The sequence below is a fragment of the Streptomyces sp. AC627_RSS907 genome (assembly GCF_019049165.1).
Window position 1 is genome coordinate 17441 of record NZ_JAGMUE010000114.1, and the last position, 54994, is coordinate 72434.

The following is a 54994-nucleotide window of genomic DNA, read 5'->3' on the forward strand; positions in this document are numbered from 1 at the left end:
ACCGCGTTCGTCGACGTCCTGGACCGTGAGGGCCGGTTGCTGGCCGTGGCCGCCGAGAAGGCCGGCACCGACGCCGAGGTGCCGACGTGTCCCGGCTGGCGGGTACGGGACCTGCTGCGGCACACGGGGATGGTGCACCGCTGGGCGACGGCGTTCGTCGCCGAGGGACACACCTCCTACCGTCCCGGCGACGGGCTGCCCGACCTCGACGGCGCCGCGCTCCTGACCTGGTTCGAGGAGGGGCACGGGCGGCTCGTCGACACCCTGGCCGGCGCCGCGCCCGACGTGCGCTGCTGGCACTTCCTGCCCGCGCCCTCCCCCCTCGCGTTCTGGGCCCGGCGGCAGGCCCACGAGACGACCGTGCACCGGATCGACGCCGAGTCGGCGGCGGGCGGCGACCCCAGCGACCTCGCGCCGCACTGCGCGGCGGACTTCGCGGTCGACGGCATCGACGAGTTGCTGTGCGCCTTCCACGCCCGCCCGAAGAGCGCCGTCCGCACCGAGGAACCCCGCACGCTGCGGGTGCGGGCGACGGACGTGCCCGGCGCCGTGTGGACGGTACGGCTGTCGCAGCGGCCCCCGGTGACGGAGCGGAACGACACCGGGGACGCCGACTGCGAGCTGGCCGGGCCCGCCGCGCGGCTGTACCCGGCCCTGTGGAACCGGGGACCGGTCCCGGAGGTGACCGGGGACGCCTCCCTCGCCGCGCTGTGGCGCGCGACGTCGGGCATCACCTGGAGTTGAGCGGGACGGCCGGCCGCGGCCAGGCACGCCGGCCCGGTGGGGCGGAGCTCGTCCTCGGCCCGCGCGCAGCACGTGCGCGCGCAGGGCCGGCGCGGCACGGCCCGCCGGACCCACGGCTGCGATACTTGCCGATATGACCAGTCACGGGGGACGGCGTACGCAGGGTGAGCGGGACGCGATCACGGTCGAGATCGGATACGCGCTGTGCAGCGCGGCGTTCGCGGCCGCCGTGCTGTTCGGAGCGGTGGCGGGCCCGGCCTACGTCTTCGAGCTATCGGCCGGTACGCGGGACGTGCTCGTCGGCTCCGGCGCGGCACTGGCCGTCGTGGTGTTCTTCAGCCGTGTGGTGAGCGTGCTGGTCCGCTTCGGGCACGGCGGTCAGCCCGGCAGGCCCGGCCTCACCGACCCCGACTCGTAGGCGGGCGCGACCGGTCGGGCCCGCCCCGGGCGCCCGGCGCCCTCGCGCTCGGTGAGACCGGCCGGCGCGGTGGCCTGCGCCGGTGTCGTCGTCACCGGGCGCCGCGGGACGCGCGGGCCGGGGCGCGAGCGGCGTCCGTCCGCCGCTGTCGGGTCAGGAACCGGCCTCGTCGGGCGCCGGGCCCGCACCACCCGGGGTGCTCGCGGTTCCCGCGCCGGCCGCGGTGCTGGCGGTGCCCGTGGAACTCGTGGCCTCCGTGGAGCCCGTCCCGCTCACGGGCTGCCGGCGGTCCATGGCCGCCAGCGCCCGCTGCGCCAGCGGATGGCCGCGGACCAGCTCGCCCAGCGAGGTCGAGCCCTGCGTGATGTCCCGGAACGCCTTCCAGGCCGGACGGAATCCGGTCAGGGCCGCGTGGAAGAGCCCCGGCCGGCGCTCGAAGATCGCCAGCATCCGCTTGCCGACGCTCATCTCGACCCCGAGCCCGGCCTTGATCGCGAAGGCGTAGTTCAGAGCCTGCTTGCGCGCGTCCACGGCGTCGTGCGCCTCGGAGATCCGCACCGCCCACTCTCCGGCGAGCCGCCCCGAGCGCAGCGCGAAGGAGATGCCCTCGCGCGTCCACGGCTCCAGGAGCCCCGCCGCGTCCCCGCACACCAGGACCCGGCCGCGCGACAGCGGCGAGTCGTCGGCACGGCAGCGCGTCAGGTGGCCGGAGGAGATGCTCGGTTCGAAACCGGCGAGCCCGAGCCGTCCGACGAAGTCCTGCAGATACCGCTTGGTCGCGGCGCCCTCGCCGCGCGCCGAGATCACACCGACCGTCAACGTGTCGCCCTTGGGGAAGACCCAGCCGTAACTGCCGGGGATCGGCCCCCAGTCGATGAGGACCCGTCCCTTCCAGTCGTCGGCGACCGTCTGGGGCACCGGGATCTCCGCCTCCAGGCCGAGGTCGACCTGGTCGAGCTTCACCCCGACGTGCGCGCCTATCCGGCTGGCGCTGCCGTCCGCGCCGACGACGGCCCGCGCCAGCACCGTCTCCCCGCCCTGCAGGACGACGGCGACCGTACGCCGGTCCGGCACCGCCGTCCCGTGCTGCTCCACCCGCGTCACCGTCGCCCCGGTACGCAGCTCGGCGCCCGCCTTCTGCGCGTGCTCGACGAGCTGCTGGTCGAACTCGGGCCGGTTGATCAGCCCGAACAGCATCTGCCGGGAGCGCCGGGTCCGGGTGAACCGCCCGTTGTGCGAGAACGTCACCGCGTGCACACGGTCCCTGAAGGGAAGGTCGAAGCCGGGCGGGAGGGTGTCGCGCGAGGGACCGATGATGCCGCCGCCGCACGTCTTGTAGCGGGGCAGCTCCGCCTTCTCCAGCAACAGCACGCGCCGCCCCGCGACCGCCGCCGCGTAGGCGGCCGAGGCCCCCGCCGGTCCCGCGCCCACCACGACGACGTCCCAGACCTGACGCGTGTCGTCCGCCGAAGAGTTCTCGCTGCTCACGATGGTCTACTGCTCCGATCAAACCGCATGCCGCACCTGACCCCCGCATCCTACGGCGGGCATCGCCGCAGGCCACTGTGGGAGGATCCCCGTACTCATCGGTACAACGTCGCACCCGCAAGGAGCGTGCCCATGTCGTCGAATCCGGTCGCCGAGACCGTCTCCGCCCTGATGCCCCGGGCGAAGGAGGAGCTCACCGCGCTGGTGGCCTTCAAGTCGGTGGCGGACTTCGACCAGTTCCCGCGCAGCGAGAGCGTGGGCGCCGCCAACTGGATAGCGGCGGCGCTGCGGGCCGAGGGCTTCCAGGACGTGGACCTGCTCGACACACCGGACGGCACGCAGTCGGTGTACGGGTACCTGCCCGGCCCCGAGGGCGCCAAGACGGTGCTGCTGTACGCCCATTACGACGTGCAGCCGCCGCTGGACGAGGCCGGCTGGGCCACCCCGCCGTTCGAGCTGACCGAGCGCGACGGCCGCTGGTACGGGCGCGGCACCGCAGACTGCAAGGGCGGCGTGCTGATGCACCTGCTCGCGTTGCGCGCGCTGAAGGCGAACGGCGGCGTGCCGGTGCACGTCAAGGTCATCGCCGAAGGTTCGGAGGAGCAGGGCACCGGCGGTCTGGAGCGGTACGCCGAGCAGCACCCCGAGCTGCTGGCGGCGGACACCGTCGTCATCGGCGACGCGGGCAACTTCCGGGTCGGTCTGCCGACGGTCACCTCCACGCTGCGCGGCATGACGCTGGTCCGCGTGAAGGTCGACACGCTCGAAGGCAACCTGCACTCCGGGCAGTTCGGCGGCGCGGCGCCCGACGCGCTGGCCGCCCTGATCCGCGTACTGGACTCGCTGCGCGCCGAGGACGGTTCGACGACCGTCGACGGGCTGGCGACGGACAGCCGGTGGGAGGGGCTGGCCTACGACGAGGAGCAGTTCCGGCGGGACGCGCGGGTGCTCGACGGCGTGGAGCTGATCGGCTCCGGTTCGGTCGCCGACCGCATCTGGGCCCGCCCGGCCGTGACGGTGCTCGGCATCGACTGCCCGCCGGTCGTCGGTGCCACCCCGTCGGTGCAGGCGAGCGCCCGCGCGCTGGTGAGCCTGAGGGTGCCGCCGGGCGTGGACGCCGTCGCGGCCACCAAGCTGCTCCGGGCGCACCTGGAGGCCCGCACGCCGTGGGGCGCCCGGGTGGAGGTCGAGCAGATCGGACAGGGCCAGCCGTTCCGCGCCGACACCACCAGCCCGGCGTACCAGGCCATGGCGGACGCGATGGCGGTGGCGTACCCGGGCCAGGAGATGCAGTACGCCGGTCAGGGCGGTTCCATCCCGCTGTGCAACACCCTGGCCTCGCTGTACCCGCAGGCGGAGATCCTGCTCATCGGCCTGAGCGAGCCGGAGGCGCAGATCCACGCCGTGAACGAGAGCGTGTCCCCGCAGGAGCTGGAGCGGCTGTCGGTGGCGGAGGCCCTGTTCCTGCGCAACTACGCGGCGAGCTGAACCGGCCGGGCCCACCGTTCTGCCGTCGGCAGAGGATCCTCGCCGCCCGGCGGGGTCCCGCCTACGGTCGTGCCATGGACGTCTTCGAGCTCCTCCCCCGCCTGCACCTGTTGCGCTTCCCGGTCGGCCAGGCCTACCTCTGGCGCGACGGCGACGAGCTGACGCTCATCGACGCCGGGCCGGCCGGGTCGGGGGCGCGGATCGCCGCTGCGGCACGGGCCGCCGGACGCGTACGGCGTGTCGTCCTCACCCACTTCCACGAGGACCACGCGGGCGGGGCGGGCGAGGTCGCCGCGCTCACCGGGGCCGAGGTGGTGGCCCACGCGCTGGAGGCGCCCGTCGTACGGGGTGAGGTGCCGGGCCCGCCGCCCGTCTTCGAGGACTGGGAGCGCCCCCTGCACGCGGATGCCGTCCGCCGGCTTCCGCGGGGCGGGTTCGACCGGCCCGCCAAGGTCGCCGAGGTGGCCGACGGCGACGTCCTCGACTTCGGCGGCGGGGCACGGGTCGTCCACGTCCCCGGTCACACGGACGGCAGCATCGCGCTCCACCTCCCGGGTCACGGCGTGCTGTTCACGGGGGACGCCGTCGCCGCGTCGCCGGTCGACGGCCGGGTGATGCTCGGCGTGTTCAACGTCGACCGGGAGCGGGCCGTCGGCTCCTTCGGACGATTGGCGGGCTTCGACGCGGAGGTGGCGTGCTTCGGGCACGGGGAGCCGGTGACCCACCGGGCCGCGGAGGCGCTCCGGGAGGCGGTGCGGCGCCACGGGGTGGTGGGCTGACGTCAGCCGACCGGGGTGCCCGCCTCCAGATACAGTACGGCCCCGCGTTCCCTGGCCCGCAGGGCCCAGCGCAGGCGTTCGTAGCGGACCGGGGGCAGGAGGCCGGCGGCCTCGTCCTCGGTGACGAAGCGCCAGTCACGCAGTTCGGGGCCGGGCAGCAGCACCCGGCCGGCGTCCGCGGAGTCGAGCCGGCCGCCGTCGAAGAGCAGCCGCAGACCGCCGTAGCCCGGGGGCACGGGCTTTTCCCAGTCGACGACCAGCAGGGCGGGTACGTCGTCGAGGTGGATGCCGGTCTCCTCGGCGACCTCGCGCATCCCGGCACGGGCGGGCGCCTCGCCGGGTTCGACGACGCCCCCGGGGAACTCCCAGCCGGGCTTGTAGGTGGGGTCGACGAGCAGGACGCGGTCCTGTTCGTCGAAGAGCAGGACGCCGGCGGCGAGGGTCTCGCCGGTGGGCTCGGGCGTCTGCACGATGTCACAGGCGGGCAGGGCGTCGGCGCCGACGGCCTCGGCGATACGGGCGGCGGCCTCGTACGGGCTGAGGGCGCCGGTGTCGACCGGGTGGGCGTCGGCGGCCAGCCAGGAGGCGAGGGCGGCCCGGTACGGCTCCATGTGGTCGTACGACCACTGCCGTACGCTCAGCGCGCCGTCGGTCAGGTCCTCCGGTATCTCGCGGCCCGCTATCCGCTCTCGCAGGATCGTTTCGGCCGGAGTCAGCAGGACGTGCCGGACCTCGATCCTGCGGGCGGCGAGACCGCCGAAGATCTCGTCACGGTACTCCTGGCGCAGCAAGGTCATCGGGACCACGAGGGTCCCGCCGAGCTCGGCGAGCATGGCGGCCGCCGTGTCGATCACGAGGCGGCGCCAGATCGGCAGATCCTGGAAGTCACCGACCTCGGCGAGGCGTTTGGGCGGCAGCAGACGCGCGAGCGCGCCGCCGATGACTTCCGGGTCGAAGAGTGTGCTGTTCGGGATCAGTTCGATCAGTTCCCGTGCGGTGGTGGTCTTCCCCGCACCGAACGCGCCGTTGATCCAGACGACGGTCACAGGTCCCCCTCTTCTGTAGGCCCCCTGAGGCTTGCCCGCTTCACCCTGCCACGGAAACCAGGCCCAGTTGAGGACGTACGGCAGCGGCGCCGGCGCCCCTGGGGAGGGGCGCCGGCGCCGCGTGGTCCGAATGGTGCGTGTGGGCGGTGTGCGTCAGCCCCGCTGCCTGAGGGTGTCGTCGTCCAGGGCGAGGTTCTCGGTGTGGACCGTGTCCTCGACGACGCCGACGGGGTCCACCTCGAGATGGAGCGGGAGGCCCTCCGAGGCGGCGTGGGACGGAGTGACGGCCGCGACGACGAAACCGGTGGCGAGGGAGGCGATGGCGAGCATGCTGCGCTTCTTCATGCCTTCTCCAACTGCGCCACGGCGCCGGGGTCACGGCCCGGGACGCGGAAGCCACGAAAACGGACCACACAGGCCCCACCCGGCCCCGGGGCCGCCCGGTGTCGTACCGACCGGACTGGCGCGAACCGGCCGCGTGCCGACCGACTTCGTGCCGGTCGGCCTCGGACACCCCGGACCCACGCCCCGCGCTCGTGCCGGCCGGCCTCGGACACCCCGGACCCACGCCCCGCGCTCGTGACATCCGGGCCTCGCACACCCACGCCCGCTCGGGCCCGGACCGGCACCGACCGGCACCGACCGGCTCGGGCCGCCCCGCCCACGCACCGGCCACCACCCCCTCAGCCCCGGCTCAACACCGACCGGCCACCGCCGCCCCGGACCCGTGCTCGTGACATCCGGGCCTCGCACACTCCCGCTCGCCCAGGCTCCGGACCACCGCCGACCCGCCAAGCCGCCCCGCACCCGCGCCGGCCGGCTCGCCCGCCCGCGCCCGGTCCCGGACCAGTACCGACCCGCGGCGGGGCGGACCGGCGTACTGCCGCGCTCCGCACCGCGGGCGGCCCCGCGTTCGGCTCAGACGCGTGCCGGAGTCGCGCCCGTCGTCCTCGTGAGCGCCGCGGCAGCCGCGCCCACCAGCCCCGCGTCCGTCCCCATCTGGGCGGGCACGACCGTGAGGCGCTGCACGAAGGACAGGGTCGCGTAGTCGGTGAGGGCCTTGCGCAGGGGGGCGAAGAGCACGTCGCCCGCCTTGCCGACTCCCCCGCCGACCACGGCGATGTCGATCTCGGCGAGGGTCGCGGTGGCGGCGATGCCGGCGGCCAGGGCCTGCGCCGCCCGTTCGAAGGAGGCCACGGCGACGGGGTCGCCCAGGCGGGCGGCGGCGGCGACCGCCTGGGCGGAGGTGTCGCCGTCCGGACCCGGGCGCCAGCCCGCGTCAAGAGCACGCCGGGCGATGTTGGGGCCGCTCGCGATGCGTTCCACGCAGCCACGCGCGCCGCACGGGCAGGGGTCCCCGTCCAGGTCCACGCTGATGTGGCCGATGTGGCCGGCGTTCCCGGTCGGCCCGGGGTGCAGCCGGCCGTTGAGGACCAGACCGCCTCCGACCCCCGTCGAGACCACCATGCACAGCGCGTTGTCGTGCCCGCGGGCGGCGCCCTGCCAGTGTTCGGCCGCCGTGATGGCCACGCCGTCGCCGATCAGCTCGACGGGCAGGTCACCGGCGGCGGCACGGACCCGCTGGACGAGCGGGTAGCCGCGCCAGCCGGGCACGTTGACCGGGCTGACCGTACCGGCGGAGGCGTCGACCGGGCCGGCGCTGCCGATGCCGACGGCCGTGGCCCGCCCCCACAGCGGCGACGCGGCCAGTTCCGCGAGCACGGCCTCGACGGCCCCCATCACGGTGTCGCCGTCCTCCTGGGCGGGCGTCGCACGCTGCGCGCGGGCCTGGATGCGGCCGTGGCCGTCCACCAGCGCCCCGGCGATCTTGGTGCCGCCGATGTCCAGCGCAGCCACGAGGTCGGTGTGCATCAGAGTCGGATCTCCCCGTCGGACCGGAAAAGGCAAGAAAAAGGACGAACACAAGAGCACGCAGCAGACCGGTCCCCCGGTGGGGACAGGGGCCGGAGAGTGCGATGGACAGTGTCTCCCGCATCTGACAACGTTGTCCAGGCTCTATGCTCGACGCCACATCCTCATACAAGCGCATCAGCCACGCATCCCTGTGGACGACAGGAGCCGACGCAATCCCGTGGACGACAGGACAGGACACCGCACCGTGCCCGACACGCCCCGCCGCGCAGACCGCCTCCCCGGGAACCGCTACGGCAGTCGCCCGACCATGAAGGACGTCGCGGCCCGGGCCGGGGTCGGGCTCAAGACCGTCTCCCGGGTGGTCAACGGGGAGCCGGGCGTCACCCCGGAGACCGAGCGCCGCGTCCAGGAGGCCATCGACGCCCTCGGCTTCCGCCGCAACGACAGCGCGCGGGTGCTCCGCAAGGGCCGTACCGCCAGCATCGGGCTGGTCCTGGAGGACCTGGCCGACCCCTTCTACGGGCCGCTCAGCCGCGCCGTGGAGGAGGTGGCCCGCGCGCACGGCGCCCTGCTGATCAACGGGTCCAGCGCGGAGGACCCGGACCGCGAGCAGGAGCTGGTGCTCGCGCTGTGCGCCCGGCGTGTGGACGGACTGGTGGTGATCCCCGCCGGCGACGACCACCGGTACCTGGAGCCGGAGCTCAGGGCGGGCGTCGCCACGGTGTTCGTGGACCGGCCCGCGGGGCAGATCGACGCGGACGTGGTGCTGTCCGACAACTTCGGCGGCGCCCGTGACGGCGTGGCCCATCTCATCGCGCACGGGCACCGCAGGATCGGCTTCATCGGCGACATGCCCCGCATCCACACCGCGGCCGAGCGGCTGCGCGGCTACCGGGCCGCCATGGAGGACGCGGGCATACCGGTGAAGGACTCCTGGATGTCGCTGGGCGTCACCGCTCCCCGGCGGGTGCGCCGCGCGGCCGAGGAGATGCTCGCCGATCCCCATCCGGTCACCGCGATCTTCACCGGCAACAACCGGGTGACGGTCACCGTGATCCGCGTGCTCGCCGAACATGCCCGCGGCGTGGCCCTGGTCGGCTTCGACGACATCGAGCTCGCCGACCTGCTCCAGCCGGGCGTCACCGTGGTCGCGCAGGACGCGGCGGCCCTCGGCCGCACCGCCGCCGAGCGGCTCTTCAGGCAACTGGACGGCACGCTGCTCGCGCCCGACCGCATCGAACTGCCGACCAGGCTGGTCACCCGGGGCTCGGGCGAGTTGCCGCCGGCGGACTGAGCGGCCCGTGGCGGAGGACTGTGCGTGGGCTCGCGTGGGCAGCCGCGCCACCCTCGGGCCCTCCCGCACGGGCCGCCTCAGCCGCTCGGGGCGGACCGTCGTCCAGCCGTCGGCCGAGAAAGTGGCCGGGTCCCTCCCCGTGGCCCCCGGGAGGAACCCGCGCGGGGCCGGAGCCGGGCGGCAGGCGCAAGGCCCGTCGGCTCCGGCACCCCACGACGGGCCCGGCGGGCGGCGCTGGAGCGGACGGCCGGGAAGGCCGGACACGAGAAGGCCGGCACGAGACCGCGGACGGCCGGACACGGCCGCCACCGGCTGACGACCCCACCGCGTCGGCGTCCGACCGAGCGGCCACGGACACCACCCGGCGCGGCACGACCTCCGCCACCGCCACACCGCCACACCGCCACACCGCCACACCGCCACCGGGAGGGAATCACACCGTGTCGAAGCCACTCGGCGAGGACCGGACCGCTGCCGGGCCACCGGCGGGCGACCGCCCGCGTGCTCAGCCCCCCGGCGAGGACCGGACGCTGCGTGCGCTCGGGCTGGCCGGTGTGCCGCGTGAGGAGCCGCTGCTGTATCCGGGCGCATGGCCGCGGGAGTCGGGACTGCTGGACGGGGACCGGCTGCTGCCGCTGGACGGGTGGGTGCACGAGGACGGCGCCGACCGGGTCCCCGTGCTCGCGATCGGCTCGAACGCGAGCCCGGGACAGCTGCGCCACAAGATGGCCGAGTTCGGGATCGGTTCGCCGATCCCGATGGTCAAGACCCGGGTCACCGGCGTCGACGTCGGCATCTCCGCCCATGTGAGCCGCATGGGCTATGTGTCCGCCTCACCGGTGCGCGCCCCGGGCGTCGTACGGGAACTGTTCGTCCTCTGGCTCGACGCCGAGCAGCTCGCCGTGATCGACGCGAGCGAGGGCGTGCCCATGGCGGCCGGCAACTTCGACCGGGCCTGGCTCCCCGCACCCGACGTGCGCGTCGAGACGGCCGACGGCACGGTGCTGCGCGGCGCGTACGCCTACGTCAACCGCCACGGTGTCCTGCACGACGGCACAGGGGCACCCCGCCGGCACCCGGGGGAACAACGCCCGCTGATCACCGAGCTGCTGCGGGGGTCGGCCCGGCTGCGCGAGCTGTTCGGGGTGACGCCCGAGGAGTTCTGCGCACGGGCGCGGGCCGACCGGCGGCTGTGCGAGCGGGGCACCCGGCTGTTCGTCGAGGAGAAGCGGGTGACGGCGTCCGGCCTGGAGCGGTACGTGCGCTCCGGCCGGACCGAGGAGCCGCCTGCCGGGCCCCTGTCGCCGCCTACTGCGCCGACGCCGTGAGGTCGCCCCGCCGCGGCGACGCGAAGGCCTCCAGGTCGGCGCGGGTCAGGCCGGTCAGCCGGGCGACCTCGCCGATGTCGAGGGCGCCGCAGTCCAGGCCGCGCAGCAGATAACCGCTGAGGGCCTTGGCGGTGGCGGGCTCGTCCATGACATCGCCGCCGGTGCGGCTCGCGTAGCGGGCGAGACGGGCGGCGGCCTGCTCGAAGCCCTCGCGGTAGAAGGCGAAGACCGCCGCGTACCGGGTCGGGATGTGGCCGGGGTGCATGTCCCAGCCCTGGTAGTAGGCCCGGGACAGCGCGCGGCGGGTGAGGCCGTAGTGCAGGCGCCAGGCGTCGTGGACCTTCTCGGTGGAACCGACCGGCAGGACGTTGGTGGAGCCGTCCGAGACGCGTACGCCGGTGCCCGCGGCGGCGACCTGCATGACCGCCTTGGCGTGGTCGGCGGCCGGATGGTCGCTGGCCTGGTGGGCGGCGGACACCCCGAGGCAAGCGCTGTAGTCGAAGGTGCCGTAGTGCAGGCCGGTGGCGCGGCCCTCGGCGGCCTGGATCATACGGGCGACGGCGGCGGTGCCGTCGGCGGCCAGGATGGACTGGCTGGTCTCGATCTGGATCTCGAAGCCGATCCGGCCGGGCTCCAGGCCACGTGCCTCCTCGAACGCCTCCAGGAGCCGCACCATGGCGGTGACCTGCTCGGGGTACGTCACCTTCGGCAGCGTGAGGACCAGCCCGTCTGGCAGGCCGCCGGCCTCCGTCAGGCCGCTGAGGAAGACGTCGAGGGTGCGGATGCCCCGGTCGCGCACCTGGGCCTCCATGCACTTCATGCGGATGCCCATGTACGGGGCCGCCGTACCCCGGTCGTAGGCCTCGGCGACCAGGCGGGCCGCGCGGGCCGCGGCCTGGTCCTCCTCGGCGTCGGAGCGGTTGCCGTAACCGTCCTCGAAGTCGACGCGCAGGTCCTCGACCGGCTCGCGCTCCAGCTTGGCGCGCACCCGGGAGTACACCGGCTCGGCGAGGTCGTCGGCGAGGCCGAGGACGGCGGCGAAGGACGCGGCGTCGGGGGCGTGTTCGTCCAGGGCGGCGAGGGCGCGGTCGCCCCACGAGCGGATCGTGTCGGCGGCGAAGACGTCACCGGGTACGTAGACCGTGTGGACGGGCTGGCGGGTGCCCGGGTCCCCGGGGTAGCGGCGCTCCAGCTCCGCGTCGACCGGTGCGAGGGAGGCGCTGATCTCCTCGCCGACGGCGCCCGCGAGGCTCGTTGCCACCTTCTCCTGCTGACCCATCGCACACCCTCCTGTTTTCCGCTGGACGGAATCAGTAATCCGTACAGCGAAGTTATCTGGCGGCCCGTCGCTGGTCAACACCATCCTGGGCAGACGCCGAGGCCCCCGCGACCAGGAGGGTCGCGGGGGCCTCGGCGTGAGTCCGGGGGGCTGCTCAGCCCTTGCGGCTCTTGACTTCCTCGGTCAGCTGCGGGACGACGTCGAAGAGGTCGCCGACCACGCCGTAGTCGACCAGGTCGAAGATCGGGGCCTCGGCGTCCTTGTTGATCGCCACGATCGTCTTCGAGGTCTGCATGCCGGCACGGTGCTGGATCGCGCCCGAGATGCCGGAGGCGATGTACAGCTGCGGCGATACGGACTTGCCGGTCTGGCCGACCTGGTTGGTGTGCGGGTACCAGCCGGCGTCCACCGCGGCGCGCGAGGCGCCGACGGCCGCGCCGAGCGAGTCGGCGAGGGCCTCGATGATCGCGAAGTTCTCCGCGCCGTTGACGCCACGGCCGCCGGAGACGACGATCGCGGCCTCGGTCAGCTCCGGGCGGCCGGTCGACTCGCGCGGCGTGCGCGCGGTGACCCTGGTGCCGGTCGCGGCGGCGGAGAAGGACACCGACAGCGCCTCGACCGCACCGGCGGCCGGGGCCGGCTCTACGGCCGCGCTGTTCGGCTTGACCGTGATGACCGGGGTGCCCTTGGAGACCCGGGACTTGGTGGTGAACGCGGCGGCGAAGACCGACTGGGTGGCCACCGGTCCCTCGTCGCCGGCCTCCAGGTCGACGGCGTCGGTGATGATGCCGGAGCCCAGGCGCAGCGCCAGGCGGGCGGCGATCTCCTTGCCCTCCGCGGAGGACGGCACCAGCACGGCGGCCGGGGCGACGGCCTCGTGAGCGGCCTGCAGCGCGTCCACCTTCGGCACGACCAGGTAGTCGGCGTACTCGGCGGCCTCGTGGGTCAGCACCTTCACCGCGCCGTGCTCGGCGAGCGTGGCGGCGGTGTCGGCGGCGCCGTTGCCGAGGGCCACGGCGACCGGCTCGCCGATGCGACGGGCGAGGGTCAGCAGCTCCAGCGTGGGCTTGCGGACGGCACCGTCCACGTGGTCGACGTAGACGAGAACTTCAGCCATGGGACTTCTTCTCTCCTGCTTGCGAGATGTGAGGGGGCGGTCGGCGAATCCGGGGCTCAGATGAACTTCTGGCCCGCGAGGAACTCGGCGAGCTGCTTCCCGCCCTCGCCCTCGTCCTTGACGATGGTGCCCGCGGTGCGCGCCGGGCGCTCGGCCGCGGAGTCGACCGTGGTGTAGGCGTTCTCGAGACCGACCTCGTCCTCGTCGACGCCGAGGTCGGAGAGGTCCCAGGACTCCACCGGCTTCTTCTTGGCCGCCATGATGCCCTTGAAGGACGGGTAGCGGGCCTCGCCCGACTGGTCGGTGACCGACACGACCGCCGGCAGCGACGCCTCCAGCTGCTCGGACGCGGCGTCGCCGTCGCGACGGCCCTTGACCGTCCCGTCCTCGACGGAGACCTCGGAGAGCAGGGTCACCTGCGGCACGCCCAGGCGCTCGGCCAGCAGAGCGGGGACGACGCCCATGGTGCCGTCGGTGGAGGCCATGCCGGAGATGACCAGGTCGTAACCGGCCTTCTCGATCGCCTTGGCCAGGACCAGGGAGGTGCCGATGGCGTCGGTGCCGTGCAGGTCGTCGTCCTCGACGTGGATCGCCTTGTCCGCGCCCATGGACAGCGCCTTGCGCAGGGCGTCCTTGGCGTCCTCCGGGCCCACCGTCAGGACGGTGATCTCCACGTCGTCGTCGGAATTCTCCGAGATCTGCAGCGCCTGCTCGACCGCGTACTCGTCCAGCTCGGAGAGCAGACCGTCCACGTCGTCCCGGTCGACGGTCAGGTCATCGGCGAAGTGCCGGTCGCCAGTGGCGTCGGGCACGTACTTCACAGTGACAACGATCCTCAAGCTCACGCCGGCTCTCCTACTGCATCGACATTTCAGTACTGCCTGCTTGCAGGCAGCATAGGCGCCTCAAGCGGCCGCTCCCGGTCGGGGCGGTCCGCGCTCCGACCGGAATATTACTCGTCAGTACACCCAGTTCATTCCCGCTAAGCAAGCGCTTTGAACTGTGACCTTCGCAACGCAGCGTAACCGGAACCCGACGGCTTCGCAGCGGCGCACGGAGAGGCGTCCTGAGGGGAATCAGTCGCGCAGGCCGTTGTACTGCCCCTGGTGGTACAGCAGGGGACGGCCGGTGCCCGTGGGATCACCGAGAAGCACCTCGGCCAGCACGATGCGGTGGTCCCCGGCGGGCACCCTGCCCACGACGCGGCACACGAGCCAGGCGAGTACGCCGTCCAGCACGGGCACGCTCTCGGGGCCCTCCCGCCAGGCGGTGGGCGCGCCGAAGCGGTCGGCGCCGCTGCGGGAGAAGGTGGTCGCGAGGTCCCGCTGGTGCTCACCGAGCAGATGGACACCCACGTGCTCGGCCGCGGACACCGCGGGCCAGCTGGAGGATCCGGTGCCGATGCCGAAGGAGAGCATCGGCGGTTCGGTGGAGACGGAGGTGAGGGACGTGGCCGTGAACCCGACCGGGCCGGACTCCCCGGGCGCGGTGATCACGGCCACCCCCGCCGCGTGCCGCCGGAAGACGGATCGCAGCAGGTCGGCGGAGGCGAGCCGCGGCGCGGCGAGGTCGGGGGTGGCCGTCATGCGGAATGTCCTTCTGCGTTGCGCCCCGCCCCGGAGGGAGGGAGCGGAGCCGTACGGGCAGGCTGGCGACGGGTGGCGCCCACAGTCAAGTACGCCCCGGTACGTGAGAGCTGTGGACAGCGCCTCATGCCCGGCGTGGTGGCTCTCACACCGCCTCCCCCAGCGCGGCGATGACATCCGCCTTGCGCGGCAGGCCGGCGGCGCGCCGCACGACGCGGCCGGCGGCGTCGAGGACCAGCACGGTCGGGGTCCTGAGCACGTCGAGCGCGCGCACCAGCTCCAGATGGTCCTCGGCGTCGATCTCGACGTGGGAGACGCCCGGCACCATGCCGGCGACCTCGGCGAGGATCCGCCGGGTGGCCCGGCAGGGAGCGCAGAAGGCGGTGGAGAACTGCACGAGCGTGGCGCGTTCTCCCAGTGCGGCGCCCAGGTCGGCCGCGCCGAGCCGGAGACCGGCCGCACCCGGCGGCGGACCGGTCACACCGTGCCGGGCAACGGCCGCACCGTGCCGGGGAACGGCCGCACCGTGCCGGGGAACGGTCGCATCGAGCCGCTCACCCTCGCTCCGCCCGCGCACCCGCGCGCCCCCGTTCCGCCGCACCGCGGCACTCCGTGGGCACGCTTCGCGCACCCCACCAGTCCGATCGTCGTACAGGACAGCGCTCGCGGGACGGCGGAGATTCCCGCCTCGCCGTCACGATTCGGCCACGCGACGGCCGATGACGTGATGAGAATCTCGCCACGGCCGGGCACCAAGGCTGGTACACCGGCCGTTCTTGGGGCACGATCTGCGACAAGCCGTAAAACCTACGGCTGCGTAACTTTCGACTGGGAATCCCCTTCCCAGGCAGAGAAGGAAGGGCCCGACCCGCCCATGGCAGAACTCGTCTACCGCCCGGTCATCGGTCTCGCCCGCACCATGTTCAAGGTGTGGGACCTCAAGATCGACTGCCGTGGGTCGGAGAACATCCCGCGCTCGGGCGGCGCCGTGCTGGTGAGCAACCACATCAGCTACCTGGACTTCATCTTCAACGGCCTGGCGGCGCTGCCACAGAAGCGGCTCGTGCGCTTCATGGCGAAGGAGTCGGTCTTCCGGCACCGGGTCTCCGGGCCCCTGATGCGCGGGATGAAGCACATCCCGGTGGACCGCAAGCAGGGCGAGGCGGCGTACGCGCACGCCCTGGACTCGCTGCGCTCCGGTGAGATCGTCGGGGTCTTCCCGGAGGCGACGATCTCCGAGTCGTTCACGCTCAAGAGCTTCAAGTCGGGCGCCGCGCGCCTGGCGCAGGAAGCGGGCGTTCCGCTGGTCCCGATGGCGGTGTGGGGCACCCAGCGGCTGTGGACCAAGGGGCACCCGCGCAACTTCAAGCGCAGCCACACCCCGGTCACGATCCGGGTCGGCGAGGCACTGGAGGCCTCCCGCGAACAGTACGCGGGTGCCATCACCCGCCGGCTGCGCGAGCGTGTGCAGGAGCTGCTGGAGGCCGCGCAGCGCGCCTATCCGGTGCGCCCCCGGGGTGCCGACGACACCTGGTGGATGCCGGCCCACCTCGGCGGCACGGCCCCGACGCCCGAGCAGCTGCGCACGGCCGAGGCGCACTGACCCCGGCCGGTTCGCTCCGCTACGACGGCAGCGCGGCCGGGAGGGTCGCCCACAGGTGCGGTCGGTCGGTGGCCGCCTTCAGTACGTCCAGCACGACCGGATGCGGTGCGGCGTACAGCTCCGGGTAGTCCCCCTCCCCCGCCTCGGTGTCCGGCGTGAAGGCCAGCCGTTCCCGCCCCAGGGAGAACTGCGCGTTCACGCCGGGCTTGTTCCCGCGCGGGTCCTGCCGGTGCCAGGCCCCGTCGAACCGTACGGCGACCAGTCCGTGCACCACGTCGAACCGCTGGTAGCACAGCGCGGTCGGAATGTCCTCGGCCCGCAGCAGCGCGGCCAGCGCGTGGGCCTTGGCATAGCAGATGCCGGTGCGCCGCTCCAGCACGTCGGAGGCGCGCCAGGTGACGCGCGGGTCCCCGGAGTCCTGTGAGTGCGGGATGGTGTCGCGCACGAACTCGAAGGCCAGCCGCGCATAGGCATACGAGTCCGCCGCCTCCTTGGCGAGCCGCCCGGCCACCTCCCGCACACCGGGGTGATGGTGGTCGATGACCTCGTCGGCGGCCAGGTAGGCGGACAGGTCGTGGGTCTTCTGGATCAGCTCCATGCCCGCAGAGCATAGGAACGCGATCACCCACCAGTCAATGACTTTCCAGGTGATCGCATACCTATGCAGGATGGTGTGCGCCTCGCCTCAGCGCGCCATCTCCTCCTTGAGCGCCGCCACGAACGCGTCGACGTCGTCCTCGGTGGTGTCGAAGGCGCACATCCAGCGGACGTCACCCGCGGCCTCGTCCCAGAAGTAGAAGCGGAACCGCTTCTGCAGACGCTCGCTCACCTCGTGCGGCAGCCGGGCGAAGACCGCGTTGGCCTGCACGGGGTAGAGGATCTCCACCCCGTGCACGGCGCGCACACCCTCGGCGAGGCGCTGGGCCATCTCGTTGGAGTGCCGGGCGTTGCGCAGCCACAGGTCCTTGGCGAGCAGAGCCTCCAGCTGCACCGACACGAAGCGCATCTTGGAGGCGAGCTGCATCGACAGCTTGCGCAGGTGCTTCATGTGGCGCACCGCGCCCTGGTCGAGGACCACGACCGCCTCGCCGAACAGGGCGCCGTTCTTGGTGCCGCCCAGCGAGAGGAGGTCCACGCCGACCGCGTTGGTGAACGTCCGCATGGGCACGTCCAGGGAGGCGGCGGCGTTGGCTATCCGCGAGCCGTCCAGGTGCACCCTCATGCCGTGCGCGTGGGCGTGCTCGCAGATGGCGCGGATCTCGTCGGGCGTGTAGAGCGTGCCGAGCTCGGTGCTCTGGGTGATCGAGACGACCTGCGGCATCGCACGGTGCTCGTCGTCCCAGCCGTACGCCTGCCGGTCGATCAGCTCGGGCGTGAGCTTGCCGTCCGGCGTGGGCACGGTGAGCAGCTTCAGACCGCCCATGCGCTCGGGGGCGCCGCCCTCGTCGACGTTGATGTGCGCGCTCTCGGCGCAGATCACCGCGCCCCACCGGTCGGTGACCGCCTGGAGCGCGACGACGTTGGCGCCGGTGCCGTTGAAGACCGGGAACGCCTCGGCTCCGGCCCCGAAGTGGCTGCGGATCACGCGCTGGAGGTTCTCGGTGTACTCGTCCTCGCCGTACGCCACCTGGTGCCCGCCGTTGGCCAGGGCCAGGGCGGCGAGCACCTCCGGGTGCGCGCCGGCGTAGTTGTCACTGGCGAAACCGCGGACCCCGGGGTCGTGGTGGCGACGCGCGTCGGTCTTCGGAGGGTTCACGGCTTCTCGGTCAGCCACAGACGGTTTCCGTTCACTTCCGCGGCGGGCTTCTCCCAGACTCCGGCGACGGCCTCGGCGAGGTCACGCACGTCCGTGAAGCCCGCGAACTTCGCGTTGGGGCGCTCGGCGCGCATCGCGTCGTGCACCAACGCCTTCACCACCAGGATCGCAGCCGCGGATGTCGGGCCCTGCTCGCCCCCCGCCTTGCGGAAGTAGTCCGCCATGGCCAGCGTCCACGCCTCGGCGGCGGCCTTGGCTGCCGAGTAGGCGGCGTTGCCCGCGGTGGGGCTGGTCGCGCCCGCGGCGCTGACCAGGACGTAGCGGCCGCGGGGGCTGCGCTGGACGGCTTCGTGGAACGCGAGGGAGGTGTGCTGCACGGTGCGGATGAGCAGCTTCTCCAGCAGGTCCCAGTCGCCGAGGTCGGTCTTGGTGAAGTTCTGGCTGCCGCGCCAGCCGCCGACGAGGTGGACCAGGCCGTCGACGCGGCCGAACTCCTTCTCGGTGCGGTCGGCCCACGCCCGGGTGGAGTCCAGGTCGAGCAGGTCGACCGTCTCGCCGGTGACCGTGGCGCCGCCGTGCGCGTACCGCGCCGCGTCGACGGCCTCCGCCAGCCGCTCCGGGTCGTTGTCCGAGCCGACGACCGTCGCACCCGCCTCGGCGAGCCGCAGCAGTGCGGCCCGTCCGGCGGGTCCGCCCGCTCCCGCCACCGCGATCACCGCGCCGTCGAGCGCCCCGTTCCCCATGATCCTCGCCTCCCGAGCCTGTGCCTGTCGTGCCTGTTCCCGCGGGCCGGTGCCGTCACTCACGCGGCGGCCCGCTCGGCACCGTCCGCCGTGATGCCCTTGGTGGCGGCGATCACGTTCTTCAGCTTCTTGGACAGGGCCTCGTAGAACATGCTGAGCGGAAACTCGTCCGGAAGCACGTCATCGACGAGCTTGCGCGGCGGCAGGCTCAGGTCCAGCGCGTCGGGGCCCTTGGCCCACTTCGAGCCCGGGTGCGGGGCGAGGTAGGTGGAGACCAGCTCGTAGCCGGCGAACCAGTGGACGAGCTTGGGGCGGTCGATGCCGTCGCGGTAGAGGGTCTCGATCTCGGCGCACAGCTGGTTGGTGACCTGCGGGGCGCGCTGCCAGTCGATGAAGAGCTTGTTGTCGGTCCAGCGGACGACCTCGTGCTTGTGCAGGTAGGCGAAGAGGAGCTGGCCGCCGAGGCCGTCGTAGTTGCGCACGCGCTCGCCGGTGACCGGGAAGCGGAACATGCGGTCGAAGAGGACCGCGTACTGCACGTCGCGCGCCTGCGGGACGCCGTCGGCCTCCAGCTTCACGGCCTCCTTGAAGGCGGTGAGGTCGCAGCGCAGCTCCTCCAGTCCGTACATCCAGAACGGCTGGCGCTGCTTGATCATGAAGGGGTCGAACGGGAGGTCGCCGTGGCTGTGGGTGCGGTCGTGGACCATGTCCCACAGGACGAAGGCCTCCTCGCACCGCTTCTGGTCGTGGACCATGGCGGCGACGTCCTCGGGCAGCTCCAGGCCCAGGATGCCGACGGCGGCCTCGGTGACCCGGCGGAAGCGGGCGGCCTCGCGGTCGCAGAAGATGCCGCCCCAGGAGAAGCGCTCGGGCGCCTCGCGCACGGCGATCGTCTCCGGGAAGAGGACGGCCGAGTTGGTGTCGTAGCCGGACGTGAAGTCCTCGAAGGTGATGCCGCAGAACAGCGGGTTGTCGTAGCGGGTGCGCTCCAGTTCGGCCAGCCAGTCGGGCCAGACCATGCGCAGCACGACCGCTTCGAGGTTGCGGTCCGGGTTCCCGTTCTGCGTGTACATCGGGAAGACGACCAGGTGCTGGAGGCCGTCCGTGCGGTTCGCGGCGGGCTGGAAGGCCAGCAGTGAGTCGAGGAAGTCGGGCACCTGGAAACCGCCGTCGGCCCAGCGGCCGAGGTCCGTCACCAGCGCCTCGTGGTAGGCGCGGTCGTGCGGGAGGAGCGGGGACAGCTCCCGGACGGCCTCCACGACACGGCGCACGGCCTGCTCGGCGGTGGCCCGGCCGGGTGCGCCCTCGGCATCGAAGTCGATCGACCCGTCCTTGGACTGCCATGGCCGGATCCGCTCCACGGCATCCTTGAGCACGGGCCACGCCGGGTGCTCCACCACCCTGCTCACCGGAGGAATGTTCTCCTCCACACCCACCTGCGCAAGAATTTCCGTCATGTCCCATCCTCCACGGGAGAAGCTTGAGTCAGGACACCGTACGCATACGAGGTTCCTCCCTTCAAGGGGAGCCTCCGTAAATTATCCTGCCTCACCTGGGGCTTCACCGCATTTCTTCCTGTGGGACGCCGGAGTCCGGATACCAGGCGCGGCGGAGGGGAAACGGTCCCGCAGGGCCGTTAGGCTGCCGCCCTGCCATCGCCGCCGTCGACGGAAGCGAGTCGAGCCTTGAACTTCCTCACCATCGGTCACCGCGGAGTGATGGGTGTCGAACCCGAGAACACCCTGCGTTCCTTCGTCGCCGCCGAGCAGGCCGGCCTCGACGTCGTCGAACTGGACCTGCACCTGAGCAAGGACGGCGCCCTCGTCGTCATGCACGACGCGGACGTGGACCGCACGACCGACGGGTCCGGCGCCATCGCCGAGAAGACGCTGGCGGAGCTGCGCGCCCTGGACGCGGGGCGCGGCGAGCGGGTCCCGGTCTTCGAGGAGGTGCTGGACGCCGTGTCGGTGCCCCTGCAGGCCGAGATCAAGGACGTGGCGGCCGCGCGGACGCTCGCCGAGGTGATGCTCCGGCGGGATCTGGTGGACCGGGTGGAGGTGATCTCGTTCCACGACGAGGCCGTCGCCGAGATCGCCCGGCTCGTGCCGGGGGTACGGACCGCCCTGGTCGCGCAGTACTACGGCACCGACGTCGTGGACCGCGCCGTCGAGGCCGGGGCCGGGACGCTGTGCCTGGACATCAACCGGATCACGCTGGAGATCGTCCAGCGGGCCCGCGAGGCCGGCCTGCGGGTCTTCTCCTGGACCGTGAACACCCAGGACCAGCTGCGGCTGGTGCGCGCCCTGGGCCTCGACGGCGCGACGACCGACTACCCGGAGATCAAGCGCACCGGCCGCTTCACGGCCTGAGCGTCACGCCAGCGGCTTGACCAACAGCTCGAACCGCAGGTCGTCGCGGCGCGGGATGCCGAAGCGCTCGTCGCCGTACGGGAAGGGGGTCATCTCTCCCGTACGGCGGTAGCCGCGGCGCTCGTACCAGGCGATGAGCTCCTCTCGTACGGAGATCACGGTCATGTGCATCTCCGTCACGCCCCACGCCTCGCGGGCCTGCCGCTCCGCCTCCGCGATGACCGTCTTGCCGAGGCCCTCGCCCTGGAGCTCCGGGCTGACGGCGAACATCCCGAAGTAGGCGTGTCCATCGCGGTGCTCGAGCTGGCAGCAGGCCACGATCCCGCCGTCCCGCTCCACCGTCAGCAGGCGGCTGTCCGGTGCCTCGACGACCTCCCGCACACCCTCCGGGTCCGTGCGCTGCCCCTGGAGGATGTCCGCCTCGGTGGTCCACCCGGCGCGGCTGGACTCGCCGCGGTACGCGGACTCCACGAGCGCGACGATCGCGTCCACGTCCGCCTCGGTGGCGTCGCGGTAGGTCAGGGGGGTGGCGGTGGTGTCCATGCGGGCGTCTCCGGTTCGTTCTCGGGCGCGGGGCGGCACGGACGAGGGTAACGCTGCCGTTAGGCTCCGGACGCATGGTGCACGTACTCAGCAGCCGGACCCTGCTCCGCCCCACCGACCCGGACCGCTCCCGCGCCTTCTACGGCGGGCAACTCGGGCTCGCCGTCCACCGGGAGTTCGGCACCGGTCCCGAGCGGGGCACCGTCTACTTCCTCGGCGGAGGCTTCCTGGAGGTCTCCGGGCGTTCCGAGGCTCCCCTCTCGCCCGCGCTGAAGCTGTGGCTCCAGGTCGAGGACGCGGCAGCGGCCCACGACGAGCTGCGCGCGAAGGACGTCGAGATCGTCCGGCCGCCGGTCAAGGAGCCGTGGGGGCTGGTGGAGATGTGGATCGCGGACCCGGACGGCACGCAGATCGTGCTGGTGGAGGTGCCCGCGGAGCACCCGCTGCGCTACCGGCCCGGGATCTGAACCGGCCCCGAACCGGCGACCGTCCGCTGCCCACCGCCCGGTCACCCGCGCGCCTCCACGCCGGTGCGGGCCGGATGGCCGCCGCCCGGTCCCGGCCTTAGCGTGCTGGGGACGGACGGCCGCGGCTCGGCGGAAGGACGCCCCACACGATGAAGCTGCACGAACCGGTGACCGGCGGACCCTGCTGGGCCGAGCTGGGGACCAGCGACCTGGACGCAGCCGAACGCTTCTACACGAGGCTGTTCGGCTGGCGCCCCGAGACGGACCCGCGGCAGCAGGACCGCGGCTACACGATCGTCCGCCTCGGTGACGCGGCGGTCGCCGCCCTGGCGCCGCTGAACCGGCAGGCGGGGCCGGTCGAGTGGAACGTGGCGTTCGCCGTGCGCGACGCGGACGCCGCCGTACGGCAGGTGACGGCGGCCGGCGGGGAGGTGCCGCAGGGCCCCACGGACGTCTACGACTCGGGCCGGTTCGTGGTGGCCGTGGACCCGACGGGCGCGGTCTTCCATCTGTGGCAGGGACGGTCGTTCCGGGGTGCCGGGCTGTTCAACGCCCCCGGCTCGCTGGGCTGGGTGGAACTGCTGACCCGGGAGCCGGACCGGGCCGCCGACTTCTACACCACGGTCTTCGGCTGGAGCGTCAGCGCCTCCGAGCGCTACCCCCGGTGGGGGATCGACGGGGCGGACTTCGGCGGCATGGTGACGATGGACGACAAGTTCCCGCACGAGGTACCCGCGCACTGGCTGCCGTACTTCGCGGTGACGGACGTGGACACCGCTGCCGCCGACGCGACCGAGGGGGGCGGCACCGTGCTCATGGTGCCCACCTCCGTGCCCGACGGACCGCGCCTCGCGGTCCTGCGCGACCCGCAGGGCGCGATGTTCGGCGTGTACCGCGCGGGCGACGAGTGCTGAGCCGCCCGGCACACCGGAGGACGCGCGAGGGGAGGCCGCCTCAGACCCGCAGCGCGTCCAGGCGCCCCTCCAGCTGGCCCAGCAGGAGGCCGAGGAGCGCGGCGAGCTCACCCTGCTCGGCCGGCTCGACACCGGACAGGACGGCGGACTCGTAGGCAAGCTGGTCGGGCAGGATGCCGTCGACGAGGTCCCGTCCGGCGTCCGTGAGCCGGACGTGGGCGACCCGGCGGTCGCGGGTGTCGCCGCGCCGCTCCACCAGGCCGCGCTCGGTGAGCTGCTTGAGGCGCTTGGTGACGGCGGCACCGGAGGAGAAGGTCTCGCGGGCCAGTTCCCCGGGGGTCAGCTCGTGCCCGGTGCGACGCAGCGCGCCGAGCAGGTCGAACTCGGCGCGGCTGAGGCCCGCCCGCCGCAGCGGGGCGTCCTCGGCCTGCTGGAGGAGGGCGGCGCACCGGTTGATGCGGCCGATGATCTCCATCGGGCCGGTGTCGAGGTCGGGGCGGACGGCCCGCCACTGCCGGACGACGGCGGCGACGGTGTCCCCGCCCGCTCCTCCCCTCACGTCACCGCGCCTCGCGTCACCGCCCCTCGCGTCGCCCCCGGTCGCCGAGCCCCCGTCGGTCGCGGTCATCGCCGTAGGTCCTCCGTTCTCGTGCCCGTGTCCCGGTCCGGACGCGCTGCCTGGCGTCGCACCGTTGCGGCGAGCGTACGGTGTCCCGACTGCTCGGCGAGCACGACCCTCTCCTGGGGCAGGGCACGCCCCCACCACTCACCGGCCGCCCCCTCGACGGTGGCCCGCAGGTCGGTCAGCGCGGCGACCAGGCCCCGGCGGGCGGCCTCCAGGGCGGCGGGGTCGGGGGCGGGCTCCGCGACGAGACGGGCGGCGCGTTCGCGGGCGCGGTCGGCGGCGGTCACCGCGTGTTCGACCCGGTCCCCCGCGCGACGGTTGGTGACGACCACGGCGGCCAGGAAGCCGACCAGGGCGCCGACCAGGGTGTCCACCACCCGCTCGGTGATCAGCTCCCCGGGTTCCTGATAGCCGGCGAACTCGGTGACGAGGAGCGCCATCGGGGTCACGCAGACGGAGCCGAGCCAGTAGTTGCGGGTGATGAGCGCCTCGGCGCCGAAGTTGAGGGCGACGCAGAACAGGACGAGGAGGACCTGCCCGAGGTGGGCGAGCGGGACGATGGCGGCGAAGAGCAGCACCCCGGCGACGTTGCCGACGACGCGCTGGACGGCCCGGCCCCAGGTCAGGGTCAGGTTGGCCTGGTACAGCGCGGCGGCGGTGACCAGGGCCCAGTAGGGGCGGCCGATGCCGAGCGCGAGGGAGGCGTAGCCGGCCAGCGCGCAGCCGAGGGCGGTGCGCACGGCGATCGGGGTGAGCGGGCCGAGCCTCCGCCACAGGGGCGCGGGGCGGGCGGCGAGTTCGACGTCCACGCCGACGAGTTCGTCGGTGGCCCCCGGGGTGTCGCCGGTGCGCGGGATCCGGCCGGTGCCACGCAGGGCGCGGGCCCAGGTGCGCAACCGCTCCGGGTCCGTGTCGGCGGGCGCGGCGAGCGCGACCTCGGCGCGGACCACGAGGCGTTCCAGGGCGTGCCGGGTGGTGGCGCGGGCCCCGGTCGCCGGCAGGGACAGCAGCGCCTGCCAGGCGGCCTGCACGGCCGCGTACCCGCCGGCGCGGGCGGAGGCGTGGCCGTCGCCGGTGCCACGGGTGTCGGCGTACGCGGCGGCGGCGTTCAGCGCCTGGGCGGTGGCCCGGCGTTCCGGTCCGTGGGGGCGCAGGAGCGCGGGTGCCATGCCGACGAGCCAGGCCCAGGCGCCCGCGGCGGCGCCCAGTGCGAGGTGTCCGGGGACCTGTCCCAGGGTCTGCGGGACGAACAGGGAGGCGGAGCTGATGAAGGTCAGGACCACATTGCCCGGCGGGCCGACGCGGGTGGCGTCGCACAGCGCCTTCTGCACGGCGGCCAGCAGGGCGCCGACGGTGACGAGTACGACGGCGTTCCGCGTGAGCGAGGCGGTGAGCAGGGCGACGGCGACGCCGCCGAGCATGCCGAGGACCACCCACGCGAGGGTGCGGGCCCGCGCGGCGTAGGGGCGGTTGTGCGCGTAGAGGGCGCACAGGGACCCGGCCATGGTGTACATCGCCAGGTCGAGCCGGCCCAGCGCCAGCAGGATCAGGTTGGGCGGGGCGACGGCGGCGACCGCACTCAGGGCGGGCTTGAACCAGATCTCGGAGGGGCGGCGCAGGCGCAGCACGCCGGACAGGGACAGACGTCGGCCGAGTGAGGTGCCGGGGGTGGGGGTCGCACTGCTCATGGAATGGATGTTAGCAGGTGTTTTACCAGTAAAAGATGGATCGCATGTGACCCCCGTCCCGGCGCCGACCAGCCGCGACCCGCCGCGCTCCCCCCAATACCCCCCGTGTACACCCTTGCGCTCGCGTGCGCGCCGCGTGGCCCGGGCAGGCCTTGACCGACCGTCGAACGTCGAGCCAGGAGGCGCGCGTGCACGGATCGGCGTCGTCCGGGTGGCTGCTGGTCGCGCTGTGCGCGGCCACCGGCGCCTACTGCCTGCTGCGGATGCGCAGCAACCTCGAGGAACAGCGCCGCGCCGCGGGAGGCGAGGCCCTCATGGGTTTCGGCATGGCCGCCATGGCCGTGCCCGCGGCGGCGTTCACCCCACCGGCCTGGGTCTGGCCCGCCTACGCGGTGCTGTTCGGTGCCACCGGGCTGCGGGCCCTGTGGGCGGCGCGGTCCGGCCGGCACCACCTGCACCATCTCGTCGGGGCCGCCGCCATGGTCTACATGGCGGTGGTGATGACGGGCTCCCCCGCCCACGGGCACGCGCACGGCGCCTCCGGAGTTCCCGCGCTGACCGGGGCGCTGCTGCTCTACTTCACCGGCTACGTACTGCTGACCGGTGCGCGACTGATACCGGTCGTCGCCGTGGCCGGTGGCGGACCGGCGGCCGGGTGGGGCGACCGTCCGGAGCTGGCGCGGGCCTGTCGGCTCTCCATGGGGATAGCGATGCTGGCCATGCTGCTCACCATGTGAGCGCCGACGGCGGCCCGTGCCGCGCCCGGCTCACCCCGTACGCGACCGTTGTCTGCGTCACTTTGCGCGGCGGGCCGTCCTGCCGAGGCCGCCGCGCTCATAGGCTGCCCCCATGATTCTCCCCGCGGCACTGTTGCTGCTCGGCGCCCTGACCGCCGTCCTCGGCCCCAGGCTGCTCGCCCGGGCCGACTGGCCGGACCGCGAACCGGTGGTCGCCCTGTGGGTGTGGCAGTGCGTGGTCGCGGCCGTTCTCGTGTGCTGCGCGCTGTCGATGACGCTCAGCGCGGCGGCGGCCTGGCACGCGGTGGGCGGACACGTCTTCGCGACGGCGCCACACCCGGTCGTCGAGGCCTACGCGCTCGGCACGTCCGGCCCGTGGGCGGACACGACCGCCGTCACCCTGGCCTGCGCCGGACTGTGGAGCGTCGCGATGCTGGCCCGGGAGGTCGTCCGGGCACGGGCCCGGCGTGCGCGGCGACGGGCCGAACTCCTGCTGCGCGCCCCGGCGTTGCCCGGCGAGACGCCCGGGGCCGACCGGCTCGTCATCCTGGAGGGTGAGCGGCCCGACGCCTGGTGGCTGCCCGGCACTCCCCCACGGTTGGTCGTCACCACCGCCGCGTTGCGCCGCCTCAAGGGCCGGCAACTGGACGCGGTCCTCGCCCACGAACAGGGGCACGCGCAGGCGCGGCACGACTGGCTGCTGCACTGCTCGGCCGCGCTGGCGGACGGGTTCGTGCGGGTTCCGGTCTTCGCCGCGTTCCGCGACGAGATGCACCGCCTGGTCGAGCTCGCCGCCGACGACGTGGCCTCCCGTCGCGTCGGCCGGCTGACGACCGCCCTGGCGCTGGTCGAACTCAACGAGGACCGCGGGGCGTTCGGCCCGTGCCCCACCGCGCAGGCCCATGTCCCGCAGCGGGTGCACCGGCTGCTCACCGCGCCGGGCCGGCTGCCGGCGGCCCGGCGGCTACGGCTGACGGCGGCTGCCTCGCTGGTCCCGGTGGTACCGGTTCTGGTGGCGTTCGGACCGGGACTGCGGGCACTGGCGTAGCCCCCTGCCGGACGAGGCCGCGGCTCCGCGAACACCCTGCCGGCCGCGGCCCGGCTCGGCTGCCGCGAGCACCCCGCCGAGCCGGGCCGCGGCCGCCGCGAACACCTCGCCCAGCCGGGCCGCGGCCGCCGCGAACACCCTGCCCAGCCGGGCCGCGGCCGCCGTGAGCGACTTGGCGGCCCGGGCTGGGAGCCCGGCGCGAACCGTCGACACCCCGGGCTCACTGACACGACACACCCCCGGCAGCCCGCGGCAGCAAGCACGCCGACCGCCGTCACGGCCCGCAGCCGAGGACTCGACACGGGCTCTCGGCAATCCGGGCTCGCGGACACCACGCACTCGTCCGGCAGCCCGCGGCGGCTGCCGGCGCGGCACGAACCCTCGGCGGACCGTCGTCGCGGGGATTGGCCCCGAGCCCTCCGGTTCGGCGAGTATCGCAGCATGCAGACGCCGCCTGTCGACTCCCCGCCCACACCGCCGCGTTCCCGCACCACCCTCCGCCTCACCTGGGCCCTGGCGGCGTGCTCCGCGCTGCTGCTCGCCCTGGTCGCCGTCGATTGGCGCCCGTTGACCGGCCTGGACGACGACATCGCCGTGACGACGCACCGCTGGGCGGTCGACGAACCGGGCATCACGCAGGCCATGCGCATCCTCACCGACTGGGTGTGGGACCCGTGGACGATGCGTCTGCTGTGCGCGGCGGTGGTCGTGTGGCTGTGGTGGCGGCGCGAGGACCGGTGGACGGCCGTGTGGCTGGGGACGACCTGCCTGCTGGGCAGCCTGTTGCAGCAGGCGCTGAAGGCGGCGGTGGACCGGCCCCGCCCCGTCTGGCCCGACCCCGTGGACTCCGCGCGCTACGCCGCGTTCCCGTCCGGCCACGCCATGACCGCCACGGTCGTGTGCGGGCTGCTGGTGTGGCTGCTCCATCACTACGGCGCCGCCCGCGGCCTGTACCTGACCGCGCTGGCCGTGGCCGTGGTCTCCATGGCCGGCGTCGGGGCGACCCGGGTGTGGCTCGGCGTCCACTGGGCCACGGACGTCGGCGGCGGCTGGCTCCTGGGCGCCCTGGTGGTGGCGCTCGCGGTGCTGGTGCACCGGCGCCGGCACCTGTGAGCGGGGCGGCGTCGGGAGTCGCGCTCCGGGCGCCGGCGGAGGGACGTAGCCCGAGGCAACCAGCCGTGGTGGCCGTCCGCCTCGGACGATCCCCCGTGTCGCCCGAGGCAGACGGTGGCCGGACCGGACCCCTGGGGCCCGTCCGCCTGCGCTGAGTATAGTTGGCTGGCAGCCAGTCAACGCAGGAGTACAGCATGTCCCCGCGCAGCGCCTCGGTCAATGAAGAGTTGCGGAGACGTTCGAAGGAGCGGCTCCTGCAGGCCGCCGTGGAGCTGGTGGGCGAGCACGGTTACGACGCCACCACGCTGGGCGACATCGCCGACCGGGCGGGCTCGGCCCGTGGTCTGGTCTCGTACTACTTCCCCGGCAAGCGGCAGCTCGTGCAGTCCGCCGTGCACCGGCTGATGCACCGCACACTGGAGGAGGCGCTGGAGCGCGAGCCGCGCACCGTGGAGGGTCCGGAGCGGATGGCGCGGGCCATCGACGCGATCCTGGGCCTGGCCCGGGACCGGCCGGTGCTCATGCGCCAGCACATGGCGGGCCTGCTCCAGGCCGAGGGCTTCGTGCCGTGCCCGGAACAACGGCGGCTCGCGGAGCTGCTGCGGGACACGGTGGCCCGGCACGGCTCGTCGGACGTCGACCGCGACTACCCGATGCTGCGCGCGCTGCTGATGGGTGCCGTCTTCGCCGCTCTGGTGCCGGGCGTGCCGATGCCCGTGCCGGTGCTGCGCGCCGAGCTGTTCAAGCGCTACCGGCTGGAGTGGGAGCGGGGTGTCCCGCCGGACGCCGAGGCGCCCGGCGGGACGAGGTGCGAGGCCGACCTGTCACGGTTCTTCGCGACCGGCGTGCCCGATCAGTCGAAGTAGTCCGGCTGGGTCTGCACGTTGAGCTCGCGCAGGTGAACCCGCTTGGCCGGGTCGGTGCGCCGGTCGTTCAGCTTGAGGACGTCGAAGCCCTTGGCCATGTCGTTCGAGTAGATGTAGCCGTTGTAGTAGTACGCCGACCAGGAACCGCCGCTGGTGAGGCCGTCCGTGCTCAGCGGGCCACGCTCGAAGTAGGCGATCTCCCTGGGGCGCGAGGAGTCGGTGAACTCCCAGACGGAGATGCCACCCTGGTACCAGGCCTGGACCATGATGTCCCGTCCCTTGACCGGGATCAGCGAGCCGTTGTGGGCCACGCAGTTCTCGGTGTCCGCCTGGTGGCGGGGGATCTTGAAGTAGCTGCGGAAGACCAGCTTGCGGTGGTCGCCCTTGCCGACGATGTCGTAGATGCCGTCGGCGCCACGGTTCGGGCCGATCTCCGCGTTGCAGGTGGCGGCACCGCCGCCGCCCAGCTCGTCGGTGAAGACGACCTTGTTCGTCGCCTGGTTGAAGGTCGCCGAGTGCCAGAACGCGAAGTTGACGTTGTCCTGCACCCGGTCGATGACCTTCGGACGCTCCGGGTCCTTGATGGAGAACAGGATGCCGTCGCCCATGCAGGCGCCCGCGGCCAGGTCCTTCGAGGGCAGGACCGTGATGTCGTGGCAGCCGGTGGTCTTGGAGACGCCCGGGTTGATGGGACCGCCCGGGTTGCCGCCGCCGTCCGGCCCCTCACCGGGGAACAGCACCGGGAAGCCCACGACGGCCGCCTTCTCGGGGGCCTCGCGGGGCACCTTGATGACGGAGATCCCGTCGTGCGGCGGCCGGCAGTCGGGGTAGGCGGCGTTCGGCGAGTACGAGGAGACGTAGACGTAGACGTTCTTGCGCTCGGGCACCAGCGTGTGGGTGTGCGAGCCGCAGGCGGTCTCGACGGCGGCGACGTACTTCGGGTTGCGCTTGTCGCTGATGTCGAAGACCTTCATGCCCTCCCACGAGGACTTCTCCGTCGCGGGCTGCGTGGTGCTGTTGCAACTGCTGTCGCTGCGCGACGAGTCGGTCGACAGGAACAGCAGGTCACCGGAGACGGAGACGTCGTTCTGCGAACCGGGACACAGCACCTGGGCGACGGTCTTCGGCTTCTTCGGGTTGCTGATGTCGAAGACGCGGAAGCCGTCGTAGTTGCCGGCGAAGGCGTACCGGCCCTGGAAGGCCAGGTCCGAGTTGGTGCCGGGGAGCACGTCCTTGGGGATGTTGGCCAGGTGCTCGATGTTGCCGGAGTGGACTATCTCGTCCTGGCCGGGTATCTCACCGCTCGCGATGGCCTCGCGCACCTCGGCGCGCGCACTCCCGGACACCTCCTTCGACGTGGCCGGAGCGTCCCCCGGGTCGGGGGTCGCCATGGCCGGACCGGCTGTCAGCAGCGCGGACAGAAGGCCTGCGGCGGCAGCCGCGACTCCCAGGCGTCTGCGCCGTGTTCGCGGGTCGTTGAACAGGATCACGGTGTTCCTCCCTGCGTCCGTTCCCTTCGGAACGGTTCACGCACCCCGCAGTATCGTCTTCGCCATGCTCATACCAACAGGGGGCAACAAACACGCAATGAAGTTTTTTGATCACTGACGCACGGAAGCGTGCTAGGACGGTCATGGCACTCACGACGTGTCCCCCATCCCGCCTGCCCCAGGAGGTCGTTGTGTCCCTTCGCCCCCGGTCGACCCGCGCTTCGCTCGTCACCGCCTCGCTGACCGCGCTGGCCGTGTTCGGGCTCGGGGCCTGCGACTCCGGTTCGGACACCGGGCCGGCGTCCGCCGCCGGGCCTTCGGTGATCGCCCCGGGCAAGCCGGGGGAGGGCAACCGGACGCTGTCCGCCGAGGACGCCGAGAAACAGCGCGCCGACGACGACTCCCCCAACTCGGCGGACGTCTCCTACGCGCGCATGATGATCCAGCACCACGCCCAGGCGCTGGAGATGACCGAACTCGTGCCGGAGCACGCCGAATCCGGCAAGGTCAGAAAACTCGCCGAACGGATCGCCGCCGCGCAGGGCCCGGAGATCGCGGCGATGCGGGGCTGGCTGAAGACCCACGGAGAGAAGGAGAGCGACGGCGGGCACGACCACGCCGCGATGCCCGGGATGGCGACGCGGGCACAGCTCGACGAGCTGCGTGCGACGGAGGGCGAGGCCTTCGACCAGCTCTTCCTCACGCTGATGATCACTCACCACGAGGGCGCGATCACCATGGCCACGGAGGTGAAGTCGCACGGCAACAACGTGCAGATCGAGGAGATGGCCGACGACGTGGTCGCCCAGCAGACCAGCGAGATCTCCCGGATGCGCACGATGCTGTGACGGGTGTTCCGCGGCAGCTCAGCGCCGGGCGCGGCGCGGGGTCAGGAAGCCCTCGTCGCGCGCCTGGCCGATCAGCCTGAGCGACTTCCGCCGGCTGTGCCCCGTCACGCGCATCACCGCGAGCACAGGGTCGGCACCCTGCTCCCGGGCCGCCCGGTACTCCTGCGCGGCCAGCCGGCACCCCTCCCTGCCGCGCGGCCACTCGGGCCGGGCCCGCCTCGGCGTGGCCGGTGCGGCACCCGGGGAGTCCCGCACACAGGCCTCGAACAGCGGGGTCTCCAGCCAGTCGGCGAGGACCGCCAGGTCGTCGAGGGACAGGGGCGGCCTCGCCCGTACGTCCTCGATCCGGACGCCGTCCCCGGACAGCACGGCAAGCGCCTCCACCCGTGCGCCGTCGGTGAAGGTCAGCCGGACGTCGAACCACGAGGTGGTGGTGCCGCCTTCGCGCACCACCCAGTCGTGCCGCACGGACATCTCACCGTCGTCCGGACAGCGGTCGGAAAGCTGAAGAGAACGATCAACGAAGGATGCTTCGAGCACACACGTAACGTATCCGCACGATCACAACCCGTCCGACCGGAACACGCACCGTTCGCCGCGCACGGCACCCTGTCAGCCGAGCGGAAGCGGTGGGACGCCGCGACCGCCAGGGCCCCCTCTCCACCGGTGGAACCGGCGCCGGACGGCGAGCCGAGTGCGGCCGAGTCCCGTCAGCCGGTGCCGAGCCGGGCGGCCTGGCGGTCGGCGGCGGCCAGGAGGGCGTCGAGCAGGCCGGGGAAGAGGGCGTCCAGGTCCGCCCTGCGCAGCCCGTTCATCTTGGCCGTGCCCCGGTAGGTCTGCCGGATCACTCCGCTCTCGCGCAGCACCCGGAAGTGGTGCGTGGAGGTGGACTTGGTGACGGGCAGGTCGAAGTAGGAGCAGGAGAAGAGCTCGTCGCTGTCGGCGGCGAGGTCCCGCACGATCCGCAGCCGCAACGGATCGGACAGCGCGTGCAGCACGCCCTCCAGGCGGATCTCCTCGCGCGCCGGGTGCGGCAGGTCGCGGGTGCCGGGTGCGGCAGTGGTGGCGGGGGTCACGGCGGCTCCAGTCGTCCGGGAGGGTCCCACCGTTCAGGAGGGGTCCCTGCATTGTACGAAGGACATCGTAGTTTGACATCCACCGTACTACGAGAGCTATCGTACGAGCTGTTCCGTCCCGCCCTCGACCAAGGGAGCAGCCCACCATGAGCGCCCTCTTCCAGCCTCTCCGACTGCGTGACACCACGATCCCGAACCGGATCTGGATGCCGCCCATGTGCCAGTACTCCGCCGCTCCGGAGGGCCCGTCGGCCGGCGTTCCCGGCGACTGGCACTTCGCTCACTACGGTGCACGCGCGGTGGGCGGGACCGGCCTGATCATCGTCGAGGCCACCGGGGTGTCCCCGGAAGCCCGCATCTCCCCGCAGGACCTCGGCCTGTGGAACGACACCCAGGTCGAGGCGTTCCGCCGGATCACGGGCTTCCTGCGGTCGCAGGGCACGGTTCCGGCGGTCCAGCTCGCCCACGCGGGCCGCAAGGCGTCGACGGCGCAGCCGTGGAAGGGCGGGGCCCCGGTGGGCCCGGAGGCGCACGGCTGGCAGCCGCTGGCCCCGAGCGCTGACGCCTTCGACGAGCGCCACCCGGTGCCGACCGAGCTGACCGTCGAGCAGATCCAGGAGATCGTCGGCCAGTTCGCCGACGCCGCGCGCCGGGCCCTCGCCGCCGGTTTCGAGATCGTCGAGATCCATGGCGCCCACGGCTACCTGATCCACGAGTTCCTGTCGCCGCACTCCAACCACCGCACCGACGCCTACGGCGGCTCGTACGAGAACCGGACCCGGTTCGCGCTGGAGGTCGTCGACGCCGTGCGCGAGGTGTGGCCCGAGGGCAAGCCGCTGTTCTTCCGCGTCTCGGCGACCGACTGGCTGGAGGACGGCGGCTGGACGCCCGACGACACCGTCCGCCTCGCCCGCGACCTGCGGGCCCACGGCGTCGACCTCCTCGACGTCTCCACCGGCGGCAACGTCCCCCGCGTCCGGATCCCGACCGGGCCCGGCTACCAGGTCCCGTTCGCCGCACGCGTGAAGTCCGACACCGCGCTGCCGGTCGCCGCCGTCGGGCTGATCACCGAGATCGAGCAGGCCGAGAAGATCCTGGCCAACGGCGAGGCCGACGCGGTGCTGCTGGGCCGCGAGCTGCTGCGCAACCCGTCCTGGGCCCAGCACGCCGCCCGGGAACTGGGTGCCGAGGTCCGCATGCCGGACCAGTACGGCTGGGCGATGTGAGACGGCACCTCGCGCAAAGCGTTGACTAGAAAGCGCTTGCCCTCTACGGTCCGTTCATCAGCATGACCGTCGCGAACGCGGCAGGCCACCCAGAACCCCCACATGGGCCCTCCGCGTTCGCGATGATGGTCATGTTGACGCACAGCGTTCACGTACATGTTCCGTTCCACCCCCACTCCCTACGGAAGGGATCAGAACATGACTGCTGCGACACGGCCACGAGCGCGGCGACGGGCCGCCACCGGCGCGCTGGCCGCGCTCGGAGTCTCTGTTGGCATGCTCATGACCACCGGGGCTCCGTCGGCGCACGCCGCCACCTGGCCGACCCCCAACGGCAGCCAGGGCGTCTCCTCCACCATCTCGGTCTCCGGTACCAAGGACTACGGGATGAAGCGCCTCTACGGCACCGGCGACCTCGGCTCCGGCGGCCAGGGCGAGGACCAGGGTCCGATCCTCGAACTGGCCCCCGGCGCCGTCCTCAAGAACGTGATCATCGGCGCCCCGGCCGCGGACGGCATCCACTGCAAGGGCAGTTGCACCCTGCAGAACGTCTGGTGGGAGGACGTCGGCGAGGACGCCGCCACCTTCCGCGGCTCCTCGTCGTCGAACGTCTACACCGTCTCCGGCGGAGGCGCGAAGGAAGCCAGCGACAAGGTGTTCCAGTTCAACGGCGCCGGCACACTGAACGTCTCCGGCTTCGCCGTCAAGAACTTCGGCACCTTCGTCCGCTCCTGCGGCAACTGCTCCACGCAGTACAAGCGGACGATCAACCTCGACACCATCGAGGTGACCTGGAAGGGCAGCCGGATCGCCGGGATCAACACCAACTACGGCGACAGCGCGACCCTGCGCAACATCACGATCGTCGGGGACAGCAGCAAGAAGATCGTCCCGTGCCAGAAGTACATCGGCAACGACGACGGCGACGAGCCCGACTCGAACGGCTCCGGCGCCGACGGTACGCACTGCAAGTACGCGTCGTCCGACATCACCTACAAGTGACGCACGCGTGAGCCAGGGGTGATCCCCGTCGCGTCAGGTCCGGGCGTCCCGCGCCCGGACCTGTCCGGCCTCCCGGGAGGGGCTCGGGGCCGGCGGGCGCGTCACCCACGCTGCCGGACGGGGCCGGTCCCGGCGTCCGGGAGCGGGTGATGCGGGACGGGAGCCGACCGAGCGGAGCCGACCGAGCGGAGGCGGCCTCGCCGTCTTGACCTGCGACGAAGGGCTTCCCCGGGGTGACTGTCAGTGCCTGGGTGCAGACTGGCCGGTGTCCGAGACAAAGGCGTCGACGACGACGTCGCGGAGGTGATCGGCATGACCGAGGTACTGCTCGCCGTGGGCACCCGCAAGGGCCTGTTCATCGGGCGCCGGCGGGGTGGCACCTGGGAGTTCGACGAAAGTCCCTGCTTCAACGCACAGGCCGTGTACTCGGTCGCCCTCGACACCCGGCGCGACACCCCGCGGCTGCTGGCCGGCGGTGACAGCGCGCACTGGGGCCCGTCGGTGTTCCACTCCGACGACCTGGGGCGGACCTGGACCGAACCGAGCACACCGGCCGTCAGGTTCCCCGAGGAGACGGGTGCTTCGCTGGAGCGGGTGTGGCAGCTGCACCCGGCCGCCGCGGAGCCGGACGTGGTCTACGCGGGCACGGAACCGGCCGCGCTGTACCGCTCGGAGGACCGCGGCGAGAGTTTCGAGCTGATCCGCCCCCTGTGGGAGCACCCCACGCGGTCGCAGTGGGTGCCGGGTGGCGGCGGCGAGGGGCTGCACACCGTCCTCACCGACGAGCGGGACCCGCGGTCGGTGACGGTCGCCGTCTCGGCGGCGGGAGTGTTCCGCACGGCCGACGGCGGCGAGAGCTGGGCACCGTCCAACTCCGGTGTCTCCGCGGTGTTCCTGCCGGACCCCGACCCGGAGTTCGGCCAGTGCGTGCACAAGGTCGCGCGGGACGCGGCGACGCCGGACCGGCTGTACCTGCAGAACCACTGGGGCGTGTACCGCAGCGACGACGCCGGCGCGCACTGGACGGACATCGGCGCGGGGTTGCCGTCCACGTTCGGTTTCGCGGTGGCCGCCCATCCGCACCGCGGCGACACGGCGTACGTCTTCCCGATCAACGCCGACTCGGACCGCGTTCCGGCCGGTCGCCGGTGTCGGGTCTTCCGCACGGCGGACGCGGGCAGGAGCTGGGAGCCGCTCTCGACGGGACTGCCCCAGGAGGACCACTACGGCACGGTGCTGCGCGACGCGCTGTCCACCGACGACGCGGACCGGGCGGGCGTGTACTTCGGCAACCGCAACGGCGAGGTGTTCGCGTCGGCCGACGACGGTGACAGCTGGCAGCAGTTGGCCTCGCACCTGCCGGACGTGCTGTGCGTGCGGGCCGCGGTCGTCGGATGAGCCGGGCAGGGGGTCCGGCCCTGGCCACCGGTTGATCGGCGCCACCCGTACGGCAGTAGGGTGACGCCCGTGGCACCACGACCCTTGCATGAAATCGTCGAAGCGGGCTGGGCGAAGGCCCTGGAACCCGTCGCCGGGCGGATCACCTCGATGGGTGAGTTCCTGCGCGCGGAGATCGCCGCCGGACGCACCTATCTCCCGGCCGGAGCGAACGTCCTGCGGGCCTTCCAGCAGCCCTTCGACGACGTCCGCGTCCTGATCGTCGGACAGGACCCGTATCCGACCCCGGGACACGCGGTGGGGCTGTCGTTCTCGGTCGCGCCCGACGTGCGTCCGCTGCCCGGCAGCCTCATCAACATCTTCCGGGAGCTGAACACCGACCTGAACCTGCCGCAGCCCTCCAACGGGGACCTGACCCCGTGGACCCGGCAGGGCGTGCTGCTGCTCAACAGGGCGCTCACCACGGCCCCGCGCAAGCCCGCAGCCCACCGCGGCAAGGGCTGGGAGGAGGTCACCGAGCAGGCGATTCGCGCCTTGGCCGCGCGCGGCAAGCCGATGGTGTCCATCCTGTGGGGCCGCGACGCCCGCAACCTGCGCCCGCTGCTCGGGGACCTGCCGGTCGTGGAGTCCGCGCACCCGTCCCCGATGTCGGCCGACCGCGGCTTCTTCGGCTCCCGTCCGTTCAGCCGGGCCAACGACCTGCTGATGCGACTGGGAGGTCAGCCGGTCGACTGGCGCCTGCCGTGAGCGTCGGCTTCGTGGCGGTGGGCCCCGGCGCCGCGGACGTTCCGCGGGCCGCCCCGCACATGGCCGACTCCGTCGCCGCGCTCCGCCCGCCCGGCGGCGAGCCCCGCGTCGCGGTCACCGGGGCCCGCTGAAGTCGGGCGACGCCCTCGTCGTGCCGCTGGAGGAGGAGCCGGCCGAGCGGCTCGCGCACGCTCGGCGGACGGCCGCGGAGGGTGACCCGCGGCACGGCTCCGTCGGCGTCGCGACCGACCTGGTCACCGGCTCGCTCACCCTCCCGGGTGACGACTGTGCCCGGCGGCTGAGAATCGGTCCACCAACGAGGTGAATCGTGCCGATGTCGGCCGATCCGTACATCACTCATCCGACAAAACCGGACGGATAACGCTCACCTGCACCCTCCCCGAACAGGGAAACCCGGGAAACCAGTAACATGCGGCGCCATGAGCTCCTCCACTGGGCCCGCGTCCGGCCTGCCAGTACGAATGCCGCGCCCCCGCCAGCCCGGACGGCACCGCCGTCCCGAACCCCTGGTGGCTCCCGAGGGCGCGCCCGCGCTCGTCCTCGCCGTGCCGGGCACGCCCAGTAGCGCCACCCGCGGCCTCGCCGAAGAGGTCATCAGCATCGCCCGCTCCGAGCTGCCCGGCCTCGACGCCCGGATCGGCTGGCTCGACGGGGACGACGAGGAGTTCTTCTCCCTGTCGACCGTCCTCGTGCATGCCGCCGAGGAGCGCACCGCCCGCTACGAGCAGGCGCAGGCCGCCGGGGTGGACGTGAAGGAGCCGGAGGGCCCCGTCGCCGTCGTCGTGCCGCTGCTCGCCGGTCCGGACGGCGCGCTGCTGCGCCGGATCCGGCAGGCCGTCATGGACAGCAGGATCGCGGCCGAGCTGACCGACGTGCTCGGCCCGCACCCGCTGCTCGCCGAGGCGCTGCACGTGCGGCTCTCCGAGGCCGGACTGGCCCGCGCCGACCGCGCCCGCCTGTTCACCGTGGCGACCGCCGCGGACGGCATCATCCTGGCCTCCGTGGGCGGTGACGAGGCCGTCCAGGCGGCCGGGATCACCGGCATGCTGCTCGCCGCGCGCCTCGCCGTCCCGGTGATGGCGGCGGCCCTGGACGAGGAGGGCTCCATCGCGTCCGTGGCCGAGCAGCTGCGGTCCTCGGGCTCGCAGCAGCTGGCGCTCGCCCCGTACCTGATCGGTCCGGAGATCGAGGCGAGCCTGCTGGAGGAGGCGGCCAAGGAGGCGGGCTGCTCCAGCGCCGAGCCGCTCGGCCCCTACCCCGCGATCGGGAAGCTGACGCTGGCGAAGTACACGACGGCGCTCGGCATCTCGCCCCAGCAGCCGCAGGGCGCACCGGTTCACTGAGCCGCGGAGCGCACACGAGGTCGCACGCACGACCGGAAGGGCCCGCTCCGCGGTACGGGGAGCGGGCCCTTGGCCGCGCCGTGCGCGACGCGCGACCGGGCGGTCCTTGCCGTCAGCCGTGCGGGACGCCGCCGGGGCAGGCGCAACCCCGCCCGTCCGTGAGCCACAGGCCCTGGCACCCACCGAGCCCACCGGCACGGGAACCGGACCGATCCTGGCGTCCTGCGGCGTGGGGGCGGACGAGCCCTGCGCCGGGCGTGCCGGGCGCCGCCGGGGCACGGAGCCCGCGGCCACAAGCCCCGGGGCCGGGCAAGCCCCCACCGGCACGATCATGGCGCCGTGCTGCGCCGCGCAGACAGGCCGTACGCCAGGCGTGCGGGACGGCGCCGGGTCAGCCGAAGATCACGCAGGATGCCGCGGGTACCGCGAGTGAGCCGCCGTGCCGGGGCACGCCGGTCTGCGGGTCCAGTGCGAACCAGGTCACGTCACCGGAGCGCTCGTTCGCCACGTACAGGAAACCGTCCGACGCGGCGATGGCCCGCGGCCAGTGTCCGCCGCAGGGCACCGTCCCGAAGAGGCGCAGTCCGTCCGGCACCACCTCGAACACGGACAGGACGTCCTCGCCCCGGGTCGCGGTCCACACGAAGCGGCCGTCGGGCGAGACCACGATGCCGGACGGGTAGGCGTCGCCGGCCGGGACCCCGGCCAGCACCGGCACCTCGGTGAGGGGCTGCAGCACGCCGTCGGCGGCGTCCCAGCGGCAGACGGTGACGGCGGGCGCCAGCTCGTTGACCACGTAGGCGTGGGAGCCGTCGGGATGGAAGGCCAGGTGCCGCGGCCCCGAGCCGGGGCGCAGCGCGACCTCCCGGTGCACGACGAGGACGCCGTCCGTCAGGCGGCAGACCCGCACGGAGTCGGTGCCGAGGTCCACGCTGACGGCCCACCGCCCGCTCGGGTCGGGCTGCACCTGGTGGGCGTGCGGCCCCTGCTGCCGTTGGGCGTGCGGGCCCGATCCGGTGTGCTGGAGGACGCCCGACGGTGTGCGGGCGAGGGTGCCGTCGGCGCGGACCGGCACGGCGGTGACGCTGCCGGAGCCGTAGTTGGCGGTCAGGACGTGCCCGGCGTACAGGCTCAGATGGGTCGGTCCGTCGCCGTTCACGGGCACCGGCCGCCCGGCCGGCTCGGGTCTGTCCCCGGTCACGCGGTAGGCGGCCACCGCGCCCTCGGCCCGCTCACTGACGGCGTAGAGCGTGTCCCCGTCGGGCGCCAGGGCCAGGTAGGAGGGGTCGGGCAGGCGGTCCGTGCCGCTGACGACCGTGAGCGCGCCGCTGTCGGGGGCGACGGTCACCATCAGGATCCCCGGACCGCCGGCCGCCGTGAACGACCCGATGAACGCCCGCCGCTTCCGCCCGCCGCCGTCCGCCACCACTGGCCCCTCTCGTTCCGCTACGAGCTCATGCTGCCTCGTGCCGCCCGGTCCGGCGGCTCGGGGAGCGCCGACCTGGTCGTCCTGTCCGCAGCGACGGTAGCAGTCGACCACATCCGGTCTAGACCAAATGGGTGACGTGGCGTGGGGCCGTTCCGCTCACGCACCGACCAGGGGCGGACGGGAGGGGTTCCGCAAGGGCGCGGCGAGTTCGGACAGGGCGCGTTCCAGACCGTGGAGGTGGGCCAACGCGGGTTCGGCGGCGAGCGGCCCGGCCTCCCGGGCGGGAACGGCTCCGCCGCCGGTGAGCGCCTCGACCGCGGCCTCCACACGCCAGCAGGCGGCGGCCAGGCGGGCGTCGTGCGAGGCCTCCGGGTCGGCGGCGACGGCGACCAGGCCACGGATCTCCCGGGCGCAGTCGTCGAGCAGGGCGAGCACGCGGCGGGCGCGCCGCTTGCGGTGGAGCATCGGGTTCAGCGGGTGCACGAGTGGGCCGAGCGACAGCCGGACCCGGCCGAGCAGCTGCTCCAGTTCGGCCACCCGCGGCGCCGGATCGGCGTTCTCGGTCCCGGCCAGGCGGGCGGCGGCCTCGGCGGTGCAGGCGTGCACGCAGCGCAGGGCGCGCTGGATCCAGGCGTCGTTGACGGCGTGCGTGGTGACGGGCAGGACGAGGAGCACCGCGAGCGCGGCACCGAGCGCCCCCACGCCGGTCTCGGCGAGGCGCAGGGCGAGCAGTCCGGGACTGAGGACGCCCAGGAGGCCGTAGAGCAGCTCGGCGAGGAGCGTGACGCAGAGCATCATCCAGGTGTAGGAGACCGCGGCGGTGTAGAAGATGCCGAAGACGCAGGCGGCGGCGAGCACGGCGGAGGGCACCGCGGCGCCGGCCAGCGGAACGGCGATCAGGAAGCCCAGGCCGATGCCGATGACCGTGCCGAGGACCCGGCGGAAACCGCGGACCAGGGTCTCGCCGCGCGAGGTGGTGTTGACGAAGACCCACCAGGTGGCCCCCACGGCCCAGTACCAGCGGTCGCCGGACACCATCTGGCCCGCGACCAGGGCGAAACCGGCGCCCGCGGTGGCCTGCACGGCCTGGCGGGTGGTGATGCGGGCGAGCCCGGTGCCGGCGGGCGGTGCGGGGACGACCGGTGCGGGCAGCCGGCGCTCGTAGCACCACACGCCGAAGCGCACCACCGCGGCGGCGGCCAGGGCCAGCAGGACGGCGGCGTACATCTCGGGGAGTCGGTCGCCGGTCGCGTGCAGGAACTGGGCGATGAAGAAGGTCATGAACGCGAACACGCCGAGGCTGTGCCCGCGCGGCCCCCAGCGCCGGGCGTACACGCCCGCACCGACGACGGCCAGGAAGGCGAGGCCCCGGGCCACGGGGTGGTCGTGCAGCGCGGCAGCGGCGGCGAGCACCGGCAGCCCCACGACCGGCAGCAACGCGGTGGTGACCGCCTGTCCGCGCACGGTGGCGTCGGTGACGGTGAACAGCGCGAGCAGTGCGGCGAGCCCGCCGGTGACGGCGCCGACGAGGGAGGTCCCCGCCAGGCCGCAGACGACGACGGCCAGGCCGATGCCGAGGACGGCCCGCGCGGCGAACCGCAGCCGCGACCGCCCCGGGTCCGGGGTCATGAACACCCTCTTGAGCACCAGGCACCGCCCCCTTCGCGAACCGGTCGTCGTCCGCCCGGTCATCGGCATGAAAAAGGCGCCGCGGGATCCGCAGCGCCATCGACTCCTCCATATCAGCATCTCCACCGACAGTGGCTCAAGAGGCGCCTTCAGAACTGAGCCATTGGTACAGTGATCATGTCAACGACACAGCCACCGAAGAGCCAATGGCCGACGAAGGGACCCGGGCGTCATGGCCGTCGACGAACTCGACACCCGTATCCTGCGGCTGCTGCTGGAGCAGCCGCGCACCAGCGTGCGTGAGTACGCCCGACTCCTCGGGATCGCCCGCGGCACACTCCAGGCCCGGCTCGACCGCCTGGAGCGCGACGGTGTGATCACCGGCACCGGGCCCTCCCTCTCCCCCGCCGCACTGGGCCACCCGGTGCTGGCCTTCGTGCACATCGAGGTCACCCAGGGCCACCTGGACGAGGTGGGCGAGGCGCTGGCGGCCGTCCCGGAGATCGTCGAGGCCTTCTCCATCACGGGCGGCGGGGATCTGCTGACCCGGGTCGTGGCCCGCGACAACGCGCACCTGGAGGACGTGGTGCAGAAGCTGATCAGCCTGCCCGGGGTGGTCCGCACCCGCAGCGAGGTGGCGCTGCGCGAACGCGTGCCGCACCGGATGCTGCCGCTGGTGGAGTCGATCGGGCGCACGGCGCGGAAATGAACCTTGGCATCCTGGTCCCATGAGCACTCTCAACGGCATCTCGGTCGTCTTCGACCTCGACGGCACACTCGTGGACAGCGAGCCGCACTACTACGAGGCGGGCCGGCGGACCCTCGCCGAGTACGGCGTCACCGGCTTCACCTGGGCCGACCACGAGGGTTACGTGGGCATCAGCACCCAGGAGACGGTCGCCGACTGGAAGCGCCGGTACGACCTGCGCGCCCCGGTGGGGGAACTGCTCGCCGTCAAGAACCGCCACTACCTGGAGCTGGCCCGCGCCTCCGCCCACGCGTACCCCGAGATGCGGAAGTTCGTCGAGCTGCTGGCCGGCGAGGGCGTTCCGCTGGCGGTGGCGTCGGGGTCGTCACGCGAGGCCATCGGGGCGGTCCTCGCCCGCACCGGACTGGACGCGCATCTGCGCACGGTCGTCTCGGCCGACGAGGTGGCGCAGGGCAAACCCGCCCCCGACGTCTTCCTCGAGGCGGCTCGCAGGCTCGGGGCGGACCCGGCCGACTGCGTGGTGCTGGAGGACGCCGCGCCCGGGGCCGCCGCCGCGCACGCGGCCGGAATGCGGTGCATCGCGATCCCCTACGTCGCCGCCCAGGCCGACGCCCCGGAGTTCGCCACCGCCGGCCTGCTGCTGCGCGGCGGGCAGCGGGAGTTCACCGCACAGGCGGCGTACGACTGGCTCACGCGGGCGGCGCCGTCGTCCTGACCGCGCACCCCTCATCCCCCGGCCTCACCCCTCACCACGGCCGGTACCGGCCGAACTCGTCAGTACCGTTGACGCTCCTGAGCCCCGTACCTGTCGTCCGGGCGCCCTCTCGCACGTCTTCCGGTATTCCGGAGGTCCTGATCCGGCGCCCCACCCCACGGAACGCCGCTCCGGACCCCGGGTGGTCCCCGGCGGCGCCGACGCCCGGTCCGACGTCCGCCGATCCGGCGGCGTCAGCGGCCGCGGGGTTTCCCGCGCCTGCCGCCCCTGGTACCGCCGCCTTTGGCTCCGCCGCCCTTCGCACCGCCGCCCCTGGTACCGCCGCTCTTCGCGCCGCCGCTCTTCGCACCGCCGCCGGAGCCTCGTCGCGCGCCGCCGGTCTGTTTCGCGGCCGCCGGTCCGCGCCGGGCGGCGGCCTTCCCGGTGCGCTCGCCCGTGGATGCCGCGGCGGGCTGCCGGCCCCGGGTGCTGTTGACGGTCCGGCCCCGGACGATCCCGATGAAGTCCTCCACCCGGTCCGTGTGCGCGTCCTCCGGCCAGGACAGCGCCACGCTCGACCCGGGGGCGTCCGTCACCGTGCGGTACGTGAGGTCCTTGCGGTGGTGGAGCCGGGCCAGCGACAGGGGCACCAGGAGCACGCCGATCCCGGCCGCCACCAGTTCGACGGCGTCCGCCGTGGTGGCCGGGCGCTCGAAGGCGGGCCGGCCGGGCGGCCTCTCCCAGCCGAGGACGTCGTCCAGGGGGTGCAGCACGATCTCGTCGGCCAGGTCCTCGACGGTCACCTCGTCGGCCGCGGTGACGAGGTGGTCCTTGGGGATCACCACGACCGTCGTCTCGGTGTACAGCGGGATGGCGCTGAGGACGGTCCGGTCCACGGGCAGCCGCAGCAGCCCGGCGTCGGCGTCACCGTCCAGCAGCACGCCGCCCGCTTCTGCGGCGGGGACCTGGGTCAGGGACAGCGGGACGCCGGGCAGCCGCTCGTTCCAGATGCGCACCCATTTGTCGGGCGTCACCCCCGGGACGTACGCGAGCCGGAACGAGGGGGGTTCTTCCGAGCCTGTCACCCGGCCAGGTTACCGGGCGTGGTCGGGAGCCGCTCACATGCTCGATACCCTTGACACCATGACGTCGCACCAGAACACCCAGACCATGAAGCCCGCGACCGCGGCGAAGAAGCTGGGTGTGTACCTCGAGGCCACACCCGCCGAGTTCCGGGAGGGCGTCGTCACACGCGCCGAGCTGAACGCGTTGCAGGCCGACCCGCCCGCCTGGCTGCGGGACCTGCGACGCGAGGGTCCGCACCCGCGTCCGGTGGTGGCGGCCAAGCTGGGCGTGTCCATCGCGGGCCTGCACCGGGGCGGGGTCACCGAACCGCTCACCACGGAGCAGATCGAGACGCTGAAGCGGGAACGCCCTGAGTGGCTGGAGCGGGAGCAGGCCGTCCAGGCCGACGTCCGCAAGGAGGCGGCCCGCGTGAAGCAGCTGCACACGGAGCGCGCCGAGCGCGCCGCACGCGCGGAACGGGACTGATCCTTCCGGTCCTTCCGGGCGGGCGCGCCCGCGCCGGTACGCACCTCTGCCCGGGCCCGCCTCCCTGGCCGGCTCACCCCTCGGCCTTCTGCTCGGTCAGGCTCCACGCGTACTGGAGCCAGTCCGACACCACGACGGCGGTCAGGCCCGCGCACAGCAGCCGCCCGGCCCGGGGCGCGACGGCGTAGGTGCCGACGAGTCCGCCGGCCACCCAGGCGGAGACGCAGAACGGGCAGGAGACCAGCTCGCCGACGGCCCGGCGCAGGCCCGTGCCGCGCGGGGCGTCCATGACCTCGTTGGCGTTGCTCCCGCGCTCGCGGCGGGTGAACGGCGCCCGCACGAAGCTGGTGACCTTGTCCTTGGTCAGCAGCCGGGACGCCTTGAACGTCGCCGTCCCCAGCAGGGCGACGTCCCAGGCGGGGACGGTGTCGGGCAGGCGCAGCCCACGGCGCCGCGCCGTCACGGCGAGCGCGCCGACACCCGCCGCGAAGGTCGTCGCGAGCGCCGCGTACCCGGCCAGCGGCGCGTCCTGCGCGTCGTAGGGCTGTTCACCGTCCGTCATCGCACGCCTCCTCGGGGTCCGTCTCCTCGGCCGGGGCCCGGGTGCCCCGTTCCGGCCGTTCGCAACGTGTGGCGGGGGTCTCAGTGCGGTGCCGGTCCACCGAAGAGGTCGGCGCAGTCCGCGGGCAGGTCGCTCAGGAGACGGTCGACGCGTGCGTCGGGCACCGCCTCGGTGAGGGTGGAGAGCACGGCGCCCGCGTCCCATTCCGCGGTGCGGGGCCGGGCGCCCGTCTGCTGTGCCACGCGCCGCAGGAACTCCTCGCGGCCGAAGGTCTCGGGACGCCCGCGCTCCAGGCGCAGCGCCTCGTCCAGGGGAGCGGGCAGGTCGGAGGCCAGGCCGGCCGCCTCCTCCTGTGCGATGCAGGACGCGATCACCCACAGGACGGCCGTACTGACCTGCTCGGCCTCTTCCTTGCTGTGGTACTCGCCGCGATCGCGGACCAGGGTCAGGAATTCGTCGAGCCGCACGGCTTGCCTCCTTCCGCCGGTTCACGCTCCGGGCCGGGTGCCCACCGCACGGGCCGGGGAAACGGGCGCGGTCTCGCCGGCGTGCGCGCCCGGTGTCGGCAAGGGCGGTCACCCGGTTCACGGCGTCGTCCGTGAACAGCGCGTGTCCGGCGGCGATCCGTTCCCGCCGGTCGGGGCCGGGTGCTGTGAGCCGCCGCAGTGCGCCGAGCAGCGCGGTGTCGTCCTCGGCGACGTCCGACACGCCCAGCGCGGCCATCCGCCGGACGCCGTCCGCGCCGTGGCCGGGTATCGGGCGGTGCCCGACGACCGGCAGTCCTGCGGCGAGCGCCTGGACGGCGGTCTGGCCGGCCGCGTTGTCGACGAGGGCGCGGGCCGCGTGCAGCAGGCCGGGCATGTCCGTCACCCAGCCCAGCGCGACCACGCCCGGTGCACCGGACAGCGTGCGGCGCAGCCGCTCGTTCTCACCGCAGAGCACGACCGGCAGGAAGCCGTGGTCCGTCAGGAGCCGGACGGTGGTGTCCAGGCGGGAGCCGACGCCCCAGGCGCCGGCGGACAGGACGACGGGGGGCCGCCCGGGGCCGAGCCGGTCGAACAGCCGGTGCCACTCGGCCGCCCCGGGAGCCTCGGCGAAGTACTCCGGGGCCACGACGGGACCGCACGTCCCCGCCGGCCTGCCGGTGGTCTCCCGCACCTCGTGCGCCGCGTCCTCGGTGAGACACAGGTAGTGGTCGTTGCCGGGGTGGAGCCACTGCCGGTGGACGGCGAAGTCGATCACCAGGACGACGCTGGGCACGGGCAGCAGGCCGCGGGCGCGGAGGTGGCCGGTCAGCTGGGCACCGAGGTGGAAGACGGGGACCACCACGTCGGCTCCGGTGCGCTCGGCCAGCTCCCGCAGCCGGTCACCGGCGAGCCGGGCCAGGGGCGTGCCGCTGGGGCGGCGTCCTGGGCCGGGGCGCAGGAAGAGGCGGTGGACGAGGGCGTACGCCCAGGGGAAGTGGCGTACCGACCCGCGGTAGAAGTGCCTCAGGGCACGGCCCAGGCCGTACGGCAGCAGCGCGAGGACGTCGACGGCGAGGGCGTCGCCACCGCGCTCCCGGGTCCGGCGCACCAGCTCGGCGGCGACCGTGTCGTGCCCGGCGCCCATGCTCGCGCTGACCACCAGCAGACGGCTGCCGTGCCGCGGGGCGCGCGGGGACGCGGGCCGGTGGGGCATCGATGAGCTGCCGGGACGCATGGCGGTCCGGGTTGCCCGGCCGGCGCGTTCCAAACCGCCGCGTTCGCGGATCACTACGACGAAACGCCCCATCACCCACCTGACCGCAGCATGATCGGGCGTTCGGGGTGTTTCGGGTGTTCCACCGGGGATACTCCGTGACCGCCCGTCCGGCCGGACGCGGAGGCCGGCCGTCCGGTCGGTCGCCTGCTCCGCGTCCGCCCCCAGCCAAGGTGGTCGTCATGGTCTCTGCGTTCTCCCGTCCCCGCTCCGCGCCCGGACCGCGGGTCGTCGCTCCCGACGTGGACCGCGCCAGGCCTCGGCGGGAGCCCGCCGGCACCCGGGACACGGGGACGCGCACGGCGCTCGTCACGGGGGCGTCCTCCGGCATCGGCGCTGCCGTGGCCCGCCGGCTGGGCGAGGAGGGCGGCTGGCGACTGGTGCTCAGCGGGCGTGACGCGGGCCGGCTGCGCGAGGTCGCCGCGGACGCGTCGGCCACCGCTTTCGCGGCGGACCTCACGCTGCCCGGCGCCGACCGGCAGCTCACCGACTTCACGCTGGCCACGGTGGGTCCGGTGGACCTGCTGGTGGCCGGGGCCGGCGTCGGCTGGGCCGGGGAGTTCGTGGACATGCCGCCGCACAGCATCGAGGAGGTCCTCGACATCAACGTGCTGGCCACGCTGCGGCTCGTGCGGCTGCTGCTGCCGGGGATGGTCGAGGCGGGGACGGGACGGGTGGTGCTCATCGGGTCGCTGGCGGGCAGTGTGGGGGTGCGCGACGAGGCCGTGTACTCCGCCGCCAAGGCCGCGGTCGGCGCCTTCGCGGACGCCCTGCGCTACGAGTTGCGGGGCACTGGGGTAGGGATCACCCATGTGGTGCCCGGCGTCGTCGACACACCGTTCTTCGAACGCCGCGGCGCTCCCTACCGGCGTTCCAGGCCGCACCCGGTGTCCGCCGAGCGCGTGGCCGACGCGGTGTGGACCGCGGTGCTGCGCGGCCGGGACGAGGTGTACGTGCCGGGCTGGCTGCGGTTGCCGTGCCGGGTCCGGGGCACGGCTCCGGGGGTGTACCGGCGGCTGGCCTCACGGTTCGGATGACCGGGAGCGTGCGGCGGTGAGTGCCCTCACCGTCGTCCTGGCCCTGCTCGCGGCGCTGTCCAACGCGGCGGCGTCGGTACTGCAGCGCCGGGCCGCGGCGCAGGACGCCGACCGGGCCGGCGCCGCCCACACGGTGGTGCGCTCGCTGCTGCGACTGGCGCGCGACCGGTACTGGGTGGGCGGCGCGGCGCTGCTCGCGCTGACGACGGTGCTGCAGGCGGCGGCGCTGGCGGTGGGCACGCTGGCCGTCGTCCAGCCCCTGATGGCCAGCGAGCTGCTGTTCACCCTGATGGTCGGCAGCGTGGTTTTCCACCGGCGTCCCGACTCGCGGACCTGGCTGGCCTTCGTGGCGCTGGCCGTGGGGCTCGCCCTCTTCCTGGGCGCCGCCGCGCCGTCGGCGGGTCACGACACCGCGACATCCGGCCGGTGGGGCTGGGCCGGCCTCGCGCTGTTCGTCGTGATGACGTCGCTCGCCTCGGCCGGGAACCTGGTCCGGGGCGCTCCCCGCGCCGCGCTGTTCGGATCGGCGTCCGCGGTGGGGTTCGGCGGTACGGCTGCGCTTCTGAAGGAGGTCACCGGTCGGTTCCCCCAGGGGGCGGGCGCCGTACTGGCCCAGTGGCCGCTGTACGCCACGGCGGTCGTCGGCGTGGTCAGCTTCCTGCTGCTGCAGAGCGCGTTGCGGGCGGGCACGCTCGCGGCGTCGCAGCCTGCGCTGACCCTCGGCGACGCGCTGACCAGCGTCGCCCTGGGCTCGGCCCTGTTCGGCGAGGAGATCGCCCTCGGGGTACGGGTGCTGCCCGAGCTGATCGGCGTGGCCCTGATCGGGCTCGGCAGCGTCGGACTGGCGCGGGCGCCGTCGGTCCACGGTGCCTGGGACACGACGCCGGCGGCGCGGGACGGCCCCCGGCCGGGCCTGCGGAGCCGGCGGCGGGGGGCGTGACCGGATCGCCGGGCGGACCGGGAGTACCACGGACACGTACGGGAGGCACCACGGATGCGTAAGGGGCTTCATGCCGGACGGGCGGTGTACGCCGTCGCGCCCGTCGCCGTCGCGCTGGCCCACGTCGGGCCGGCCGCGACCTGGCTGCCCGAGCTGCGCCGACGCCGGTTCCCGGGGCTGGCCGGACAGGGCCGCCCCGACCATGTCGCCCTCACCTTCGACGACGGACCCGATCCGGTGTCCACGCCGCACTTCCTCGACGCGCTGGACGCGCTCGGCGTACGGGCGACCTTCTTCCTCCTGGGCGAGAACGTCGTACACCACCCGGCAGTCGCCCGTGAGCTGGCCCGGCGCGGGCACGAACTCGCCGTCCACGGCTGGACGCACGACCGCCCCTGGCGGCCGGCGCCGGCCCGGGACGTACGCCGGCTGCTGCGCGCCGCGCACGCGGTGGGCGAGGCCGCCGGGCAGGTACCGCGCTGGTACCGCCCGCCCTACGGCATCCTCACCTCCGGACGCTGGGCGGCCGCCCGCCGCGCCGGGCTGCGGCCGGTGCTGTGGACGACGTGGGGCAAGGACTGGCGGCAGGACGCCACCCCTGCGTCGGTGCGCGCGAGCGTCGCGGCGAAGCTGCGGGGAGGCGGCACGGTCCTCCTGCACGACACCGACCACGCCGGCGCCCCGGACAGCTGGCGGGCCACCCTGGCCGCCCTGCCGGACATCGTGGGCGACTGCCGCCGCGCGGGGCTGACGGTGGGGCCGCTGGGCGAGCACGGGATGGCCGGGGCGGACGCCCGCGAGCGGGTGCGGTGAACGGACGGCTCGGTGCGGTCCGGGGCGGGACGGCGGAACTCCGCCGGCGTCGTGGTGTGCCGGCCGCGGCCACGCGTCCCGGTGGCGTCGGGCGCGTTCGCCGTTTCGGTCACCGGCACCGGGCGGCCCTGGCGTCACGAAGGACGGCGGCGACCGGTGCGCGGCCGGCCACCGGCGAGTCGGCCCCGCCCGGCGGTCGTACGACCGCCGTCGGGACCGGCCTCGCCGGGCAGCCGCTCCGGCCGCCCTCCGTCAGGCGGCCGCCCCGGTCAGGTCCCGGTGGATCGGGGTCGCACCGCCCGTCAGTGGTACGCCCGTCCCACCGCGTCGGGCCGCGACGATCTCGGCCGCGATGGACAGCGCGGTCTCCTCGGGCGTCCGCGCGCCGAGGTCCAGGCCGATCGGCGAGCGCAGCCTGGCCAGCTCCCGGTCGCCCAGGCCGGCCTCGCGCAGCCGCCGGGCCCGGTCCTCGTGGGTGCGGCGCGAGCCCATCGCCCCGACGAAGGCGACCGGCATCCGCAGGGCCTCCGTCAGCAGCGGGACGTCGAACTTGGCGTCGTGGGTGAGCACGCACAGCACCGTGCGCCCGTCGGTGGGTGTGCTCCGCAGGTACCGGTGCGGCCAGTCGACGACGACCTCGTCGGCCTCGGGAAAGCGGGCCGGCGTGGCGAACACCGCCCGGGCGTCGCAGACGGTCACGTGGTGGCCGAGGAACTTGCCGACCCGTACCAGCGCCGCCGCGAAGTCCACCGCGCCGAAGACGATCATGCGGGGCGGCGGCACACTGGACTCGACGAGCAGCGTGAGCCCGCCGGGGCAGTGCGACCCGTCCTCCGAGAGGCCGACCGTGCCGGTGCGGCCGGCGTCCAGCAGGGCCCCCGCCTCGGCCACCGCCGTCCGGTCCAGGTCCGGGTGTCCGCCGAGACCGCCGTCGTGGGAACCGTCGGGACGGACGAGCAGGGCCCTGCCCAGGAGCCCGGACGGGCCCTGGACGACCCGGGCGAGGGCCGCGGTCCCGCCCCGGGCGGCGGTCGACAGCGCCGCCCGGAACACCTCCCGCGCGGGCGCGTGCGCGCCGACCGGTGTGACCAGCACGTCGATGACCCCGCCGCAGGTCAGCCCTACCGCGAAGGCGTCCTCGTCGCTGTAGCCGAACCGTTCACGCACCGTCTCGCCGTCCCGGAGGGCCGCGGTGCACAGCTCGTACACCGCGCCCTCGACACAGCCGCCCGAGACCGAGCCGATCGCCGTGCCCTCGCTGTCGACGGCGAGGGCGGCGCCGGGGCCGCGCGGGGCGCTGCCGCCGACGGAGACCACGGTGGCGACGGCGAACTCCCGGCCCTCGGCCAGCCAGCGGTCCAGCTCGTCGGCGATGTCAAGCATCCGCCGCTCCCCCACCCGCGGACGGCGCCGCCGCCAGCACGCGGTCCGGCCGGATCGGCAGACTCCGGTGGCGTACGCCGGTGGCGTGCCAGACGGCGTTGGTGACGGCCGCCGCGGCGCCCACGACGCCGATCTCGCCGACGCCCTTGATGCCGACCGGGTCGTCGGGGTCGGGGTCGTCGACCCAGTCCGCCTCGATGTCCGGGACGTCGGCGTGCGTGGCCACGTGGTAGCCGGCGAGGTCGGGGCCGTAGAGGCCGCCGGTGGCCCGGTCCCGGACCGCCTCCTCGTGCAGGGCCATGGAGATGCCCCAGACCATGCCGCCGACGAGCTGGTTGCGGGCGGTGAGCGGGTTCACGATCCGGCCCGCCGCGAAGACGCCGAGCATGCGGCGTACCCGCACCTCGCCGGTGGCGGTGTCCACGGCGACCTCGGCGAACTGCGCCCCGAAGGAGTGCCGTTCCTTCTGCGCGAGGGCGCCGAGGGCCTCCGTCGTGTCGGACCGTACGGTGATGCCCTCCGGCGGCAGGACCGTGCCCGGAGTGAGCCGCTCCCGCAGTTCGCGGGCCGCCTCGGTGACCGCCCAGGCCCAGGACCGGGTGCCCATCGAACCGCCCGCGATCATCGCCGGCCCGAACTCGCTGTCCCCGATGCGGACCCGGACCTGCTCGGGCGTGACCTCCAGCGCGTCGGCGGCTATCAGGGTGAGCGCGGTACGGGCGCCGGTGCCGATGTCGGCGGCGGCGATCCGCACCGTGAAGGTGCCGTCGGCCTCGGCCGTCACCAGGGCCGTGGAGGGACCGGCGCCGGCGGGGAAGGAGGCCGCCGCCGTGCCGGTGCCCAGCAGCCAGCGACCGTCGCGGCGCAGGCCGGGCCGCGGGTCGCGGTCCGCCCAGCCGAACCGGCGGGCGCCCTCGCGGAAGCAGGCGGCCAGGTTGCGGCTGCTGAACGGCTGCCCCGAGACCGGGCCCGCTTCCGGCTCGTTGCGCAGGCGCAGCTCGATCGGGTCGATGCCGCAGCGCTCGGCGAGTTCGTCGAGCGCGGCCTCGATCGCGAAGGACCCCGGCGCCTCGCCCGGCGCGCGCATGAACGTCGGGGAGGGCACGTCGAGCCGGACCACGTGGTTGGCGGTGCGGTGGGCGTCGGCGTCGTACATCACCCTGGCGACACCGGCGCCGGCCTCGACGAACTCGTACACGGTGGATGTCCGGCTCAGCGAGCGGTGCTCCAGTGCGCGCAGCCGGCCGTCGGCGCCGGCGCCGAGCCTGACCCGTTGGATGGTGGGGCTGCGATGTCCGGCCAGTGAGAACATCTGGCGCCTCGTCATCACCACCCGCACCGGCCGCCGCAGGACGGTCGCGGCCATCACGGCGGACACCTGGTGGGCGCGCAGCCCCTTGCTGCCGAAGCCTCCGCCGACGTGCTCGGAGCGCACCCGCACCGAGGACTCGTCGAGGGAGAACATCTTCGCGATCTCGCTCTGGATCCAGGTGGTGCCCTGGTTGGAGTCGACGACCTCCAGCCGGCCGCCGTCCCAGCGGGCGGTGGCCGCGTGCGGCTCCATCATGCTGTGGTGCTCTTCGGGGGTGGTGTACTCCGCGTCCACGACGACGGCGGACCCGGCGAGCCCGGCGGTCAGGTCGCCCTTCTCGGTCACGGCGGGCATGTGTCCGCCGGCCGGGTAGGCGTCGGGGTGGCCGGCGGTGAGCGCCACGTCGTGAGGTTCCTCGTCGTACGTGACGACGAGGGCCTCGGCGGCCTCCCGAGCCTGCTCGGACGTCTCGGCGACGACGAGGGCCACCGGCCAGCCCGCGTGCGGCACCCGGTCGTGCTGGAAGACGGCGGCGGTCGGGTCCGGTCGCAAGCCGAGCAGGCCGACGTAGTCGGTGTCGACGCGCGGGGCGTTGCCGTGGTGCAGGACGGCGAGCACTCCGGGCATGCCGAGGACGGGTCCGGTGTCGAGCGAGCGGATGCGGCCGCGGGTGACGGTGGACAGCACCAGCCAGCCGTGGGCGAGGTCGGCGAAGGGGATCTCGCCGGCGTAGCGGGCCGCACCGGTCACCTTGTCGCGCCCCTCCACGCGCGGGTGCGCGGTGCCGACGGCGCCCTTCGCCGTCGTACGGCCGGTCGTCGCGGTCGTCATCGGGCGGCCTCCTCGGCGAGTTCGGTCAGCACGGCCACCACGAGGTTGCGCATGAGGGTCACCTTGTATCCGTTGTCGGGCAGCGGCCTGGCGTCCGCGAGTTCGGCGTCGGCGGCGGCGGCGAAGGCCGCGCCGTCGGCCGGTGCGCCGATCAGCACGTCCTCCGCCGCGCGGGCCCGCCAGGGCCGGGAGGCGACCGCGCCGAGGGCCAGGCGGGCGTCGCGTACGACGCCGTCCTCGACGTCGAGCGCGGCGGCCACCGAGCCGATCGCGAACGCGTACGAGGCGCGTTCACGCACCTTGCGGTAGCGGGAGCGGGCGGCGACCGGGGCGGGCGGCAGGGTGACGCCGGTGATCAGCGCGCCGGGCGGCAGGGCGGTCTCCCGGTGCGGGGTGTCGCCGACGGGCAGGTAGAAGTCGGTGAGCGGCGACTCGCCCGGCCCGTCGGGTGTCTCGTAGGTGACGACGGCGTCGAAGGCCACGAGGGCCACGCCCATGTCCGAGGGGTGCACGGCCACGCAGTGGTCGGAGGCGCCCAGGACGGCGTGGTTGTGGTGTTCGCCGGTGAGTGCGGGGCAACCACTGCCGGGGGCGCGCTTGTTGCAGGGCTTGCTGACGTCGGTGAAGTAGCCGCAGCGGGTGCGCTGGAGCAGGTTGCCGCCGACGGTGGCCATGTTGCGCAGTTGACCGGAGGCACCGGCCAGGACCGCCTGGGACAACGCCGGGTAGCGGCGGCGTACTTCGGGGTGGGCGGCGAGGTCGCTGTTGGTGACGGTCGCGCCGATGCGCAGCCCGCCGTCAGCGGTCGGCTCGATGCCGTCGAGGGGGAGTCCGCGGACGTCGACGAGTCGGGCGGGGCGTTCGACGCCGTTCTTCATCAGGTCGACGAGGTTGGTGCCACCGCCGAGGTAGCGGGCGTCCGGGTCGGCGGCGAGCAGCGCCACCGCGCCGGAGACGTCGTCGGCGCGGTGGTATCCGAACTCCCTCATGCCACCGCCTCCTGCGCGGTCTCGTCCTGGCCGTCGCGGACCGCGGCCTCGTGGGCCTCGGCCGCGCGGGCGACCGCCTGGACGATGGAGACGTAGGCGCCGCAGCGGCACAGGTTCCCGCTCATCCGCTCGCGTATCTCGTCCGGTGTCAGGGGTGACGGTCCGGCCTCGGGCCGTACGTCCTCGGTGGCGGCGCTGGGCCAGCCGGCCGCGTGTTCCTCGATGACGGCGACGGCCGAGCAGATCTGGCCCGGAGTGCAGTAGCCGCACTGGTAGCCGTCGAGGTCGAGGAAGGCCTGCTGCACCGGGTGCAGCCGGTCGCCCTCGGCCATGCCCTCGATGGTGGTGATCTCGCGTCCCTCGGCCGCGACGGCGAGGTTCAGGCAGGACACGGCGCGGCGCCCGTCGACCAGGACGGTGCAGGCGCCGCACTGTCCCTGGTCGCAGCCCTTCTTGGTGCCGGTGAGATCGAGGCGCTCGCGCAGGGCGTCGAGCAGGGTGGTGCGGTGGTCGACGGTCAGCTGGTGCTTCTCGCCGTTGATGTTCAGGATGATGGCGCTGGACGTCGACGAGGGCGTTGGGGCCATGTTCAGCCTTCTTCGGTGTCTGGTGACAGGTCAACGGGCTGTGTGCGGCGGGTCCACCGGTGGCCGGAGGGCACCGACCGGTGCCGGCCGACCGCATCCGCCGCTATGGTGAGGGGTAACCGGACAGCTGTCCGTTCCATGGGAAACGTAACGGACAGCTGTCCGCTTAGCAAGGACGGGATTCGGCCACGGACCCCGGAGGAGGACCAGTGCCGCAGCCGAAGAAGGACGCTCCCCTGCGCTCGGACGCGCAGCGCAACCGCGAGCGGATCCTGAAAGTGGCCACGGAGGAGCTGACCCGCTGCGCGGACGCCCCGCTGACCACCATCGCCAAGAAGGCGGGCGTGGGGCAGGCCACGTTCTACCGCAACTTCCCGCACCGCGAGGCGCTGGTCCTGGAGATCTACCGCTACGAGATGCAGCAGGTGGCCGAGGCCGCGGCCCAGCTGCTGGCCGCCCGGGGGCCGGAGCAGGCCCTGCGGGAGTGGATGGACCGCCTGGCCCGCTTCGCCCTGACCAAGGTCGGCCTGGCGGACGCCATCCGGCTGGTCACCAGCGCACCCGGGGGGCCGGAGAAGCCGGGGCCCACCCCGGTGCTGGACGCGGCCGGGCTCCTGCTCCGCGCCAACGAGGAGGCCGGCACCATCCGCCCCGGCGTGTCCCCGGACGACTTCTTCCTCGCCATCGGCGGTCTCTGGCAGATCGATCCCCACGACGACTGGC

The 54994-nt window shown here is 73.7% G+C and carries 56 protein-coding genes and 1 pseudogene (1 of these 57 only partly in view); 28 read left to right on the forward strand and 29 right to left on the reverse strand.

Annotated elements, in window-relative coordinates:
* Both KUM32_RS24545 and KUM32_RS24550 read left to right on the forward strand, forming a co-directional pair.
* On the forward strand, window positions 1–744 hold a 744-nt coding region (locus KUM32_RS24545), incomplete at its 5' end, for a maleylpyruvate isomerase family mycothiol-dependent enzyme (protein WP_254406065.1).
* Window positions 745–877: 133 nt separating this feature from the next.
* Window positions 878–1162: a DUF6332 family protein gene (locus KUM32_RS24550; RefSeq protein WP_217144115.1), complete on the forward strand. Its 285-nt coding sequence runs from the start codon at window positions 878–880 to the stop codon at window positions 1160–1162.
* A gap of 153 nt (window positions 1163–1315) precedes the next feature.
* On the opposite strand, the gene KUM32_RS24555 is transcribed toward KUM32_RS24550, so the two are convergent.
* Window positions 1316–2650: a geranylgeranyl reductase family protein gene (locus KUM32_RS24555; protein ID WP_217144116.1), complete on the reverse strand. Its 1335-nt coding sequence runs from the start codon at window positions 2648–2650 to the stop codon at window positions 1316–1318.
* 132 nt (window positions 2651–2782) lie between these two features.
* Here KUM32_RS24555 and KUM32_RS24560 point away from each other — a divergent pair, with 132 nt between their 5' ends.
* Complete coding sequence (locus KUM32_RS24560) at window positions 2783–4138, forward strand: dipeptidase (RefSeq protein WP_217144117.1); 1356 nt, start codon at window positions 2783–2785, stop codon at window positions 4136–4138.
* A 74-nt stretch (window positions 4139–4212) separates the two neighbouring features.
* Window positions 4213–4917 (forward strand): MBL fold metallo-hydrolase, encoded by a 705-nt coding sequence (locus tag KUM32_RS24565; RefSeq protein ID WP_217144118.1) that lies wholly within the window; start codon window positions 4213–4215, stop codon window positions 4915–4917.
* A gap of 2 nt (window positions 4918–4919) precedes the next feature.
* Here the strand turns inward: KUM32_RS24565 and KUM32_RS24570 are convergent, their stop codons facing one another.
* From KUM32_RS24570 to KUM32_RS24580, 3 genes are all read right to left on the reverse strand, one after another.
* Window positions 4920–5963, reverse strand: coding sequence for an NUDIX hydrolase (locus KUM32_RS24570; RefSeq protein ID WP_217144119.1), 1044 nt, complete (start codon window positions 5961–5963; stop codon window positions 4920–4922).
* Window positions 5964–6116: 153 nt separating this feature from the next.
* Window positions 6117–6308, reverse strand: a complete 192-nt coding sequence (locus KUM32_RS24575) for a hypothetical protein (protein WP_217144120.1) — start codon at window positions 6306–6308, stop codon at window positions 6117–6119.
* Window positions 6309–6881: 573 nt separating this feature from the next.
* Window positions 6882–7835, reverse strand: a complete 954-nt coding sequence (locus KUM32_RS24580; protein ID WP_217144121.1) for an ROK family protein — start codon at window positions 7833–7835, stop codon at window positions 6882–6884.
* 220 nt (window positions 7836–8055) lie between these two features.
* Here KUM32_RS24580 and KUM32_RS24585 point away from each other — a divergent pair, with 220 nt between their 5' ends.
* Together KUM32_RS24585 and KUM32_RS24590 are read left to right on the forward strand one after the other, a co-directional pair.
* Window positions 8056–9132, forward strand: coding sequence for a LacI family DNA-binding transcriptional regulator (locus tag KUM32_RS24585; protein ID WP_217144122.1), 1077 nt, complete (start codon window positions 8056–8058; stop codon window positions 9130–9132).
* Window positions 9133–9662: 530 nt separating this feature from the next.
* Window positions 9663–10460 carry a hypothetical protein gene (locus KUM32_RS24590; RefSeq protein WP_217144222.1) on the forward strand — a complete coding sequence of 266 codons (798 nt, stop codon included), beginning with the start codon at window positions 9663–9665 and terminating at the stop codon, window positions 10458–10460.
* Here KUM32_RS24590 and KUM32_RS24595 read toward each other — a convergent pair.
* The 5 genes from KUM32_RS24595 to KUM32_RS24615 form a co-directional block, all read right to left on the reverse strand.
* Entirely contained in the window at window positions 10441–11739 is a 1299-nt protein-coding gene (locus tag KUM32_RS24595) for an aldolase/citrate lyase family protein (protein WP_217144123.1), read from the reverse strand. The two genes, KUM32_RS24590 and KUM32_RS24595, sit on opposite strands and share 20 nt — an antisense overlap.
* 154 nt (window positions 11740–11893) lie before the next feature.
* Window positions 11894–12856 (reverse strand): electron transfer flavoprotein subunit alpha/FixB family protein, encoded by a 963-nt coding sequence (locus KUM32_RS24600; protein WP_217144124.1) that lies wholly within the window; start codon window positions 12854–12856, stop codon window positions 11894–11896.
* Between the two features lie 56 nt (window positions 12857–12912).
* Window positions 12913–13701: an electron transfer flavoprotein subunit beta/FixA family protein gene (locus KUM32_RS24605; protein ID WP_217144125.1), complete on the reverse strand. Its 789-nt coding sequence runs from the start codon at window positions 13699–13701 to the stop codon at window positions 12913–12915.
* Window positions 13702–13932: 231 nt separating this feature from the next.
* A complete protein-coding gene (locus tag KUM32_RS24610; RefSeq protein ID WP_217144126.1) occupies window positions 13933–14442 on the reverse strand; it encodes a flavin reductase family protein in 510 nt (169 codons plus the stop codon).
* 145 nt (window positions 14443–14587) lie between these two features.
* Window positions 14588–14923 carry a thioredoxin family protein gene (locus KUM32_RS24615; protein WP_308408711.1) on the reverse strand — a complete coding sequence of 112 codons (336 nt, stop codon included), beginning with the start codon at window positions 14921–14923 and terminating at the stop codon, window positions 14588–14590.
* 393 nt (window positions 14924–15316) lie between these two features.
* On the opposite strand from KUM32_RS24615, the gene KUM32_RS24620 reads away from it, so the two are divergent.
* Window positions 15317–16045 (forward strand): 1-acyl-sn-glycerol-3-phosphate acyltransferase, encoded by a 729-nt coding sequence (locus KUM32_RS24620; RefSeq protein WP_217144127.1) that lies wholly within the window; start codon window positions 15317–15319, stop codon window positions 16043–16045.
* Window positions 16046–16064: 19 nt separating this feature from the next.
* Here KUM32_RS24620 and KUM32_RS24625 read toward each other — a convergent pair whose 3' ends face one another.
* The 4 genes from KUM32_RS24625 to KUM32_RS24640 form a co-directional block, all read right to left on the reverse strand.
* On the reverse strand, window positions 16065–16643 hold the full coding sequence (locus KUM32_RS24625; protein ID WP_217144128.1) for a transglutaminase domain-containing protein: 579 nt from the start codon (window positions 16641–16643) through the stop codon (window positions 16065–16067).
* Window positions 16644–16730: 87 nt separating this feature from the next.
* Window positions 16731–17801 (reverse strand): low specificity L-threonine aldolase, encoded by a 1071-nt coding sequence (locus tag KUM32_RS24630; RefSeq protein ID WP_217144129.1) that lies wholly within the window; start codon window positions 17799–17801, stop codon window positions 16731–16733.
* On the reverse strand, window positions 17798–18544 hold the full coding sequence (locus KUM32_RS24635) for an SDR family oxidoreductase (protein WP_217144130.1): 747 nt from the start codon (window positions 18542–18544) through the stop codon (window positions 17798–17800). Before KUM32_RS24635 ends, KUM32_RS24630 begins: the two co-directional genes overlap by 4 nt.
* 59 nt (window positions 18545–18603) lie before the next feature.
* Complete coding sequence (locus tag KUM32_RS24640) at window positions 18604–20001, reverse strand: DUF6421 family protein (RefSeq protein ID WP_217144131.1); 1398 nt, start codon at window positions 19999–20001, stop codon at window positions 18604–18606.
* Window positions 20002–20229: 228 nt separating this feature from the next.
* Between KUM32_RS24640 and KUM32_RS24645 the strand changes: the two genes are divergently transcribed.
* Window positions 20230–20913, forward strand: a complete 684-nt coding sequence (locus KUM32_RS24645) for a glycerophosphodiester phosphodiesterase family protein (RefSeq protein ID WP_217144132.1) — start codon at window positions 20230–20232, stop codon at window positions 20911–20913.
* A 3-nt stretch (window positions 20914–20916) separates the two neighbouring features.
* On the opposite strand, the gene KUM32_RS24650 is transcribed toward KUM32_RS24645, so the two are convergent.
* On the reverse strand, window positions 20917–21456 hold the full coding sequence (locus KUM32_RS24650; RefSeq protein WP_217144133.1) for a GNAT family N-acetyltransferase: 540 nt from the start codon (window positions 21454–21456) through the stop codon (window positions 20917–20919).
* Between the two features lie 74 nt (window positions 21457–21530).
* Between KUM32_RS24650 and KUM32_RS24655 the strand changes: the two genes are divergently transcribed.
* Window positions 21531–21923 carry a VOC family protein gene (locus KUM32_RS24655; protein WP_217144134.1) on the forward strand — a complete coding sequence of 131 codons (393 nt, stop codon included), beginning with the start codon at window positions 21531–21533 and terminating at the stop codon, window positions 21921–21923.
* A gap of 149 nt (window positions 21924–22072) precedes the next feature.
* Complete coding sequence (locus KUM32_RS24660) at window positions 22073–22837, forward strand: VOC family protein (RefSeq protein ID WP_217144135.1); 765 nt, start codon at window positions 22073–22075, stop codon at window positions 22835–22837.
* 40 nt (window positions 22838–22877) lie between these two features.
* On the opposite strand, the gene KUM32_RS24665 is transcribed toward KUM32_RS24660, so the two are convergent.
* Both KUM32_RS24665 and KUM32_RS24670 read right to left on the reverse strand, forming a co-directional pair.
* Complete coding sequence (locus KUM32_RS24665; protein WP_217144136.1) at window positions 22878–23465, reverse strand: MarR family winged helix-turn-helix transcriptional regulator; 588 nt, start codon at window positions 23463–23465, stop codon at window positions 22878–22880.
* Window positions 23462–25150 carry an FUSC family protein gene (locus tag KUM32_RS24670; RefSeq protein ID WP_217144137.1) on the reverse strand — a complete coding sequence of 563 codons (1689 nt, stop codon included), beginning with the start codon at window positions 25148–25150 and terminating at the stop codon, window positions 23462–23464. The genes KUM32_RS24665 and KUM32_RS24670 overlap by 4 nt, the downstream gene beginning before the upstream one ends.
* A gap of 188 nt (window positions 25151–25338) precedes the next feature.
* On the opposite strand from KUM32_RS24670, the gene KUM32_RS24675 reads away from it, so the two are divergent.
* The 4 genes from KUM32_RS24675 to KUM32_RS24690 all read left to right on the forward strand — a co-directional run bounded on the left by KUM32_RS24675 (window position 25339) and on the right by KUM32_RS24690 (window position 28914).
* Window positions 25339–25887: a DUF5134 domain-containing protein gene (locus tag KUM32_RS24675; protein ID WP_217144138.1), complete on the forward strand. Its 549-nt coding sequence runs from the start codon at window positions 25339–25341 to the stop codon at window positions 25885–25887.
* Window positions 25888–25999: 112 nt separating this feature from the next.
* On the forward strand, window positions 26000–26935 hold the full coding sequence (locus tag KUM32_RS24680; RefSeq protein WP_217144139.1) for a M56 family metallopeptidase: 936 nt from the start codon (window positions 26000–26002) through the stop codon (window positions 26933–26935).
* A gap of 441 nt (window positions 26936–27376) precedes the next feature.
* Window positions 27377–28048, forward strand: a complete 672-nt coding sequence (locus KUM32_RS24685; protein WP_217144140.1) for a phosphatase PAP2 family protein — start codon at window positions 27377–27379, stop codon at window positions 28046–28048.
* 194 nt (window positions 28049–28242) lie between these two features.
* Complete coding sequence (locus KUM32_RS24690) at window positions 28243–28914, forward strand: TetR/AcrR family transcriptional regulator (protein WP_217144141.1); 672 nt, start codon at window positions 28243–28245, stop codon at window positions 28912–28914.
* Here the strand turns inward: KUM32_RS24690 and KUM32_RS24695 are convergent.
* Window positions 28902–30404: an LVIVD repeat-containing protein gene (locus KUM32_RS24695; protein ID WP_217144142.1), complete on the reverse strand. Its 1503-nt coding sequence runs from the start codon at window positions 30402–30404 to the stop codon at window positions 28902–28904. The two genes, KUM32_RS24690 and KUM32_RS24695, sit on opposite strands and share 13 nt — an antisense overlap.
* Before the next feature lie 191 nt (window positions 30405–30595).
* On the opposite strand from KUM32_RS24695, the gene KUM32_RS24700 reads away from it, so the two are divergent.
* Window positions 30596–31252 carry a DUF305 domain-containing protein gene (locus KUM32_RS24700; RefSeq protein ID WP_308408712.1) on the forward strand — a complete coding sequence of 219 codons (657 nt, stop codon included), beginning with the start codon at window positions 30596–30598 and terminating at the stop codon, window positions 31250–31252.
* A gap of 18 nt (window positions 31253–31270) precedes the next feature.
* Here the strand turns inward: KUM32_RS24700 and KUM32_RS24705 are convergent, their stop codons facing one another.
* Entirely contained in the window at window positions 31271–31726 is a 456-nt protein-coding gene (locus KUM32_RS24705) for a DUF6214 family protein (protein ID WP_217144144.1), read from the reverse strand.
* A 236-nt stretch (window positions 31727–31962) separates the two neighbouring features.
* Window positions 31963–32328, reverse strand: a complete 366-nt coding sequence (locus KUM32_RS24710) for a helix-turn-helix transcriptional regulator (protein ID WP_217144145.1) — start codon at window positions 32326–32328, stop codon at window positions 31963–31965.
* Window positions 32329–32474: 146 nt separating this feature from the next.
* Between KUM32_RS24710 and KUM32_RS24715 the strand changes: the two genes are divergently transcribed.
* The 6 genes from KUM32_RS24715 (at window position 32475) to KUM32_RS24735 (ending at window position 38065) form a co-directional block, all read left to right on the forward strand.
* Window positions 32475–33554 (forward strand): NADH:flavin oxidoreductase/NADH oxidase, encoded by a 1080-nt coding sequence (locus tag KUM32_RS24715; RefSeq protein ID WP_217144146.1) that lies wholly within the window; start codon window positions 32475–32477, stop codon window positions 33552–33554.
* A 198-nt stretch (window positions 33555–33752) separates the two neighbouring features.
* Window positions 33753–34556, forward strand: a complete 804-nt coding sequence (locus KUM32_RS24720; RefSeq protein WP_217144147.1) for a pectate lyase — start codon at window positions 33753–33755, stop codon at window positions 34554–34556.
* A 243-nt stretch (window positions 34557–34799) separates the two neighbouring features.
* Window positions 34800–35954 carry a sialidase family protein gene (locus KUM32_RS24725; protein WP_217144148.1) on the forward strand — a complete coding sequence of 385 codons (1155 nt, stop codon included), beginning with the start codon at window positions 34800–34802 and terminating at the stop codon, window positions 35952–35954.
* Between the two features lie 69 nt (window positions 35955–36023).
* Window positions 36024–36701 (forward strand): uracil-DNA glycosylase, encoded by a 678-nt coding sequence (locus KUM32_RS24730; RefSeq protein ID WP_217144149.1) that lies wholly within the window; start codon window positions 36024–36026, stop codon window positions 36699–36701.
* Window positions 36698–36832 (forward strand): hypothetical protein, encoded by a 135-nt coding sequence (locus tag KUM32_RS44755; RefSeq protein WP_302185180.1) that lies wholly within the window; start codon window positions 36698–36700, stop codon window positions 36830–36832. The genes KUM32_RS24730 and KUM32_RS44755 overlap by 4 nt, the downstream gene beginning before the upstream one ends.
* Window positions 36833–37141: 309 nt before the next feature.
* Window positions 37142–38065 (forward strand): sirohydrochlorin chelatase, encoded by a 924-nt coding sequence (locus KUM32_RS24735; protein WP_217144150.1) that lies wholly within the window; start codon window positions 37142–37144, stop codon window positions 38063–38065.
* A gap of 391 nt (window positions 38066–38456) precedes the next feature.
* On the opposite strand, the gene KUM32_RS24740 is transcribed toward KUM32_RS24735, so the two are convergent.
* Both KUM32_RS24740 and KUM32_RS24745 read right to left on the reverse strand, forming a co-directional pair.
* Entirely contained in the window at window positions 38457–39491 is a 1035-nt protein-coding gene (locus KUM32_RS24740) for a lactonase family protein (RefSeq protein WP_217144151.1), read from the reverse strand.
* 159 nt (window positions 39492–39650) lie between these two features.
* Window positions 39651–41141, reverse strand: coding sequence for an FUSC family protein (locus KUM32_RS24745; protein WP_217144152.1), 1491 nt, complete (start codon window positions 41139–41141; stop codon window positions 39651–39653).
* A 214-nt stretch (window positions 41142–41355) separates the two neighbouring features.
* Here KUM32_RS24745 and KUM32_RS24750 point away from each other — a divergent pair, with 214 nt between their 5' ends.
* Window positions 41356–41832: an Lrp/AsnC family transcriptional regulator gene (locus KUM32_RS24750; RefSeq protein WP_217144153.1), complete on the forward strand. Its 477-nt coding sequence runs from the start codon at window positions 41356–41358 to the stop codon at window positions 41830–41832.
* A gap of 19 nt (window positions 41833–41851) precedes the next feature.
* Window positions 41852–42547 (forward strand): HAD family phosphatase, encoded by a 696-nt coding sequence (locus tag KUM32_RS24755; RefSeq protein ID WP_217144154.1) that lies wholly within the window; start codon window positions 41852–41854, stop codon window positions 42545–42547.
* 233 nt (window positions 42548–42780) lie between these two features.
* Here the strand turns inward: KUM32_RS24755 and KUM32_RS24760 are convergent, their stop codons facing one another.
* The gene (locus KUM32_RS24760) at window positions 42781–43611 is read right to left on the reverse strand and encodes a LysR family substrate-binding domain-containing protein (RefSeq protein WP_217144155.1); all 831 of its coding nucleotides are present in this window, start codon (window positions 43609–43611) and stop codon (window positions 42781–42783) included.
* A gap of 58 nt (window positions 43612–43669) precedes the next feature.
* Between KUM32_RS24760 and KUM32_RS24765 the strand changes: the two genes are divergently transcribed.
* Window positions 43670–44077: a DUF5997 family protein gene (locus tag KUM32_RS24765; protein WP_217144156.1), complete on the forward strand. Its 408-nt coding sequence runs from the start codon at window positions 43670–43672 to the stop codon at window positions 44075–44077.
* Window positions 44078–44150: 73 nt separating this feature from the next.
* On the opposite strand, the gene KUM32_RS24770 is transcribed toward KUM32_RS24765, so the two are convergent.
* The 3 genes and pseudogenes from KUM32_RS24770 to KUM32_RS24780 all read right to left on the reverse strand — a co-directional run.
* The gene (locus KUM32_RS24770) at window positions 44151–44639 is read right to left on the reverse strand and encodes a DUF1360 domain-containing protein (RefSeq protein ID WP_217144224.1); all 489 of its coding nucleotides are present in this window, start codon (window positions 44637–44639) and stop codon (window positions 44151–44153) included.
* A gap of 80 nt (window positions 44640–44719) precedes the next feature.
* On the reverse strand, window positions 44720–45106 hold the full coding sequence (locus KUM32_RS24775; protein ID WP_217144225.1) for a DUF2267 domain-containing protein: 387 nt from the start codon (window positions 45104–45106) through the stop codon (window positions 44720–44722).
* Between the two features lie 67 nt (window positions 45107–45173).
* Window positions 45174–46250 (reverse strand): annotated as a pseudogene (locus KUM32_RS24780) (galactosyldiacylglycerol synthase); the annotation flags it as partial.
* A gap of 311 nt (window positions 46251–46561) precedes the next feature.
* On the opposite strand from KUM32_RS24780, the gene KUM32_RS24785 reads away from it, so the two are divergent.
* The 3 genes from KUM32_RS24785 to KUM32_RS24795 are packed head-to-tail and all read left to right on the forward strand — an operon-like array spanning window position 46562 to window position 49169.
* Window positions 46562–47416, forward strand: coding sequence for an SDR family oxidoreductase (locus tag KUM32_RS24785; protein ID WP_217144157.1), 855 nt, complete (start codon window positions 46562–46564; stop codon window positions 47414–47416).
* Between the two features lie 16 nt (window positions 47417–47432).
* Window positions 47433–48356: a DMT family transporter gene (locus tag KUM32_RS24790; protein ID WP_217144158.1), complete on the forward strand. Its 924-nt coding sequence runs from the start codon at window positions 47433–47435 to the stop codon at window positions 48354–48356.
* A 54-nt stretch (window positions 48357–48410) separates the two neighbouring features.
* Entirely contained in the window at window positions 48411–49169 is a 759-nt protein-coding gene (locus KUM32_RS24795; RefSeq protein ID WP_217144159.1) for a polysaccharide deacetylase family protein, read from the forward strand.
* 252 nt (window positions 49170–49421) lie between these two features.
* On the opposite strand, the gene KUM32_RS24800 is transcribed toward KUM32_RS24795, so the two are convergent.
* From KUM32_RS24800 to KUM32_RS24815, 4 genes are read right to left on the reverse strand one after another with little or no spacing between them, the layout of a single operon-like run.
* A complete protein-coding gene (locus KUM32_RS24800; protein ID WP_217144160.1) occupies window positions 49422–50552 on the reverse strand; it encodes an XdhC/CoxI family protein in 1131 nt (376 codons plus the stop codon).
* On the reverse strand, window positions 50545–52695 hold the full coding sequence (locus tag KUM32_RS24805) for a xanthine dehydrogenase family protein molybdopterin-binding subunit (RefSeq protein WP_217144161.1): 2151 nt from the start codon (window positions 52693–52695) through the stop codon (window positions 50545–50547). Before KUM32_RS24805 ends, KUM32_RS24800 begins: the two co-directional genes overlap by 8 nt.
* Window positions 52692–53684, reverse strand: a complete 993-nt coding sequence (locus KUM32_RS24810; protein ID WP_217144162.1) for a xanthine dehydrogenase family protein subunit M — start codon at window positions 53682–53684, stop codon at window positions 52692–52694. Before KUM32_RS24810 ends, KUM32_RS24805 begins: the two co-directional genes overlap by 4 nt.
* Window positions 53681–54271, reverse strand: a complete 591-nt coding sequence (locus KUM32_RS24815; protein ID WP_217144163.1) for a 2Fe-2S iron-sulfur cluster-binding protein — start codon at window positions 54269–54271, stop codon at window positions 53681–53683. Before KUM32_RS24815 ends, KUM32_RS24810 begins: the two co-directional genes overlap by 4 nt.
* Window positions 54272–54480: 209 nt before the next feature.
* On the opposite strand from KUM32_RS24815, the gene KUM32_RS24820 reads away from it, so the two are divergent.
* Window positions 54481–54994: the 5' portion of a TetR/AcrR family transcriptional regulator gene (locus KUM32_RS24820; RefSeq protein WP_217144164.1), read on the forward strand. 68 nt of this gene lie beyond the right edge of the window; the window shows 514 of its 582 coding nt (coding positions 1–514); its start codon is at window positions 54481–54483; its stop codon lies off the right edge, out of view.

What these genes read in the sequence shown, in the direction of transcription:
- KUM32_RS24685 (WP_217144140.1), top strand. Translation starts at nt 27,377, where the DNA reads ATGCAGACGCCGCCTGTCGACTCCCCGCCCACACCGCCGCGTTCCCGC.
- KUM32_RS24670 (WP_217144137.1), bottom strand. Translation starts at nt 25,150, where the DNA reads ATGAGCAGTGCGACCCCCACCCCCGGCACCTCACTCGGCCGACGTCTG.
- KUM32_RS24565 (WP_217144118.1), top strand. Translation starts at nt 4,213, where the DNA reads ATGGACGTCTTCGAGCTCCTCCCCCGCCTGCACCTGTTGCGCTTCCCG.
- KUM32_RS24765 (WP_217144156.1), top strand. Translation starts at nt 43,670, where the DNA reads ATGACGTCGCACCAGAACACCCAGACCATGAAGCCCGCGACCGCGGCG.
- KUM32_RS24575 (WP_217144120.1), bottom strand. Translation starts at nt 6,308, where the DNA reads ATGAAGAAGCGCAGCATGCTCGCCATCGCCTCCCTCGCCACCGGTTTC.
- KUM32_RS24805 (WP_217144161.1), bottom strand. Translation starts at nt 52,695, where the DNA reads ATGACGACCGCGACGACCGGCCGTACGACGGCGAAGGGCGCCGTCGGC.
- KUM32_RS24620 (WP_217144127.1), top strand. Translation starts at nt 15,317, where the DNA reads ATGGCAGAACTCGTCTACCGCCCGGTCATCGGTCTCGCCCGCACCATG.
- KUM32_RS24795 (WP_217144159.1), top strand. Translation starts at nt 48,411, where the DNA reads ATGCGTAAGGGGCTTCATGCCGGACGGGCGGTGTACGCCGTCGCGCCC.
- KUM32_RS24550 (WP_217144115.1), top strand. Translation starts at nt 878, where the DNA reads ATGACCAGTCACGGGGGACGGCGTACGCAGGGTGAGCGGGACGCGATC.
- KUM32_RS24705 (WP_217144144.1), bottom strand. Translation starts at nt 31,726, where the DNA reads ATGTCCGTGCGGCACGACTGGGTGGTGCGCGAAGGCGGCACCACCACC.
- KUM32_RS24755 (WP_217144154.1), top strand. Translation starts at nt 41,852, where the DNA reads ATGAGCACTCTCAACGGCATCTCGGTCGTCTTCGACCTCGACGGCACA.
- KUM32_RS24770 (WP_217144224.1), bottom strand. Translation starts at nt 44,639, where the DNA reads ATGACGGACGGTGAACAGCCCTACGACGCGCAGGACGCGCCGCTGGCC.
- KUM32_RS24715 (WP_217144146.1), top strand. Translation starts at nt 32,475, where the DNA reads ATGAGCGCCCTCTTCCAGCCTCTCCGACTGCGTGACACCACGATCCCG.
- KUM32_RS24735 (WP_217144150.1), top strand. Translation starts at nt 37,142, where the DNA reads ATGAGCTCCTCCACTGGGCCCGCGTCCGGCCTGCCAGTACGAATGCCG.
- KUM32_RS24635 (WP_217144130.1), bottom strand. Translation starts at nt 18,544, where the DNA reads ATGGGGAACGGGGCGCTCGACGGCGCGGTGATCGCGGTGGCGGGAGCG.
- KUM32_RS24560 (WP_217144117.1), top strand. Translation starts at nt 2,783, where the DNA reads ATGTCGTCGAATCCGGTCGCCGAGACCGTCTCCGCCCTGATGCCCCGG.
- KUM32_RS24600 (WP_217144124.1), bottom strand. Translation starts at nt 12,856, where the DNA reads ATGGCTGAAGTTCTCGTCTACGTCGACCACGTGGACGGTGCCGTCCGC.
- KUM32_RS24665 (WP_217144136.1), bottom strand. Translation starts at nt 23,465, where the DNA reads ATGACCGCGACCGACGGGGGCTCGGCGACCGGGGGCGACGCGAGGGGC.
- KUM32_RS24690 (WP_217144141.1), top strand. Translation starts at nt 28,243, where the DNA reads ATGTCCCCGCGCAGCGCCTCGGTCAATGAAGAGTTGCGGAGACGTTCG.
- KUM32_RS24750 (WP_217144153.1), top strand. Translation starts at nt 41,356, where the DNA reads ATGGCCGTCGACGAACTCGACACCCGTATCCTGCGGCTGCTGCTGGAG.
- KUM32_RS24655 (WP_217144134.1), top strand. Translation starts at nt 21,531, where the DNA reads ATGGTGCACGTACTCAGCAGCCGGACCCTGCTCCGCCCCACCGACCCG.
- KUM32_RS24650 (WP_217144133.1), bottom strand. Translation starts at nt 21,456, where the DNA reads ATGGACACCACCGCCACCCCCCTGACCTACCGCGACGCCACCGAGGCG.
- KUM32_RS24720 (WP_217144147.1), top strand. Translation starts at nt 33,753, where the DNA reads ATGACTGCTGCGACACGGCCACGAGCGCGGCGACGGGCCGCCACCGGC.
- KUM32_RS24815 (WP_217144163.1), bottom strand. Translation starts at nt 54,271, where the DNA reads ATGGCCCCAACGCCCTCGTCGACGTCCAGCGCCATCATCCTGAACATC.
- KUM32_RS24785 (WP_217144157.1), top strand. Translation starts at nt 46,562, where the DNA reads ATGGTCTCTGCGTTCTCCCGTCCCCGCTCCGCGCCCGGACCGCGGGTC.
- KUM32_RS24660 (WP_217144135.1), top strand. Translation starts at nt 22,073, where the DNA reads ATGAAGCTGCACGAACCGGTGACCGGCGGACCCTGCTGGGCCGAGCTG.
- KUM32_RS24680 (WP_217144139.1), top strand. Translation starts at nt 26,000, where the DNA reads ATGATTCTCCCCGCGGCACTGTTGCTGCTCGGCGCCCTGACCGCCGTC.
- KUM32_RS24625 (WP_217144128.1), bottom strand. Translation starts at nt 16,643, where the DNA reads ATGGAGCTGATCCAGAAGACCCACGACCTGTCCGCCTACCTGGCCGCC.
- KUM32_RS24800 (WP_217144160.1), bottom strand. Translation starts at nt 50,552, where the DNA reads ATGCTTGACATCGCCGACGAGCTGGACCGCTGGCTGGCCGAGGGCCGG.
- KUM32_RS24810 (WP_217144162.1), bottom strand. Translation starts at nt 53,684, where the DNA reads ATGAGGGAGTTCGGATACCACCGCGCCGACGACGTCTCCGGCGCGGTG.
- KUM32_RS24595 (WP_217144123.1), bottom strand. Translation starts at nt 11,739, where the DNA reads ATGGGTCAGCAGGAGAAGGTGGCAACGAGCCTCGCGGGCGCCGTCGGC.
- KUM32_RS24610 (WP_217144126.1), bottom strand. Translation starts at nt 14,442, where the DNA reads ATGACGGCCACCCCCGACCTCGCCGCGCCGCGGCTCGCCTCCGCCGAC.
- KUM32_RS24580 (WP_217144121.1), bottom strand. Translation starts at nt 7,835, where the DNA reads ATGCACACCGACCTCGTGGCTGCGCTGGACATCGGCGGCACCAAGATC.
- KUM32_RS24640 (WP_217144131.1), bottom strand. Translation starts at nt 20,001, where the DNA reads ATGACGGAAATTCTTGCGCAGGTGGGTGTGGAGGAGAACATTCCTCCG.